Origin of the sequence: Citrobacter sp. Igbk 14, from assembly GCF_028069825.1 — a bacterium.
GTDB lineage: Bacteria > Pseudomonadota > Gammaproteobacteria > Enterobacterales > Enterobacteriaceae > Citrobacter.
Map to the genome: position 1 here is coordinate 1 of NZ_JANEWM010000027.1, position 57376 is coordinate 57376.

Annotated in this window: 51 protein-coding genes, 7 tRNA genes and 1 pseudogene; 13 read left to right on the forward strand and 46 right to left on the reverse strand. The window is 51.8% G+C overall.

What is annotated here, in order from left to right:
- Nucleotides 1-112: 112 nt before the first annotated feature.
- Nucleotides 113-676, forward strand: a complete 564-nt coding sequence (gene pagP / locus NNN64_RS12305; RefSeq protein WP_369124578.1) for a lipid IV(A) palmitoyltransferase PagP — start codon at nt 113-115, stop codon at nt 674-676.
- 189 nt (nt 677-865) lie between these two features.
- Nucleotides 866-1075, forward strand: coding sequence for a transcription antiterminator/RNA stability regulator CspE (gene cspE, locus NNN64_RS12310; RefSeq protein ID WP_000034825.1), 210 nt, complete (start codon nt 866-868; stop codon nt 1073-1075).
- A 51-nt stretch (nt 1076-1126) separates the two neighbouring features.
- Here the strand turns inward: cspE and crcB are convergent, their stop codons facing one another.
- Entirely contained in the window at nt 1127-1510 is a 384-nt protein-coding gene (crcB, locus tag NNN64_RS12315; RefSeq protein ID WP_043015566.1) for a fluoride efflux transporter CrcB, read from the reverse strand.
- Between the two features lie 90 nt (nt 1511-1600).
- Between crcB and NNN64_RS12320 the strand changes: the two genes are divergently transcribed.
- The gene (locus tag NNN64_RS12320; protein WP_271441568.1) at nt 1601-2389 is read left to right on the forward strand and encodes a deaminated glutathione amidase; all 789 of its coding nucleotides are present in this window, start codon (nt 1601-1603) and stop codon (nt 2387-2389) included.
- Nucleotides 2390-2517: 128 nt separating this feature from the next.
- Complete coding sequence (gene tatE / locus NNN64_RS12325) at nt 2518-2721, forward strand: twin-arginine translocase subunit TatE (protein WP_048212302.1); 204 nt, start codon at nt 2518-2520, stop codon at nt 2719-2721.
- A 97-nt stretch (nt 2722-2818) separates the two neighbouring features.
- Here tatE and lipA read toward each other — a convergent pair whose 3' ends face one another.
- The 10 genes from lipA to NNN64_RS12375 all read right to left on the reverse strand — a co-directional run bounded on the left by lipA (nt 2819) and on the right by NNN64_RS12375 (nt 12285).
- A complete protein-coding gene (lipA, locus tag NNN64_RS12330; RefSeq protein WP_003022702.1) occupies nt 2819-3784 on the reverse strand; it encodes a lipoyl synthase in 966 nt (321 codons plus the stop codon).
- Between the two features lie 206 nt (nt 3785-3990).
- Nucleotides 3991-4632, reverse strand: a complete 642-nt coding sequence (gene lipB, locus NNN64_RS12335) for a lipoyl(octanoyl) transferase LipB (RefSeq protein WP_271441569.1) — start codon at nt 4630-4632, stop codon at nt 3991-3993.
- A gap of 113 nt (nt 4633-4745) precedes the next feature.
- Nucleotides 4746-5009 carry a DUF493 family protein YbeD gene (ybeD, locus tag NNN64_RS12340; RefSeq protein ID WP_000850547.1) on the reverse strand — a complete coding sequence of 88 codons (264 nt, stop codon included), beginning with the start codon at nt 5007-5009 and terminating at the stop codon, nt 4746-4748.
- Between the two features lie 106 nt (nt 5010-5115).
- Nucleotides 5116-6327 (reverse strand): D-alanyl-D-alanine carboxypeptidase DacA, encoded by a 1212-nt coding sequence (dacA, locus tag NNN64_RS12345; RefSeq protein ID WP_137384513.1) that lies wholly within the window; start codon nt 6325-6327, stop codon nt 5116-5118.
- A gap of 142 nt (nt 6328-6469) precedes the next feature.
- On the reverse strand, nt 6470-7573 hold the full coding sequence (gene rlpA / locus NNN64_RS12350) for an endolytic peptidoglycan transglycosylase RlpA (protein ID WP_271441570.1): 1104 nt from the start codon (nt 7571-7573) through the stop codon (nt 6470-6472).
- A 10-nt stretch (nt 7574-7583) separates the two neighbouring features.
- A complete protein-coding gene (gene mrdB / locus NNN64_RS12355; protein ID WP_003022718.1) occupies nt 7584-8696 on the reverse strand; it encodes a peptidoglycan glycosyltransferase MrdB in 1113 nt (370 codons plus the stop codon).
- 2 nt (nt 8697-8698) lie between these two features.
- Nucleotides 8699-10600 (reverse strand): peptidoglycan DD-transpeptidase MrdA, encoded by a 1902-nt coding sequence (gene mrdA, locus NNN64_RS12360; protein WP_048212298.1) that lies wholly within the window; start codon nt 10598-10600, stop codon nt 8699-8701.
- A gap of 30 nt (nt 10601-10630) precedes the next feature.
- Nucleotides 10631-11098: a 23S rRNA (pseudouridine(1915)-N(3))-methyltransferase RlmH gene (gene rlmH / locus NNN64_RS12365; protein WP_003022725.1), complete on the reverse strand. Its 468-nt coding sequence runs from the start codon at nt 11096-11098 to the stop codon at nt 10631-10633.
- 3 nt (nt 11099-11101) lie between these two features.
- Nucleotides 11102-11419, reverse strand: a complete 318-nt coding sequence (gene rsfS / locus NNN64_RS12370) for a ribosome silencing factor (protein ID WP_003022728.1) — start codon at nt 11417-11419, stop codon at nt 11102-11104.
- 254 nt (nt 11420-11673) lie between these two features.
- A complete protein-coding gene (locus NNN64_RS12375; RefSeq protein WP_271441571.1) occupies nt 11674-12285 on the reverse strand; it encodes an adenosylcobalamin/alpha-ribazole phosphatase in 612 nt (203 codons plus the stop codon).
- Between the two features lie 97 nt (nt 12286-12382).
- On the opposite strand from NNN64_RS12375, the gene cobD reads away from it, so the two are divergent.
- Nucleotides 12383-13477 carry a threonine-phosphate decarboxylase CobD gene (gene cobD, locus NNN64_RS12380; protein ID WP_271441572.1) on the forward strand — a complete coding sequence of 365 codons (1095 nt, stop codon included), beginning with the start codon at nt 12383-12385 and terminating at the stop codon, nt 13475-13477.
- Here cobD and nadD read toward each other — a convergent pair.
- Genes nadD through leuS form a run of 4 tightly spaced genes read right to left on the reverse strand, consistent with a single transcriptional unit; the run spans nt 13452 to nt 18316 of the window.
- On the reverse strand, nt 13452-14093 hold the full coding sequence (gene nadD / locus NNN64_RS12385) for a nicotinate-nucleotide adenylyltransferase (protein WP_137384696.1): 642 nt from the start codon (nt 14091-14093) through the stop codon (nt 13452-13454). The genes cobD and nadD overlap by 26 nt on opposite strands.
- Nucleotide 14094: 1 nt before the next feature.
- Nucleotides 14095-15126, reverse strand: coding sequence for a DNA polymerase III subunit delta (gene holA, locus NNN64_RS12390; RefSeq protein WP_271441573.1), 1032 nt, complete (start codon nt 15124-15126; stop codon nt 14095-14097).
- Nucleotides 15126-15719: an LPS assembly lipoprotein LptE gene (gene lptE / locus NNN64_RS12395; RefSeq protein WP_271441574.1), complete on the reverse strand. Its 594-nt coding sequence runs from the start codon at nt 15717-15719 to the stop codon at nt 15126-15128. The genes holA and lptE overlap by 1 nt, the downstream gene beginning before the upstream one ends.
- A gap of 14 nt (nt 15720-15733) precedes the next feature.
- Complete coding sequence (leuS, locus tag NNN64_RS12400; protein ID WP_271441575.1) at nt 15734-18316, reverse strand: leucine--tRNA ligase; 2583 nt, start codon at nt 18314-18316, stop codon at nt 15734-15736.
- Nucleotides 18317-18551: 235 nt separating this feature from the next.
- On the opposite strand from leuS, the gene NNN64_RS12405 reads away from it, so the two are divergent.
- Nucleotides 18552-19034 (forward strand): zinc ribbon-containing protein, encoded by a 483-nt coding sequence (locus NNN64_RS12405; protein WP_005121423.1) that lies wholly within the window; start codon nt 18552-18554, stop codon nt 19032-19034.
- A gap of 96 nt (nt 19035-19130) precedes the next feature.
- On the opposite strand, the gene rihA is transcribed toward NNN64_RS12405, so the two are convergent.
- From rihA to miaB, 10 genes and pseudogenes are all read right to left on the reverse strand, one after another.
- The gene (gene rihA, locus NNN64_RS12410; protein WP_271441576.1) at nt 19131-20066 is read right to left on the reverse strand and encodes a pyrimidine-specific ribonucleoside hydrolase RihA; all 936 of its coding nucleotides are present in this window, start codon (nt 20064-20066) and stop codon (nt 19131-19133) included.
- Between the two features lie 116 nt (nt 20067-20182).
- Nucleotides 20183-20908 carry a glutamate/aspartate ABC transporter ATP-binding protein GltL gene (gene gltL, locus NNN64_RS12415; RefSeq protein WP_000631392.1) on the reverse strand — a complete coding sequence of 242 codons (726 nt, stop codon included), beginning with the start codon at nt 20906-20908 and terminating at the stop codon, nt 20183-20185.
- A pseudogene (gene gltK / locus NNN64_RS12420) lies at nt 20908-21582 on the reverse strand (glutamate/aspartate ABC transporter permease GltK). The gene gltL and the pseudogene gltK overlap by 1 nt, the downstream one beginning before the upstream one ends.
- Nucleotides 21582-22322: a glutamate/aspartate ABC transporter permease GltJ gene (gene gltJ / locus NNN64_RS12425; RefSeq protein WP_271441577.1), complete on the reverse strand. Its 741-nt coding sequence runs from the start codon at nt 22320-22322 to the stop codon at nt 21582-21584. Before gltJ ends, gltK begins: the two are co-directional and overlap by 1 nt.
- A 162-nt stretch (nt 22323-22484) precedes the next feature.
- A complete protein-coding gene (locus NNN64_RS12430) occupies nt 22485-23393 on the reverse strand; it encodes an amino acid ABC transporter substrate-binding protein (protein WP_271441578.1) in 909 nt (302 codons plus the stop codon).
- A gap of 394 nt (nt 23394-23787) precedes the next feature.
- Nucleotides 23788-25326: an apolipoprotein N-acyltransferase gene (lnt, locus tag NNN64_RS12435; RefSeq protein WP_271441579.1), complete on the reverse strand. Its 1539-nt coding sequence runs from the start codon at nt 25324-25326 to the stop codon at nt 23788-23790.
- A 24-nt stretch (nt 25327-25350) separates the two neighbouring features.
- On the reverse strand, nt 25351-26229 hold the full coding sequence (gene corC / locus NNN64_RS12440) for a CNNM family magnesium/cobalt transport protein CorC (RefSeq protein ID WP_006685515.1): 879 nt from the start codon (nt 26227-26229) through the stop codon (nt 25351-25353).
- Between the two features lie 117 nt (nt 26230-26346).
- The gene (gene ybeY / locus NNN64_RS12445) at nt 26347-26814 is read right to left on the reverse strand and encodes an rRNA maturation RNase YbeY (RefSeq protein ID WP_137384499.1); all 468 of its coding nucleotides are present in this window, start codon (nt 26812-26814) and stop codon (nt 26347-26349) included.
- On the reverse strand, nt 26811-27857 hold the full coding sequence (locus NNN64_RS12450) for a PhoH family protein (protein WP_019076268.1): 1047 nt from the start codon (nt 27855-27857) through the stop codon (nt 26811-26813). The genes ybeY and NNN64_RS12450 overlap by 4 nt, the downstream gene beginning before the upstream one ends.
- A gap of 206 nt (nt 27858-28063) precedes the next feature.
- Complete coding sequence (gene miaB / locus NNN64_RS12455; protein WP_202039144.1) at nt 28064-29494, reverse strand: tRNA (N6-isopentenyl adenosine(37)-C2)-methylthiotransferase MiaB; 1431 nt, start codon at nt 29492-29494, stop codon at nt 28064-28066.
- Nucleotides 29495-29639: 145 nt separating this feature from the next.
- Between miaB and ubiF the strand changes: the two genes are divergently transcribed.
- Nucleotides 29640-30815, forward strand: coding sequence for a 3-demethoxyubiquinol 3-hydroxylase (gene ubiF, locus NNN64_RS12460; protein ID WP_271441580.1), 1176 nt, complete (start codon nt 29640-29642; stop codon nt 30813-30815).
- A 120-nt stretch (nt 30816-30935) separates the two neighbouring features.
- Here ubiF and NNN64_RS12465 read toward each other — a convergent pair.
- The 12 genes from NNN64_RS12465 to nagB form a co-directional block, all read right to left on the reverse strand.
- Nucleotides 30936-31010, reverse strand: a tRNA-Gln gene (locus tag NNN64_RS12465).
- Nucleotides 31011-31046: 36 nt separating this feature from the next.
- Nucleotides 31047-31121, reverse strand: a tRNA-Gln gene (locus tag NNN64_RS12470).
- A gap of 43 nt (nt 31122-31164) precedes the next feature.
- Nucleotides 31165-31241: transfer RNA gene (locus NNN64_RS12475), tRNA-Met, on the reverse strand.
- A 21-nt stretch (nt 31242-31262) separates the two neighbouring features.
- Nucleotides 31263-31337, reverse strand: a tRNA-Gln gene (locus NNN64_RS12480).
- 37 nt (nt 31338-31374) lie between these two features.
- Nucleotides 31375-31449 (reverse strand) — tRNA-Gln (locus NNN64_RS12485).
- A gap of 23 nt (nt 31450-31472) precedes the next feature.
- Nucleotides 31473-31557: transfer RNA gene (locus NNN64_RS12490), tRNA-Leu, on the reverse strand.
- An 8-nt stretch (nt 31558-31565) separates the two neighbouring features.
- Nucleotides 31566-31642, reverse strand: a tRNA-Met gene (locus tag NNN64_RS12495).
- A gap of 223 nt (nt 31643-31865) precedes the next feature.
- Entirely contained in the window at nt 31866-33530 is a 1665-nt protein-coding gene (gene asnB, locus NNN64_RS12500) for an asparagine synthase B (protein WP_202039142.1), read from the reverse strand.
- Nucleotides 33531-33829: 299 nt separating this feature from the next.
- Nucleotides 33830-34582: a ribonucleotide monophosphatase NagD gene (gene nagD / locus NNN64_RS12505; protein WP_137345352.1), complete on the reverse strand. Its 753-nt coding sequence runs from the start codon at nt 34580-34582 to the stop codon at nt 33830-33832.
- A 250-nt stretch (nt 34583-34832) separates the two neighbouring features.
- Complete coding sequence (gene nagC / locus NNN64_RS12510; protein ID WP_137384495.1) at nt 34833-36053, reverse strand: DNA-binding transcriptional regulator NagC; 1221 nt, start codon at nt 36051-36053, stop codon at nt 34833-34835.
- 8 nt (nt 36054-36061) lie between these two features.
- On the reverse strand, nt 36062-37210 hold the full coding sequence (nagA, locus tag NNN64_RS12515; RefSeq protein ID WP_271441581.1) for an N-acetylglucosamine-6-phosphate deacetylase: 1149 nt from the start codon (nt 37208-37210) through the stop codon (nt 36062-36064).
- A 60-nt stretch (nt 37211-37270) separates the two neighbouring features.
- Complete coding sequence (gene nagB / locus NNN64_RS12520; protein WP_003022803.1) at nt 37271-38071, reverse strand: glucosamine-6-phosphate deaminase; 801 nt, start codon at nt 38069-38071, stop codon at nt 37271-37273.
- 350 nt (nt 38072-38421) lie between these two features.
- On the opposite strand from nagB, the gene nagE reads away from it, so the two are divergent.
- From nagE to chiQ, 4 genes are all read left to right on the forward strand, one after another.
- Nucleotides 38422-40371, forward strand: a complete 1950-nt coding sequence (gene nagE / locus NNN64_RS12525) for a PTS N-acetyl glucosamine transporter subunit IIABC (RefSeq protein WP_271441582.1) — start codon at nt 38422-38424, stop codon at nt 40369-40371.
- Between the two features lie 212 nt (nt 40372-40583).
- Nucleotides 40584-42251: a glutamine--tRNA ligase gene (gene glnS / locus NNN64_RS12530; protein ID WP_137384492.1), complete on the forward strand. Its 1668-nt coding sequence runs from the start codon at nt 40584-40586 to the stop codon at nt 42249-42251.
- 562 nt (nt 42252-42813) lie between these two features.
- A complete protein-coding gene (gene chiP / locus NNN64_RS12535; protein WP_137384491.1) occupies nt 42814-44220 on the forward strand; it encodes a chitoporin ChiP in 1407 nt (468 codons plus the stop codon).
- Nucleotides 44221-44269: 49 nt separating this feature from the next.
- Nucleotides 44270-44602, forward strand: a complete 333-nt coding sequence (gene chiQ / locus NNN64_RS12540; RefSeq protein WP_005121405.1) for a ChiQ/YbfN family lipoprotein — start codon at nt 44270-44272, stop codon at nt 44600-44602.
- A gap of 51 nt (nt 44603-44653) precedes the next feature.
- On the opposite strand, the gene tcuB is transcribed toward chiQ, so the two are convergent.
- From tcuB to ybfF, 8 genes are all read right to left on the reverse strand, one after another.
- Nucleotides 44654-45766: a tricarballylate utilization 4Fe-4S protein TcuB gene (tcuB, locus tag NNN64_RS12545; protein WP_271441583.1), complete on the reverse strand. Its 1113-nt coding sequence runs from the start codon at nt 45764-45766 to the stop codon at nt 44654-44656.
- Entirely contained in the window at nt 45753-47156 is a 1404-nt protein-coding gene (tcuA, locus tag NNN64_RS12550) for an FAD-dependent tricarballylate dehydrogenase TcuA (RefSeq protein WP_271441584.1), read from the reverse strand. Before tcuA ends, tcuB begins: the two co-directional genes overlap by 14 nt.
- Before the next feature lie 97 nt (nt 47157-47253).
- On the reverse strand, nt 47254-48180 hold the full coding sequence (gene tcuR, locus NNN64_RS12555; RefSeq protein ID WP_271441585.1) for a tricarballylate utilization LysR family transcriptional regulator TcuR: 927 nt from the start codon (nt 48178-48180) through the stop codon (nt 47254-47256).
- A 130-nt stretch (nt 48181-48310) separates the two neighbouring features.
- Nucleotides 48311-48757, reverse strand: a complete 447-nt coding sequence (fur, locus tag NNN64_RS12560; RefSeq protein ID WP_271441586.1) for a ferric iron uptake transcriptional regulator — start codon at nt 48755-48757, stop codon at nt 48311-48313.
- Entirely contained in the window at nt 48750-48836 is an 87-nt protein-coding gene (locus NNN64_RS12565) for a ryhB-regulated fur leader peptide (protein WP_100247215.1), read from the reverse strand. The genes fur and NNN64_RS12565 overlap by 8 nt, the downstream gene beginning before the upstream one ends.
- Nucleotides 48837-49046: 210 nt before the next feature.
- Entirely contained in the window at nt 49047-49577 is a 531-nt protein-coding gene (gene fldA, locus NNN64_RS12570; RefSeq protein WP_005121401.1) for a flavodoxin FldA, read from the reverse strand.
- 155 nt (nt 49578-49732) lie between these two features.
- The gene (gene ybfE / locus NNN64_RS12575) at nt 49733-50020 is read right to left on the reverse strand and encodes a LexA regulated protein (protein WP_042310165.1); all 288 of its coding nucleotides are present in this window, start codon (nt 50018-50020) and stop codon (nt 49733-49735) included.
- 128 nt (nt 50021-50148) lie between these two features.
- The gene (ybfF, locus tag NNN64_RS12580; RefSeq protein ID WP_271441587.1) at nt 50149-50922 is read right to left on the reverse strand and encodes an esterase; all 774 of its coding nucleotides are present in this window, start codon (nt 50920-50922) and stop codon (nt 50149-50151) included.
- 196 nt (nt 50923-51118) lie between these two features.
- Between ybfF and seqA the strand changes: the two genes are divergently transcribed.
- Both seqA and pgm read left to right on the forward strand, forming a co-directional pair.
- The gene (gene seqA / locus NNN64_RS12585; RefSeq protein ID WP_271441588.1) at nt 51119-51661 is read left to right on the forward strand and encodes a replication initiation negative regulator SeqA; all 543 of its coding nucleotides are present in this window, start codon (nt 51119-51121) and stop codon (nt 51659-51661) included.
- A gap of 24 nt (nt 51662-51685) precedes the next feature.
- Nucleotides 51686-53326, forward strand: a complete 1641-nt coding sequence (gene pgm / locus NNN64_RS12590; protein WP_271441589.1) for a phosphoglucomutase (alpha-D-glucose-1,6-bisphosphate-dependent) — start codon at nt 51686-51688, stop codon at nt 53324-53326.
- 70 nt (nt 53327-53396) lie between these two features.
- Here the strand turns inward: pgm and NNN64_RS12595 are convergent, their stop codons facing one another.
- Nucleotides 53397-57116, reverse strand: a complete 3720-nt coding sequence (locus NNN64_RS12595; protein ID WP_271441590.1) for an Ig-like domain-containing protein — start codon at nt 57114-57116, stop codon at nt 53397-53399.
- Nucleotides 57117-57376 lie beyond the last annotated feature (260 nt).

Below are 57376 nucleotides of genomic sequence, written 5' to 3' on the forward strand. Positions count from 1 at the left end.
GGAATTTATATGTGGAGAATATTCTGATTTTTTATTAGCGCATCTTTGTTAAGCTAACATTAAGGTTTTGTTTGCTACAATTAATACTAACTCCCAGGATGGTAATTAAGTCGTGATTGTCGCTAAACGTTATTTTCTCATTTTTTCATTTCTTTTTATTCAGTTAGCCTTTATTCCCCAGGTGTTTGCTGAGGATAAAGGGTGGTTTGATACTTTTAAAGATAATGTCAGTGAAACCTGGCAGCAGCCCGAACATTATGATCTGTATGTGCCAGCCATTACCTGGCATGCGCGTTTTGCCTACGATAAAGAGAAAACCGATCGGTACAACGAACGTCCCTGGGGGGCAGGATTTGGTCAGTCCCGTTGGGATGATAAAGGTAATTGGCACGGGCTCTATATTATGGCCTTCAAGGACTCCTTCAATAAATGGGAGCCGATTGGCGGCTATGGCTGGGAAAAGACCTGGCGACCGCTGGCCGATGATAATTTTCGTCTTGGGCTGGGCTATACAGCCGGTTTCACCGCGCGCGATAACTGGAACTATATTCCCGTGCCATTGATCCTGCCGTTGGCCTCGATAGGCTATGGTCCGGCAACGTTCCAGATGACCTACATTCCGGGTACGTATAACAACGGAAATGTCTACTTTGCCTGGATGCGTTTCCAGTTTTGACAGACTACCTGTATTGTCAGGTGGATTATTATAAACTTGTTTAAAAACAGATGGATATGTTGGTTGTCTGAAAAATAACGCGACATTTATCACTTTTTGACAAAGTTCGACTGGACAAAGTGCACCACAATTGTTGTACTGATACCCGACACAGCATTTGTGTCTATTTTTCATGTAAAGGTAATTTTGATGTCTAAGATTAAAGGTAACGTTAAGTGGTTTAATGAGTCCAAAGGATTCGGTTTCATTACTCCGGAAGATGGCAGCAAAGACGTGTTCGTACACTTCTCTGCAATCCAGACCAATGGTTTTAAAACTCTGGCTGAAGGTCAGCGCGTAGAGTTCGAAATCACTAACGGTGCCAAAGGCCCTTCTGCTGCAAACGTAATCGCTCTGTAAGCATACGACAGCAAGAATTCAAAACCCGCTTAATTGCGGGTTTTTTTTCGCCTAGTGTGCAGGAGAGGCAGAAACCAGCCAGAATGCCAGAGCCGTCATCGCAAATGACCCCAACAGGTTAACCAGCACATTCACCATTGCCCAACCAAAGCGTCCTTCCTGCAGCAAAAACACCACTTCTGCCGAGAAAGTTGAAAACGTCGTCAGTCCGCCGCAGAAACCGGTGGTGATGAGCACTTTCCACATTGGATCAATGTTTGTCATGCGGTTAAACCACGCCAGCCCCATACCGATAATAAACGCGCCAATCAGATTTGCTGCCAGCGTACCGAATGGGATGGCCTGATGCAGCGGATTGAACCGCATGCTTAACATCCATCTTGCTACGCTTCCTGTACCGCCACCGATAAAAACTGCTAAAAGGAGTTGTAACACTGCGTAATCCTGCTATTTGATTGTATATAGCGTGAGTGTAACGCTGAATAATTGTTGTTGGCGAGCTTAACCCATTTTTCTGGAGGGAATATGTTTGTTGCAGCAGGGCAATTTGCCGTGGGTCCTTCGTGGGAGAAAAATGCGGAAACGTGTGTCCAGTTGATGTCACAGGCCGCAGGAGAAGGAGCATCTCTGTTGGTGCTGCCGGAAGCGCTGTTGGCCCGTGACGATCTCGACCCCGACCTGTCGGTGAAGTCGGCTCAGCTACTGGAGGGCGGTTTTCTGACGCGGCTACAGCAAGAGAGCGCGCAAAACGAGATGACGACGATTCTGACGATTCATGTTCCCTCTGTACCTGGCCGGGCGTTGAACATGCTGGTTGCGCTACGGGGAGGCCGGGTTGTTGCCCATTACGCAAAATTACATCTCTATGACGCCTTTTCGATTCAGGAGTCGCGGAATGTCGATGCAGGTGAGGCTGTAGCGCCATTGCTGGACGTAGACGGATTAAAGGTAGGGTTAATGACCTGCTATGACCTGCGCTTTCCTGAGCTGGCATTGGCGCTCGCGTTACAGGGGGCTGAAATCCTGGTCTTACCGGCTGCCTGGGTTCGTGGTTCGCTGAAAGAGCATCATTGGACAACGCTGCTGGCGGCAAGAGCCCTGGATGCAACCTGTTATGTGATTGCCGCGGGGGAGTGTGGTAACAAGAATATCGGCCAAAGCCGGGTTATCGATCCGTTTGGCGTGACGATTGCCGCTGCGGCGGAAACGCCCGCGCTGATAATGACGGAGGTTTCTGCTGAGCGGGTGAGGCAGGTCAGGGCGCAACTTCCTGTGTTACGGAACCGCCGCTTTGCGCCACCGCAATTATTATGACGTTTTTTTAAACAAGGCTTGATTCACCTTGTTACAGATTGCTATTGTGTGCGCGCGTCGAAAGGCCGTTAATATTCTCAGGTTAATATGGCGCTTTATGCAGCCTGGTTTAAGTTAAGAAGGTATCTATGGGTGAGATTAGTATTACCAAACTGCTGGTGGTTGCCGCACTGGTCGTTCTGCTGTTTGGTACCAAGAAGTTACGTACACTGGGTGGAGACCTGGGAACGGCAATTAAAGGCTTCAAGAAAGCGATGAACGATGATAATGCCGATGCTAAGAAAGATGCTGACGGTAGCGTTCAGACTGAGAAGCTTTCCCATAAAGAGTAATGTCAGGAGCACGATGCTCATACTGCATACTCTGCATGAAAAAAAACCGGCAATTGCCGGTTTTTTTATTGCTGAAATGTAAGTGAGTATTACACGATCACTTCACTTCCAGCCCTTTCGCCTGCATGTCCGCATGGTAAGAAGAACGAACAAATGGGCCGCAGGCTGCATGGGTAAAGCCCATTGCCATGGCTTCCGCCTTCATCTCATCAAACTCGTCCGGGCTTACATAGCGCTGAACCGGCAGGTGGTGACGACTGGGTTGTAAATACTGGCCCAGCGTCAGCATTGTCACGCCGTGACTGCGCAGATCGCGCATAACCTCAATGATTTCAGCATTGGTTTCACCCAGACCTACCATCAGGCCGGATTTGGTTGGGATCTCAGGGTGCGCTTCCTTAAAACGCTCCAGAAGCTTCAGTGACCAGTTGTAATCAGCCCCAGGGCGTACGTTGCGGTATATACGCGGAACGTTCTCGAGGTTATGGTTAAACACGTCTGGCGGGGTGGCCGTGAGGATATCCAGCGCACGATCCATACGACCACGGAAGTCAGGTACCAGCGTTTCGATTTTAATCGACGGGCTTTTCTCACGAATAGCGGTGATGCAGTCTGCAAAGTGCTGGGCGCCACCGTCGCGCAGATCGTCGCGGTCAACGGAGGTAATGACCACATAGCGCAGCGCCATGTCCGCAATCGTCTGAGCCAGCTTTAACGGTTCGTTAGCATCAGGGGCAACCGGGCGACCATGGGCAACGTCACAGAATGGGCAGCGGCGAGTACAGATTGCGCCGAGGATCATAAAGGTCGCGGTCCCGTGGTTGAAACATTCTGCCAGGTTAGGGCAGGACGCTTCTTCGCAGACAGAGTGCAGGCCATTTTTGCGCATCGCTGCTTTGATACCCTGGATGCGAGTGGAGTCCGCTGGCAGTTTTATTTTCATCCATTCCGGTTTACGCAGCAGGGCTTCGCGCTCTGTTGCTACATTTTTTACCGGGATAAGAGCCATCTTATCGGCATCGCGGTATTTAACACCGCGTTCCATCACAATGGGTTTACTCATAGCTTGCGTGTTCCAGTTGCGAATTACGAAGGAAAGCGTTTCAATTCAAGGGAATGTTGCATTTATCAACTATTTTTGAATTAGTGATACGCAGTATATCATTGAAACGGGCCAGAAAGCAGCCTGACAGGCTGGCAAAATGTAAAATAGTTGTTGTTTTGTGCCATTTGCCACAACATATGCTGCGGCAAACTATAACCTTTTTTTCAGTCTGCAATGTACTCGTGGGGGGGATTGCCCAACAGCGCTAAAATATTAGCCAGCAGACGAGGGCGCACGCTCTCGGTTGTTGCCGTACTGTCCCACAGCGAGACTTTTGCCATTTCCATTCCCGCATAGCCACAGGGGTTGATGCGCAGGAAAGGTGATAGATCCATATCTACGTTGAGCGCTAAGCCGTGAAACGAGCAGCCTCTACGGATACGTAACCCTAACGAGCAGATTTTCTTTTCGCCGACATAGACCCCCGGCGCATCAGCACGCGGATGGGCGTCAATACCTATCTCCGCAAGCGTATTCACCACGGTTTGTTCCAGTAGTGTTACCAGTTCACGTACGCCCAGTTTGCGGCGTTTGAGGTTCAACAGAACATACATAACCTGCTGACCCGGTCCGTGGTATGTCACCTGGCCGCCCCGATCGCTCTGGATAACGGGAATATCACCGGGCATCAGTACGTGCTCTGCTTTACCGGCCTGACCCTGGGTAAAGACAGGATAATGCTCTACCAGCCAGATTTCATCATGACTGTTTTCATCACGGGTATCGGTGAATTCGTGCATGGCCAGAGAGACTGGCTCGTAGGGCTGAAGACCAAGCTGGCGGACCAGAATTTTATCCTGATACAAAACGGCATCTCCGTAGATACTCACACAGAGTAGAGAATGTTAAAGAGGGGAAAAGTATACCACAGGAGGGTGGGGTTACCCGAGCGGGGATGCAGCGGGTAACCGACAGGTTTTTACAGCACCATACGTACGATATCGATATTACCTAATTCTTCGTACAGCGTTTCAACCTGCTCAATGTGTGTCGCATTAATAGTGATTGAGACCGAGTGGTAGTTGCCTTTGCTGCTCGGTTTTACCGTTGGGGAGTAATCACCTGGCGCATGGCGCTGTACCACTTCAACCACCTGATCAACCAGCTCAGGCAACGCCTGCCCCATTACTTTGTAAGTAAATGGAGTAGGGAATTCAAGCAGTTCGTTAAGTTTGGTTTTCATGTCAGCTCCGGCGTTACATCAAAAAATAATAACTCCCACAGAGCGTGGGAGTTATCTGGATACTTAGTATATGGGGACGTAAATCACACTTTCAAGTGTTCGATTTTTAGCCAAACCAGTGATGGAACATTAATTTAATGTAATCAATGATTTTACCAAAGAAGTTGCCTTCCGGGATTTCCTGCAGAACCACCAGTGGACGCTGCTCAATGGTTTTGCCATCAAGCTGGAAGTTGATGGTGCCGACAACCTGGTTTTTCTGCAGCGGGGCATGCAGTTCCGTGGTGTTCAGAACATAGCTGGCTTTCAGGTCTTTCATGCGGCCGCGTGGAATAGTCAGGTAGACATCTTTATCGACACCTAACGACGCACGATCGGTATTACCAAACCAGGCGGGCTCTGAGGCAAACTCTTTGCCGACTTTCAATGGGTTCACGGTTTCAAAGAAACGGAAACCCCAGGTCAGCAGCTTTTTACTTTCAGTTTCACGACCTTTATAAGTGCGACCACCCATCACGGCGGAGATCAGACGCATCTGACCTTCTGTCGCAGAGGCAACAAGGTTATAACCCGCTTTGTCAGTATGGCCGGTTTTGATACCGTCAACATTCAGGCTGTTATCCCACAGCAGACCGTTACGGTTAAGCTGGCGGATGCCGTTAAAGGTGAACTCTTTTTCTTTATAGATAGAGTACTCGTTAGGTACATCGCGGATCAGGGCCTGACCAATTAGCGCCATATCGCGAGCTGAGCTGTACTGGCCCTCTGCATCCAGGCCATGTACGGTCTGGAAGTGGGTGTTTTTCAGCCCCAGCGCATTAACATAGCTGTTCATCAGACCGACGAAAGCATCCTGACTACCGGCAGAAAAGTCTGCCATTGCCACGCAAGCATCGTTACCGGATTGCAGGTTGATACCACGGATTAGCTGCGATACCGGAACCTGCATACCCGGCTTGAGGAACATCAGGGACGAACCTTTAAAGACAGGGTTGCCCGTAGCCCAGGCGTCGTTGCCGACGGTGACCAAATCGGTTTCTTTGAATTTCCCGGCTTTCATTGCCTGTCCGATGACGTAGCTGGTCATCATTTTGGTCAGGCTGGCGGGATCGCGGCGAGAGTCCGCATTCTGTTCTGCCAGAACTTTGCCTGAATTGTAGTCAATCAGGATATACGACTCCGCATCGATCTGCGGAACACCCGGGATCATGGTTTTAATATTCAGGTCATCTGCATGGGCAGCAGAAAGAGAGGCTGCGCAGAGAGCCGCGGTGAGCGCCATGCGCTGCACGAAACGAGCGGAAAAAGTGGTCTTCATGGTCTGAACTACGACGTCCGTGGTGAAATTAAAAAAAGTGCCCTACTATAGCAAATGCATAACTCACAGGCATCTGACTTTCCGCGTGACTTTGTTAATGTCGTTTACAGAAATTGACAACTCAGATGCCTGATTTACGTTATTACACGCCGGTGATGAAGGACTGTAATTGCGCCTCGGATTGAAGACGCTGTTGCAGTGTGGAGGCTTCAGCCTTGCTGGCGAATGGCCCCATCTGAATACGCCAAACGGCACCGTTTTGCACAACCCGGCCCGGAACGCCAAACTGCTGACTTAAACGCTTTTGATACTGCTGTGCACGCGCCTGCTCGCTTACCGCACCAACCTGAACGACATAACGACCGTTGGCTGCAGCTGCCGGAGTGGCAACGGCGGCGGCTGGTGCTGCTGCGACAGTCGGTGTTGTGGCTGGCGCAGTCACAGGGGCGGCCGGCTGTGGCGCTGGCGTCGGTTCGCTACCTTCAAGCACGCCGGAAGCGAGCGTGGTCGGTGCGCCGAGGAAACCACCGCTGTTTACTGGTGCTCCGGTAGGGTCATCGCTTTTCAGCGTGGAATTGCTGATCGGGCGGATATCACCTTGCGGCTGACCCGCATCCGGTGTAGCAGGCATACTGCCGCCGCCGCTTAAGTCAGGGCGTGAGGGCAGGGCATAGGTTTGTTTGGCCACTGTCGTACAGGCCATACCTGGGCCGGACAGAGAGCCATCCTGTGCGACAATGATAGGATCAATACGCACTTTCGTGTTGTTAGAGGTATTCAGACGATCGGCTGCTGCTCGCGACAGCGAAACGACGCGATCGTTGCCATAGGGGCCACGATCGTTAATGCGGACGACGATCATTCGACCATTTGCCAGGTTAGTAATTCTGGCATAGCTTGGAATTGGCAGCGTTGGGTGCGCAGCGGTCAGCTGCATCGGGTCGAACGCTTCACCAGAGGTGGTTAAATTGCTTCCCGGCTCCGCATCGTAAATGGCGGCCAGTCCAGCCTGGCTAAAGCGGGAGGGGTCCTGGACTATCTTGTAGCTCTTACCGTCACGCTGATAGTCCTGATTCGCCGTCGGGTTCAGGGGTTCAAAGCGCGGATCGGCTCCGCTGATTTCAACAATCGGACCATTACACACCGCAGGCTGCGGCGCGACGGCAGCCTGTTGCTGACCATCATCACTTGAACACGCCGCGAGCATTCCTGCTGCGATGCAGATTCCAATCCACTGCTTACGCATTGCGTACCCCTTACACGCTTTTCGACAACATTTTTCTATGGGTGTGGATCGACATGACAATCCCGAACCCGGCCATCAGCACGATCAGTGCAGAGCCTCCGTAACTGACCAGTGGGAGTGGAACCCCAACTACAGGCAGAATACCGCTCACCATACCAATATTTACGAAGACATAAACGAATAATATCAACATTAAACCACCGGCCATGACGCGACCAAAGGTCGTTTGCGCGTGGGCGGCAATCCACAATCCGCGCATTATCAGCAAAATGTACAGGGCAAGCAGGATTAAAATCCCTACCAGACCCAGCTCTTCCGCCAGTACTGCAAAGATAAAGTCAGTATGACGTTCGGGCAAAAACTCCAACTGCGACTGCGTACCATGCAACCAGCCTTTGCCGCGTAGCCCACCTGAACCAATAGCAATTTTAGACTGAATAATGTGATAGCCCGCGCCCAGCGGATCGGTTTCCGGGTCGAGAAGCATCATCACGCGTTGTCGCTGGTAATCATGCATCAGGAAGAACCACAGTATTGGAATAAATGCGGCCACCAGAACCACAGCAACGCCGATCAGACGCCAGCTCAACCCGGAGAGGAACAGGACAAACAGGCCGGAAAGTGCAACCAGGATTGAGGTTCCAAGGTCAGGCTGCGCGGCAACCAGCAGCGTGGGCATAAAAATGAGCACCAGCGCGATAGCCGTATTCTTCAGCGACGGTGGGCAGACATCACGGTTGATAAAGCGCGCCACCATCAGCGGGACGGCTATCTTGGCAATTTCCGAGGGCTGAAAACGCACGATTCCCAAATCCAGCCAACGTTGTGCGCCTTTGGAAATAGCGCCGAAGGCATCGACAGCAACCAACAGGATGATACAGAAGATATAGAGGTACGGCGCCCAGCCTTCATAGACTCTGGGGGGAATTTGCGCCATCACGACCATGATGACCAGCCCCATAGCGATCTGGCCGACCTTGCGTTCCATCATGCCAATATCCTGGCCGCTGGCGCTCCAGATGACCAGCGAGCTGTATACCAGCAGAGCCAGCAAGATAAGCAACATTGTGGGATCGATATGAATTTTGTCCCAGAATGTCTTTTTGTTCGGATTATCCGTCACGATTATTGGTCCTCACCTGCTGCAACCGCCGGGTTTTCAGCAGGCAGATTGGTGTTGTTGTCGCCCAACATAATGTGGTCAAGGATCTGGCGCATGAGTGTACCTACCGCCGGACCGGCCCCACCGTTTTCGAGGATCATCGCGACAGCGACCTCGGGTTTGTCATAGGGCGCGAATGCAGTCATCAGTTTGTGGTCGCGTAAACGTTCGGCGATTTTATGTGCGTTATAGGTTTCATTGGCTTTCAGGCCAAATACCTGCGCGGTACCGGATTTCGCCGCAATTTTGTAGGGTGCGCCAGCAAAATACTTGTGCGCAGTCCCATTAGGGCGATTCGCTACACCGTACATACCGTCTTTGGCAATTTCCCAGTAGCCAGAATGAATGTCACCGACAGGAGGCTCATGTGGCTGTACCCACGGCACTTGCTTGCCGTTTTCCGCTGTGCTCATCAGCAGATGCGGGACTTTCACCATGCCGTCGTTGATGAGGATCATCAGCGCTTTACTCATCTGGATAGGTGTTGCTGTCCAGTAGCCCTGACCGATACCGACAGGGATTGTATCACCCTGGTACCAGGGCTTTTTAAACCGTTTTTGCTTCCACTCGCGGGTTGGCATGTTTCCGGCGCGCTCTTCAGCGAGATCGATGCCCGTATAATGACCGTAACCAAACTTGCTCATCCACTCAGAAAGACGGTCAATCCCCATATCATAGGCGATTTGATAGAAAAACGTATCAGCAGACTCTTCCAGAGAACGGGTGATGTTCAGATGACCGTGTCCCCATTTTTTCCAGTCACGGTAACGTTTCTCTGAACCGGGTAATTGCCACCAACCGGGATCGAATAGCCCAGTATTGCGAGTAATAACGCCTGCGCTTAACGCAGAGACCGCAACATAAGGTTTAACCGTGGACGCCGGAGGGTAAACACCTTGCGTGGCGCGGTTGACCAGTGGGGTATTGGGGTCATTGAGTAACCCGGAATAATCTTTGCTGGAGATGCCGTCCACGAACAGGTTCGGATCGTAGCTCGGCATAGAGACCAGAGCCAGAACACCGCCAGTACGCGGGTCTGTGACCACGACGGCGGCACGGCTACCCGCCAGCAACGTTTCAATGTATTGCTGGAGTTTTAAATCAAGCGTCAGATAGATATCGTGCCCGGCCTGCGGGGCGACTTCTTTGAGCTGTCGAATGACGCGGCCACGGTTATTGACTTCAACCTCTTCATAACCGGTTTGACCATGAAGTACGTCTTCGTAATAGCGCTCGATACCCAGCTTGCCGATGTCATGTGTGGCTGCGTAGTTGGCCAGCTTGCCGTCTTTATCCAGCCGTTCAACGTCTTTATCGTTGATCTTCGATACGTAACCAATCACGTGGGTCAGTGCGGAGCCGTACGGATAATAGCGGCGTTTATAGCCTTTGACCTCGACGCCGGGGAAACGGTACTGATTCACGGCAAAGCGTGCGACCTGAACTTCAGTCAGGTTGGTTTTTACCGGGATCGAGGTGAAGCGGTGCGAGCGGGCTCGCTCTTTTTTAAAGGCTGCGATGTCGTCATCGGTCAGATCCACGACGTTGCGTAGCGCGTCGAGGGTATCCTGAATATTGTCGACCTTCTCCGGCATCATCTCTATCTGATAAATAGTACGGTTAAGGGCGAGGGGAATTCCGTTGCGGTCATAAATGATGCCGCGGCTGGGGGCGATAGGCACCAGTTTGATGCGGTTTTCGTTCGAACGGGTCTGATAGTCAGTAAAACGAACGATTTGCAGATTATAAAGATTGGCGATTAGCACGCCAGTGAGCAGCAAAATCCCCAAAAAAGCGACCAGCGCCCGGCGCACAAACAGCGCGGACTCAGCCGTATAGTCGCGAAAAGAATTCTGTAGTTTCATCCGCTGCTTAATCTACTCAAGAATCAATGATCACTCACGGTGATAAGGATGGTTGGTGGTAATGCTCCACGCCCTGTACAGACTCTCTGCGACCAGCACCCGAACAAGAGGGTGGGGAAGGGTTAATGCAGAGAGTGACCAGCTTTGCTCCGCAGCCGCTTTACAGGCGGGGGACAGCCCTTCCGGTCCGCCAATCAACAGACTGACGTCACGACCATCCAGTTTCCAGCGTTCCAGCTCGGTCGCCAGTTGTGGCGTGTCCCAGGGTTTGCCTGGGATATCAAGGGTGACGATGCGGTTTTTGCCTGCGGCGGCCAGCATCTGTTCACCCTCTTTGTCGAGAATGCGTTTAATGTCCGCGTTCTTGCCGCGTTTTCCTGCCGGGATTTCAATCAGCTCAAAGGGCATGTCTTTTGGAAACCGGCGCAGGTATTCCGTAAAACCGGTTTGCACCCAGTCAGGCATCTTCGTACCCACGGCGACAAGTTGCAGCTTCACGCATTAACTCCAGAGTTTTTCCAGTTCATACAGGCGACGGCTCTCTTCCTGCATAACGTGGACAATCACATCGCCAAGATCGACGACGATCCAGTCAGCTACGTTCTCACCTTCTACGCCAAGCGGCAGCAGACCGGCGGTGCGAGATTCCTGAACAACGTGATCGGCGATAGACATGACATGGCGACTGGACGTGCCAGTGCAGATAATCATGCAATCGGTGATACTGGATTTGCCCTGAACATCTAAGGCGATGATGTCTTGACCTTTCAGGTCATCAATTTTGTCGATTACAAAATCCTGGAGTGCTTTACCCTGCAAGTGTTCCCCCTGGGTGAAAAGAGTTAAAAACGTCTGTTAGTATACCTGAACCAGAGGCGATATCGGGACAAATGTCTCCGAAAGCGCTTTTGAGGTGCGCTATCATCCCACCCCACGCAACAGAATGCATCGCCATTTTTGTAAAACAATTTCTGCAAAGCTCTGAAAGGCGGGAAAAGTCAGGTTGCGGAGAATAGCAGCCTGTCATAGGGTGTCAATGGGAGAGAGGCCCATCGGCAGAAAAAACAGTGCATTCACTCACCCTCGTGCCACACGGCGCGACTATTGAGAACTTTCAGAACTGCAAAGTCGTCACAAAAATCAATTGCACTCCAGCAACCCTGTTCGATGCGAAAGTGCCACATGGCGGCCGCGGGCATGGACAGCAGCCGGGCCACCAGCACGCTCAGCACACCCTGATGACTTACCACCAACAGATTTTGACTGTCTTTGTAATCAGCAAGCCGCGCAATGAAACGTTCAACACGCTGTGAAAATGCCTGGAATCCTTCGCCATTGGTTGGGGTTGCGTTCTGCCAGTCATTACACCACACGGCATAATTTTCAGCGTCTTCACGTGCAAGATCGCGATGATGGCGCATTTCCCAGTCGCCAAAGAACATCTCATTAAGTTCAGGCATGACACGCACAGGAACCTCGCGTTCCGCCAGAATCAGTTGGGTTGTATGGCGGGCGCGTTCGAGTTCGCTGCACAGAACGTTGTTGAAAGGGACATTGCGTAGCAGCCCACTCAGTGATTGCGCCTGAGCAATCCCCCGTTCCGTTAGCGGTGTGGGGGCATGACCGCTGTATAACCCAGCGACATTGGCTTCGGTTTCTCCGTGACGTACTAACCAGAGTCTCATTTTTTCCTCTTGGGGCTATTCGCACAAAATATGATGCTTGCCCTGATTGCGCAGAGATTTTTTCAATAAAATACCCTCTTTTGACTGGAGCGGCACGATGTCTTTATTGAAGAGCGCGCACGGCGGTAATACCCGAGAAGCCGCCGCATTGTTGGGCATCCCGCCTGAGCAATTGCTGGATTTTAGCGCGAATATTAACCCGCTGGGTATGCCCGCAACCTTAAAATGCGCGCTTATCGACAATCTGGACAGGGCTGAACGCTACCCGGACGTTGACTACACCCAGTTGCATGCGGCGCTGGCGCAGCAGCATCAGATACCTGTTTCGTGGATCCTCGCGGGGAATGGCGAAACAGAATCTATTTTCACCATCGTTAATGGGCTCAAGCCGCGTCATGCGATGATTGTCGCCCCCGGATTTGCTGAATACCGCCGGGCGCTGGAATGGGGAGAATGTGCAATCCATGAATTTGCGCTGCGCGAGGAGGATGGCTGGCAGCTCACCGCCACGATCCTTGATGCGTTAACGCCGCAGTTGGACTGCCTTTTTCTCTGTACGCCGAACAACCCGACAGGGCTATTGCCCGATGATCGTCTGCTTGCTGCGATAGCAACGCGCTGCGCTGAATTGGGGATTACCTTGATTCTGGATGAAGCCTTTATCGATTTTATTGCCGGGGAGGAAGGTTTTATTCCGCGGCTACAAGAGAATCCGCACATTTGGGTTCTTCGTTCGCTAACCAAGTTCTATGCGATACCGGGGTTGCGACTGGGTTATCTGGTCAATAGCGACGAACAGGCCGTGGCACGGATGCGCAGCCGACAAATGCCGTGGTCAATTAACGCATTTGCCGCGCTGGCGGGAGAGATGATTCTAAGCGATAGCGCCTACCAGCGGGCGACGTGGCAATGGCTGGCACAGGAAGGACAGCGATTTGATCAACAATTGCAAACGCTGCCCGGCCTGACTGTCTATCCCGGTCGGGCTAACTATCGGCTGTTACGCTGCGATCGACCGGATATCGATTTGCAAAAATCACTGCTGGAACAACATGTTTTGATCCGTAGCTGTGCCAATTACCCGGGGTTGGACGCGCGTTATTACCGGGTTGCTGTTCGCAGTCAGCAAGAAAATGACCGCCTGCTGGCGGCATTAAACAACACGCTTAGCGGTACAAACCCTGCTGGTTGATATAGTCGAGCACGGCGCGTGGCAGTAAGTCGTCGCACGGCTCGCCTTTTTCCAGGCGTTCGCGGATAAGCGTAGCGGAGATATTGAACCAGGGCGTTTCGGCAAGGTAAATCTTACCTGCCGGCAGGTTATGCAGATCATCTGCCGTATGGGTCAGATGGCGCTCCAGCCATTGCTGGTGCTGTTCCTGTGCCATCTCAAGGGGATAACCCGGTCGTCGACACACGATAAGATGGGTGTTATCCAGAATCGTGTCGTAATCATGCCAGGAAGGAAAGGTCAGCAGTGAATCCTGACCAATAATGAATGCCAGCGGTGCATCCGGGCCTTGTTCCACGCGCCACTCTTGCAGTGTTTGTGCGGTGTACGAGGCGGTATCGCGTTTTAGCTCGCGTTCATCCAGTGAAAACAAAGGTTTGTCGGCAATGGCCAGTTCAAGCATATGTTTACGCTGGGCGCTGGAGGCTTCCGGTTGCGCACGATGCGGTGGTACGTTATTGGGCATGACAATGACCCGAGACAGGCCAATCAGATTAGCCAGAATTTCAACGGGTTTCAGATGACCATAATGCACCGGATCAAAGGTGCCACCGAACAGAGCCTGCAATGATTTCATATCAACCATCAATAAAAACATCTGCCAGTGATTTATGGCAAAGCAACAGGGAAAGTCCCTCAAGCTCCGCCCACACTGACTGACCATAGTCTTGTTTAAGCGTAATTTCCGTACGTGTTAACAGCGTGACCGCCTGACGTAACTGCGTGGGGGTCAGTCGGTTTAACGCGTCTCCCATCATGCCACGGCGATTTTGCCATACCCGATGTTTGTCAAACAATGCCCGTAATGGGGTATGGGCCGACTGCCGTTTCAGGTTCACCAGCAGTAATAATTCCCGCTGCAGAGTACGTAACAAAATAACGGGTTCACTGCCTTCAAGACGGAGCTGTTGCAGAATATGCAGCGCGCGCTTGCTTTTGCCCATCAGCAGCGCATCTACCCAGTGGTAGGGGGTAAAGTGCGCGGCATCGTTAACGGCTTGCTCCACACGAGGCAGCGTTAATTTACCGTCAGGCCAAAGTAGCGACAACCGCTCCAGCGCCTGCGCTAACGCTAACAGATTGCCTTCGTAGCAATAGCATAAGAGCTGGTTGGCGGCGTCATCCAGCTGCAGATTATGATGTTTCGCCCTTGCAGCTACCCAACGCGGAAGCTGTGCCTGTTCAGGTGTCTGGCAACTGACCAGCACCGCGTTATTCGCCAGTCCGGAATACCATGCGGCGTTTTCCTGGGCTTTGGTCAGCTTGTTACCACGAACAATAAGCAGCAGATCGTCATGTAGCAGCGTGACGAGCGAGGCAAGTTGTTCGTTAATGGCGGCATTGGGGCCATTTTCTGGCAGCTGCAGGAGTAACGTTTGACGGCTGGCAAACAGGCTCATCGCCTGGCAAAGGGAAAAGATTGCGCCCCAGTCGGTGCTGGTATCGAGGGTGAACGTATGGTGTTCTTCGAACCCTTGCGCGGCGGCAGCCATACGGACGATGTCCTGGCTCTCCTGCAACAACAGGGGGTCATTGCCCAGTAATAAATACGCCGCGCGCAGCCCTTCATTGAGCTGTGCGCGGAGTTGTTCAGGGTACAACTTGAGCATCAGTTACCCAGCGTGGTGGAAACACGCGCCGGAGAGGAGGACGCTGGCGCTGCAGTTTTCACTGCAGGCTCGACGTCATCACTGGATGACTGAACATCAGCAATATGTACGCTTGGCAGTTTACGAATCAACTGCTCGGCCGCCTTGTCGTACATCTCTTTAACGATCATCTCCTGCTCGTTATCCTTCGCCAGTGCCGCTTGCGGGTTGTCGAAGAATGAACGATAGACTTTAGCGCTGATCGGGTAAATATCATGGCCCGGGATCAGGACTGAAGCACTAACGGACATCACCATCTGGTATTCAGCGGTTTGACCGTTCTGGAACACGGACGCGGTATCCTGCGAAATGCTGACTGCACCAAGGCGTAAGGACGGAACGTCTTTGCGCGTTGAGCTGTCTTCCAGCAGTGTAACGCCATTCAAACGCAGCTGATTACGCACCGCACGGCTTAACGGGCCGTTCGGATCACCCGTGACCAGAATCATGGTTTTCATCGTGGGGGGAACCTGCGTAGTACTACGCAGATGCCAGCCACACCCGGCGGTGACAAGCACCACCAGGGATAACAACAATGTTGTCAGATGTCGCACGCTTCCTCCCGCGCTTAGCCAACGACCAGATTGAGGAGTTTACCCGGTACATAAATCACTTTACGTACGGTAACGCCATCAAGATATTTTGCGACCAGATGCTCCTGGCCAGCACGTTCACGAACCTGCTCTTCAGTGGCGTTTACCGGGACGGTAATTTTACCACGGACTTTGCCGTTGACCTGGACCACGACCAGCGTAGAGTCTTCGATCATTGCGCTTTCGTCAGCAACAGGCCACGGTGCATTGTCGATATCACCTTCGCCTTTCAGCGCTTGCCACAAGGTGAAGCAAACGTGTGGGGTGAACGGGTTAAGCATACGCACAACGGCCAACAGTGCTTCCTGCATCAGGGCTCTGTCCTGATCGTCTTCCTGCGGTGCTTTTGCCAGCTTGTTCATCAGTTCCATAATCGCCGCAATCGCGGTGTTAAAGGTCTGACGGCGACCGATATCATCAGTCACTTTAGCGATGGTTTTGTGCACGTCACGACGCAGCGTTTTTTGGTCTTCGCTCAATGCATCAACGTTCAATGCAGCCACATCACCTTTGGTGGTGTGCTCGTAAACCAGTTTCCAGACACGTTTCAGGAAGCGGTTTGCCCCTTCTACGCCGGATTCTTGCCATTCCAGTGTCATATCAGCCGGAGAGGCAAACATCATGAACAGACGTACGGTATCCGCACCGTAACGTTCAACCATTACCTGCGGGTCGATACCGTTATTTTTCGATTTGGACATTTTGCTCATGCCGGTATACACCAGTTCATGACCTTGTGCGTCCTGGGCCTTAACGATACGACCTTTTTCGTCGCGCTCAACGATCGCATCAACCGGAGAAACCCAGTTACGCTCGCCGTTTGCGCCAACGTAGTAGAATGCATCTGCCAGCACCATACCCTGGCACAGCAGCTGTTTAGCCGGTTCGTCAGAGTTCACCATGCCCGCGTCGCGCATCAGTTTGTGGAAGAAGCGGAAGTAGAGCAGGTGCATGATGGCGTGTTCAATACCACCAATGTAGATATCAACCGGCAGCCAGTAGTTTGCCGCTTCCGGATCCAGCATCCCTTCGTTGTACTGCGGGCAGGTATAACGCGCGTAGTACCAGGAAGACTCCATAAAGGTATCAAAGGTGTCGGTTTCACGCAGGGCAGGCATACCGTTAACGGTGGTTTTCGCCCACTCCGGATCGGCTTTGATCGGGCTGGTGATACCGTCCATGACGACATCTTCTGGCAGAATCACCGGCAGTTGATCTTCTGGTGTCGGCAGTACGGTGCCGTCTTCCAGCGTGACCATCGGGATTGGCGCACCCCAGTAACGCTGACGGGAAACACCCCAGTCGCGCAGACGGTAGTTAACTTTACGTTCACCCACGCCTTTCGCTACCAGCTTGTCAGCAATGGCGTTGAACGCGTCTTCGAAGGCCAGGCCGTCAAACTCGCCAGAGTTAAACAACACGCCTTTTTCGGTCAGCGCCTGTTCAGACAGATCCGGCTCTGCGCCTTCAGCGGTCAGAATTACCGGCTTGATGGCCAGGCCATACTTGGTCGCAAACTCATAATCGCGCTGATCGTGACCCGGAACGGCCATCACAGCGCCCGTACCGTATTCCATCAGGACAAAGTTTGCTGCCCAAACCGGGATCTCTTCGCCCGTCAGCGGGTGAATGGCTTTAAAGCCGGTATCGACACCTTTCTTCTCCATGGTCGCCATTTCAGCTTCAGCAACCTTGGTGTTGCGACATTCATCGATAAATGCCGCCAGCTCCGGGTTATTTGCCGCCGCTTTTTGCGCCAGCGGATGACCTGCCGCAACAGCCAGGTAGGTTGCACCCATAAAGGTGTCCGGACGGGTGGTATAGACGGTCAGCGTGTTGTCGTAACCGTTCACGTTGAAGGTGATTTCTACACCTTCAGAGCGGCCAATCCAGTTGCGCTGCATGGTCTTAACGGTGTCAGGCCAGTGATCCAGGTTATCCAGATCACGCAGCAGTTCGTCAGCATAAGCGGTAATTTTGATGAACCACTGTGGGATCTCTTTACGCTCAACTTTGGTATCGCAGCGCCAGCAGCAGCCGTCAATAACCTGTTCGTTTGCCAGTACGGTCTGGTCGTTAGGGCACCAGTTCACCGCAGAGGTTTTCTTGTATACCAGACCTTTTTTGTACAGTTCGGTGAAGAACTTCTGTTCCCAACGATAGTATTCCGGGGTACAGGTTGCCAGCTCGCGGCTCCAGTCGTAACCAAAGCCCAGCATTTTGAGCTGGTTTTTCATGTAAGCGATGTTGTCGTACGTCCACGGTGCCGGCGCGGTGTTATTTTTAACCGCAGCGCCTTCCGCAGGCAGACCGAACGCATCCCAGCCAATTGGCTGCAGTACGTTTTTGCCCAGCATGCGCTGGTAGCGGGCGATCACGTCACCAATGGTGTAGTTACGTACGTGGCCCATGTGTAGTCGACCAGAAGGATAGGGAAGCATAGACAGGCAGTAATACTTCTCTTTGCTCTCGTCTTCGGTAACTTCAAATGTGCGCTTCTCATCCCAGTGAAGCTGTACTTTGGATTCTATCTCTTCCGGGCGGTATTGCTCTTGCATGGCAGCCAGTGGTCCTGTTTTCAATACAGCTACAAACGTAGCTCTAGATGTGGTGTTTCAGATCCGCATAGCATAGCCCAAACGCCCGCGTCAAAACAGCCTTTCGCGCATTCAGCGTTGAATTCCCGCAAGGATAATTCTTGCACGAATTTACACACTCTGTGGACAGTCTTGCAAAGCGTAGCGTAAATAACGTCTATTATTATAGACAGTTAACGACCCAGGAGGCGAAGCGATGAACAAGGTTGCTCAATATTACCGTGAACTGGTGACGTCACTCAGCGAACGTCTGCGTAATGGCGAACGCGATATTGATGCGCTGGTGGAGCAGGCACGCCAGCGCGTGATGCAAACCGGGGAGTTAACCCGAACCGAGGTGGAAGAGCTTACCCGGGCCGTGAGACGTGACCTGGAGGAGTTCGCTCTTAGCTATGAAGAGAGCCTTGATGAGGAGACCGACAGCGTCTTTATGCGGGTTATCAAGGAGAGTATCTGGCAAGAACTGGCCGATATCACCGACAAAACGCAGCTTGAATGGCGCGAGGTATTTCAGGATCTTAGCCATCATGGGGTTTATCACAGTGGCGAGGTGGTGGGACTGGGAAATCTGGTCTGCGAGAAGTGTCATTTCCATTTAGCGGTTTACACCCCGGATGTGCTGCCGTTGTGTCCGAAATGCGGACACGATCAGTTCCAGCGCCGCCCGTTTGAACCGTAATCGCTTATTGCCTGATGGCGACGCAAAGCGTCTTATCCGGCCTACAAATTGCACGATTTGGTAGGCCGGATAAGCGTTAGCGCCATCCGGCGTGGTTTAGGCGTAAAACTTCAGACGCTCTGCCAGCAGATCGACAAACCCCTGGCGATCAACGTCCACCATCACACTGGCATTTGGCTTATTGCCGCTCAGGAAGTAGTAGTCCACCACGGTCATTCCCTGGGTATATTTACCCTGCGTTTCCACCCCGACCCACCGCTCAACGGTAGTAAACAGCTCAGGTTTCAGCAGCCAGGCAATGGTGCATGGGTCGTGCAGCGGTGCACCGACAAATCCCCATTTCTCGTCTTTGTGATACTCGAAGAAAAAGTCCAGCAACTCAGCGACAATGGTGGAAATGGGGTTCCCAATCGCACGGAACCGTTCAGTATCTTCACGATGAATTTGTGCTTTATGTGTGACATCAAGCCCCGCCATCACTACCGGAATTCCCGACTGGAACACAATCTCGGCCGCTTCAGGATCAACATAAATATTGAACTCTGCCGCGGGCGTCCAGTTCCCGAGACCCATTGCACCACCCATGATAACGATACGGGCGATCTTAGCGTGCAGTTCAGGATGGCTGTTCAGCAGCAACGCCACGTTCGTTTGCGGCCCGGTGGAGACAATCGTTACCGGCTCATGGCTCTCGCGTAGGGTTTTTGCCATCAACTCAACGGCTGTACAGGCCTGTGGAGCAAAAGCGGGCTCCGGTAGCGCAGGGCCATCCAGACCGCTTTCACCGTGCACGTTGTCGGCGATAATTAGATCGCGCATCAATGGTTTTAGCGCTCCGCCAGCCACTGGAATATCGGTACGGTTAAGCAGCGTCAACATGCGCAACACGTTACGTAACGTTTTATCGGGTGTCTGGTTACCGGCAGAAGAGGTTATCGCTTTAACGTCCAGCTCAGGTGAGGCGAGGGCGAGAACAATTGCGATAGCGTCGTCATGACCTGGATCGCAATCAAACAGAATGGGAAGTGCCATTGTTGCTCCTTGTAAGTGGGACTTTGTGACAAGGTTAACGCTGGGCTGTACATGATTCGAGAAGTGAAGGTATAAAGCGTGAGGTAGCGCGCACCTGAAGGTACGCGCCAGTATGATCAGTGCAATATTTTCGCGAGGAAGTCTTTGGCTCGGTCTGATTTTGGATTGGCGAAGAACTCTTCTTTCGGTGAGTCTTCAACAATTTTCCCTTCATCCATAAAGATCACCCGGTTCGCTACTTTCCGCGCAAAGCCCATTTCGTGGGTAACCACCATCATGGTCATCCCTTCATTGGCCAGCTCAACCATCACGTCCAGTACTTCGTTGATCATTTCGGGGTCCAGTGCTGATGTCGGCTCGTCAAACAGCATGGCAATAGGATCCATACACAGCGCACGGGCGATAGCGACACGTTGTTGCTGACCACCAGAGAGTTGTGCCGGAAACTTCTCGGCATGCGCCGCCAGACCAACGCGTTCAAGCAGCTTTTGCGCTTTTGCACGCGCTGGCGCTTTATCGCGTTTAAGCACTTTGACCTGGGCTAGTGTCAAATTCTCGATGATCGACAAATGGGGGAACAGCTCAAAGTGCTGGAACACCATGCCGACGCGGGAGCGCAGTTTGGCCAAATCGGTTTTCTTGTCATTTACGACAGTGCCGTCAACCGTGATTACGCCCTGCTGGACTGGTTCCAGGCCGTTTACCGTCTTGATAAGTGTGGATTTACCGGAGCCTGACGGGCCACAGACCACCACCACTTCTCCTTTTTTCACTTCCGTGGAGCAGTCGGTCAGCACCTGAAAGTGACCATACCATTTAGAAACATTTTTCAGGGTAATCATTAAACTGTCCTTTTCTTCAAATAGCTGACCAACAACGATGCGCTCAGACTGAATACAAAATAAACGGCGCCAGCGAACAGGATCATTTAAACCTGTGTACCGTCACGCTCGCCAATAGTGGAGGCGGTGCGGAAGAAATCTGCCAGACTCAATACGTAGACCAGCGAGGTATCCTGGAACAGTACGATGCCCTGAGTCAGTAGCAGCGGAACCATGGCGCGGAATGCCTGTGGCAATATGATGAGTTTCATTGATTGCCAGTGCGTCATCCCTAGCGCCAGCGCAGCGCTGGACTGCCCGCGAGAGATACTCTGGATCCCGGCACGGATAATTTCCGAGTAGTAGGCCGCTTCGAACATCGAAAACGCGACCATTGCTGAGATCAGGCGAATATCGGTTTTCGGTGACAGCCCCAGCACGTTTTGCAGAAAACCGGGCACAATCAGGTAGAACCACAGCAGCACCATGACCAGAGGGATGGAGCGGAATACGTTGACGTAGATCTTTGCAAACCAGGAAATCGGCGCAAAGCTCGACAGTCGCATGACTGCCAGGAGGGTTCCCCACACGATACCGATGACAACCGCTGTAACGGTGATTTTCAGCGTGATGAGCAGCCCATCCAACAAAAATGGCAGGGAAGGGACGATAGAACTCCAGTCAAATTCGTACATTATTTGCCTCCTAAATTGCCAGGCAGGCGGATTTTACGTTCGACGAGATTCATCACCAGCATAATAAAGGCGTTAATCAGTACATAGGCCAGGGTAATGGCCGTAAATGATTCCCATGCGTGGGCAGAGTAATCCAGCAGTTTTCCCGCCTGTGCAGCCATATCAACCAGACCGATGGTTGAGGCGATGGCTGAGTTCTTCACCAGGTTCATCATCTCTGAGGTCATTGGCGGCACAATCACGCGGTAGGCGTTTGGCAGCAAAACATAGCGGTAGGCCTGTGGCAGCGTTAGCCCCATCGCCAGTGCGGCGTTTTTCTGCCCGCGAGGCAGTGATTGAATCGCGGCACGAACCTGCTCACAGACGCGTGCGGCGGTAAACAGCCCCAGACAAATCATGGAGGAAAGGAAGAACTGGATGTTAGGGTCCAGCTCTGACTTAAACCACATGCCAATGTTTTCCGGCAGCAGCTCAGGCACGACCAGGTACCAGGTAAAAAATTGAACGATCAGCGGTACGTTACGAAAGAGCTCGACATACAGCGTACCGATCCCGGAAAGGAAACGATTTGGAACGGTACGTAAGATGCCGAATAACGAACCCACCAGGAAAGCGATAATCCAGGCAGTGATGGATAATGCGACAGTGACCTGGAAACCGCTCCAGAGCCAGCCAAGATAGGTGGTGTTGCCGAACGGGGCCTGTTGTAAAAAAATACCCCAGTTCCAGTCTATAGACATAAATCTACTCCAGAAAAAAAAGGGTAGCAGCGCTACCCTCGAAGATTGTTATTCAGCGTTTAGCGGTTTTCAGGCCTGATGGGGAACGACCATCAGGCTTATAGTCTGTCCGTGCCAAGTAACAATCGAGAGGGCAAGGTGAACTCGCCCCATTTATTTTAGTTAGTTAAGCGCTTTATCATTCGGTGACTTGAACAGAGCCTTCATTTCGTCTGACAGTTCGAAATTCATGTTCAGGTTTTTCGGTGGAATCGGGTTTTTAAACCACTTATCAAACCATTTTTCCGCCTCGCCTGAAGTCTGAGCCTGGGCAATGGTGTCATCCATCAGCTTTTTGAATTCAGCATCGTCTTTACGCAGCATACAGCCGTAAGCTTCCTGAGATTGCGGCTTGCCAACGATCTCCCAGTTGTCCGGTTTCTTCGCTTTCGCGCGCTCGCCGGCTAGCAGTGCGTCATCCATCATAAAGGCAACGGCGCGACCACTTTCCAGAGTACGGAAAGAGTCACCGTGGTCTTTCGCGCTGATGATGCGCATATCCATTTTTTGTTCTTCGTTCAGTTTGTGCAGCAGCACTTCTGAGGTGGTACCGGAAGTAACGACTACCGCTTTCCCTTTCAGATCAGGAAAATCTTTGATATCGCCACCTTTTTTCGCCAGCAGACGGGTGCCGACAACGAAAATAGTGTCAGAGAAAGCCGCTTGCTTCTGGCGCTCAACGTTGTTGGTGGTGGAACCACACTCAAAGTCGAAGGTGCCATTTTGCAACAGTGGAATACGGTTCTGAGAGGTAATTGGGATCAGTTTCACCTGCAGGTCAGGCTTGTTCAGCTTTTTCTTCACAGCGTCAACAATTGCGTTGGAGTAATCCTGTGAATAGCCGACCACTTTTTGCTGATTATCGTAGTAAGAAAACGGTACCGAGGATTCGCGGTGTCCGACGACGATTACGCCATTTTTAGCGATCTTATCCAGCGTACTGCCTGCCGCTGGTGCTGCGTCTTCTGCGTGCGCCAGACCAGCGGACATTCCCATAACCAGCATGGCTGTGGCGAGCTTACGTAATTGCATATCCAACTCCTTTATCGTCTGCGCCGGTGACGCATTGATACCCATTGTGATGTTGTTATTGTTTGCTACTTAAACGTGCAGTCTTGTATATGTTTGTTAACATTTAGTTTGGATGAATGTAAAGAATTTGCTGTGTTATTGTTTATTTTTGCGAAGTGCGCCGCACCATTTGGGGGCAAAAATATCTTGTTGCACTTTTCAGGTGCTACCTTCGCTCAACTTTGGTGCGACCAGGTTGCACATTCAGCCAAAACAGCGTTTGCCTTGTATAACAAAGCAATAGACGTGCCAGAATGGGAGAGGAGGGAGGAGTAAGCCGGATAAGCGCAGCGCCATCCGGCGGAGGAGGCATGATGGCCGGGCGGCGGCGTACCGCCTTATCCGGCCTGCGAATTTAACGGCGGCGTTGGCGCAGGCTCATCACGACTGCACCGAAACCAAACAGTGCGGTAAGCAGCCACAGTGGCCAGTTACCGGTTCGCGCATATGGGGTTAAGCCCGTGGTTGGCGTAACGCTGGTGGTCAGTACCTGACGGGTAAACTGCGGGATCATCGCCTGAATTTCACCTTGCGGGCCAATCACCGCGGTAATACCGTTATTGGTGCTACGCAGCAGCGGGCGTGCCAGCTCCAGAGAACGCATACGCGCCATCTGGAAATGTTGCCACGGACCGATCGACTTACCGAACCAGGCATCGTTAGAGATGGTCAACAGATAGTCAGTATCCGGGCGGAAGTTGTCACGTACCTGTTCGCCAAGAATAATTTCGTAGCAGATTGCCGCTGTCAGTTTGAAACCATGCGCATGGAGCTGGGGCTGAACATATGGCCCACGGCTGAATGATGACATCGGCAGATCAAAGAACGGTGCTAACGGGCGCAGAATCGATTCCAGCGGAACAAACTCACCAAATGGGACGAGGTGATTTTTGTTATAGCGATTGGTCGAGTCATAACTGTACGGACTGTCTTTACCCAGCGTAATGATGGTGTTGTAGGTATCGTAACGGTTCTGCTTGTTGAGGCGAGCGTCGACAATGCCGGTGATCAGCGTGCTGTTTTTGGATTTCAGCAGGTCATCCATCATGCTCAGAAAACGCTGCTGATTAATTTCCAGATCCGGGATTGCAGACTCCGGCCAGATAATTAGCTGCGATTTACCCATCTCTTGCTCGGTAGCATCAAGGTAAATCTTCAGCGTGTTAAGTAGCTGGCCCTCATCCCACTTCAGCGACTGTGGAATGTCGCCTTGCACCATCGATACCTGCGTGGTTTTTTCAGGTTCCAGCGTATACCACTGGATATAGCGAAGCGGGAAGGGCAGTGCGAAGAGGATCACGGCCACGACCAGCGGACGCCAGTTACGGCTGACTAACGCCAGCACCAGCAGGCCGCTGACTATCATCAACAGGAAGTTGATTGCTTCTACGCCCATTACCGGTGCAAGCCCTTTAAGCGGGCCATCAATTTGGCTGTAGCCAAACTGCAACCATGGGAAGCCGGTCAGAACCCAGCCGCGCAGGAATTCAGTTATCTGCCAGATAACCGGCGCGGCAATCGCTACCCGAATCCAGTTAGTTTTCGGCCACAGACGCGACAGAATGCCAGCAAACAGACCGGTGTAGAGCGACAGGTAGGCGGCAAGCAGAACCACGAGAAAAACGTTTACCGGCCCCGGCATGCCGCCAAATTGCGCGATGCTGACGTAGACCCAGTTGATGCCTGAACCAAACAGCCCCATTCCCCAGAAGTAGCCAATGGCAGCAGACTGGAGTGGACGGCGGTTGAGGGTGAGGGCCTGCAAACCCATCAGCGAAATAATCGCGGCGGGCCAGATATCATACGGAGAGAACGCCAGCGTCCCGCAGGCACCGAATAATAACGCCAGCAGCAGGCGAATGCGCTGGCGTTCAATTAATGGGGCAAATGCCATGTAGTCTATGATCCAGTTTCGGGTTTATTCGTCCAGTTTGGGCTGGGGTGAGTCGTCCGGAATTCTGACATGAACCTGAATAATACGACGGCTGTCAGCCATCGCCACTTTGAACTGGTAACCATCGATGTCGATGGTCTCACCGCGAGCGGGTAAATGACCAAAGGCCTGCATAACCAGCCCGCCAATGGTATCAACTTCTTCGTCGCTAAAGTGGGTCCCGAAGGCGTCGTTGAAGTCTTCAATCGGCGCCAGCGCGCGAATAGTCCAGGTGTGACGGCTGAGCTGACGGAAGTCGATATCGTCTTCTTCGTCGTACTCATCTTCAATTTCACCGACGATCAGCTCAAGAATGTCTTCGATGGTCACCAGACCAGACACGCCGCCGAATTCGTCGATGACGATTGCCATATGGTAACGCTGGGAGCGGAACTCTTTCAGCATGCGATCAACACGCTTGCTCTCAGGGACAACAACCGCCTGGCGTAACACTTTCTCCATGCTGAATGCTTCGGCATCGCTGCGCATAAAGGGCAGCAGATCCTTGGCCATCAGAATCCCTTCAATGTGATCTTTGTCTTCGCTGATCACCGGAAAACGCGAGTGGGCAGACTCGATAATGACATCAAGGCATTCGTCCAGAGTCTGGTTGCGTTTCAGGGTAATCATCTGAGAGCGGGGGATCATGATGTCGCGAACGCGCTGGTCCGCAATGTCCATCACCCCTTCGAGCATATCGCGCGTATCTTCATCGATAAGGTCGTTCTGCCCGGAATCACGGATCAGCTCCAACAGTTCGTCACGGTTTTTCGGTTCACCGTGGAAAAGTTGGCTCAGTAACAGGGAAAAAAATCCCTTTTTGCTGGTTAACGTGTCACTACTGTGTGAATTGTCGTCGCTCATGGCGTCGTATGGGTTCTCATGTTAGTTAATGGGGCGCTCGTCATGCGTATACTCAGCTGTGACGGCATGTTTTGCCTGATGGCGCTACGCTTATCAGGCTACAAGACTTCGAAATGCTTATTCTTTCTCGGCAATGTACGGATCCTCATAGCCCAGAGCAAGCATAATCTCTGTTTCGAGGGATTCCATCTCTTCTGCTTCGTCATCTTCAATATGGTCGTAGCCCAATAAATGCAGGCTACCATGTACCACCATATGCGCCCAGTGGGCCTCAAGCGGTTTGCCTTGCTCCTGAGCTTCTTTCTCAACCACCTGGCGGCAGATGACCAGATCGCCCAGCAGCGGCATTTCAATGCCCGGAGGTGCTTCAAACGGGAAAGAGAGCACGTTGGTTGATTTATCTTTCCCGCGATAGGTCAGGTTCAGCTCGTGGCTTTCAGCGTCATCGACCAAACGAATCGTGACCTCTGACTCTTCCTGAAACTGTGGGATCACGGCATCCAGCCATGTCTGAAACTGACTTTCTGGTGGTAAGCCGGATTCGTTTTCGCATGCCAGCTGTAAATCGAGAATAACCTGACTCATTTTTGTTCCTGCTCCTGAGCTTCGCGCTTGCGTTCTGCCGCCAGCTCGGCTTTGCGTTTTTGTTCTGCTTCTTCCCAGGCTTCATATGCCGTCACGATACGGGCAACAACCGGGTGGCGTACCACGTCTTCGCTATGGAAGAAATTAAAGCTAATCTCATCGACTTCGGCCAGCACTTCAATGGCATGACGCAGACCAGACTTGGTGCTGCGCGGCAGGTCAATCTGCGTGATGTCCCCGGTAATGACGGCTTTGGAGTTAAAGCCGATACGGGTCAGGAACATTTTCATCTGTTCGATGGTGGTGTTCTGGCTCTCATCAAGAATGATGAACGCATCGTTTAACGTGCGGCCACGCATATAGGCCAACGGTGCGACCTCGATGACATTGCGCTCAATCAGCTTCTCGACCTTTTCAAAACCCAGCATTTCGAACAGCGCATCATACAGTGGACGCAAATACGGATCGACTTTCTGGCTCAGATCGCCTGGCAGGAAACCCAGTTTTTCACCGGCTTCAACCGCCGGACGGGTTAGCAGAATACGGCGGATCTCCTGACGCTCTAGCGCATCGACGGCAGCAGCAACCGCAAGGTACGTTTTACCGGTACCCGCCGGGCCAACACCGAAGGTGATGTCGTGGTCAAGAATATTAGCAATATACTGCGCCTGGTTCGGCGTACGCGGTTTAATGACGCCGCGCTTAGTTTTGATATTCACCGCTTTGCCAAATTCCGGCACGCTGTCTGCGCTCTGTTCAAGCACACGCGCTTCTTTAATCGCCAGATGAATTTGTTCTGGCTCGATGTCCTGTGTCTGGCCGCGCATTGGGGCCGTATCGACATACAGGCTGCGTAAAATATCTGCCGCAGCGGTGACACAAATGGGGCGACCGGTCAGTTTGAAGTGGTTATCGCGGCGGTTAATTTCGATGCCGAGACGACGCTCCAGTTGTTTTATGTTGTCATCAAATGGCCCGCAAAGGCTCAACAGGCGGGCATTGTCTGCGGGTTCAAGGGTAATTTCGCGAGTGTCTATGTTCAAACTGTTCCTCTTATGCATGTCTCGCCGGACGCTGAACATTTACCGGCATCTAAGGAAATTATTCACGCCATGGGGGAAAGGCGCAAGCATTGCGATAAATATGGGGGTGCCAGGGCAGATTACAAGGCCCGCCGGAGCAGCGAGCCTGGAAGTGTAGGCCCGATAAGCGCAGCGCCATCGGGCATTATTGGCGTATTTCAGCAGGATTACGGCTGATAAATACCGACACCCAGATCGTTTTCTTTACGGGTACGTGCGATCACTGACTCCGGGGTTTCTGCGATGCGCAGGCCCATTTCGTCTTCAGTGCGCACGACTTTGCCGCGCAGGGAGTTCGTCCAGACATCGGTAATTTCAACATCGACAAACTTACCGACCATTTCCGGGGTGCCTTCGAAGTTCACCACGCGGTTATTTTCGGTACGACCTGACAGCTCCATGATGCTCTTACGCGATGTGCCTTCAACCAGAATACGCTGAGTCGTGCCAAGCATACGACGGCTCCAGGCCATGGCTTGCTGGTTAATACGCTCCTGCAGGATGTACAGACGCTGTTTTTTCTCTTCTTCCGGCACATCGTCAACCATATCGGCTGCTGGAGTGCCAGGGCGCGCAGAGAAGATAAAGCTGTAACTCATGTCGAAATTGACATCAGCGATCAGCTTCATGGTCTGCTCGAAGTCCTGGGTGGTTTCACCTGGGAAGCCGACGATGAAGTCGGAGCTAATCTGGATATCCGGACGTGCTGCGCGCAGTTTACGGATGATCGCTTTGTATTCCAGCGCGGTATGGGTACGACCCATCAGGTTTAGCACACGATCCGAACCGCTCTGTACCGGCAGGTGCAGGAAGCTCACCAGTTCTGGCGTATCACGGTAGACCTCAACGATATCATCGGTGAATTCGATCGGATGGCTGGTGGTAAATCGGATACGGTCAATGCCGTCGATTGCAGCGACCAGACGGAGTAGATCAGCGAACGAACCGATCGTGCCATCGTAGTTTTCACCACGCCAGGCGTTGACGTTTTGCCCCAGCAGGTTCACTTCGCGTACGCCTTGCGCCGCAAGCTGGGCGATTTCAAAGAGGATATCATCCGCCGGGCGGCTGACTTCTTCACCACGGGTGTAGGGGACCACGCAGTAAGTACAATATTTATTGCAGCCTTCCATGATGGACACAAACGCGCTTGGGCCTTCGGCACGCGGTTCCGGCAGACGATCGAACTTTTCGATCTCCGGGAAGCTGATATCTACCACCGGGCTACGGGTATTGCTACCGCGCACTTTGTTGATCATTTCCGGCAGACGATGCAGAGTTTGCGGCCCGAAAATAATATCGACGTAGTGTGCGCGTTGGCGAATATGGTCGCCTTCCTGAGATGCCACGCAGCCACCAACACCAATGATGAGATCGGGATTTTTCTCTTTTAAGAGCTTCCAGCGACCTAACTGATGGAAGACTTTTTCCTGAGCCTTCTCGCGGATTGAGCAGGTATTCAGCAGCAGCACATCCGCTTCTTCCGCCACGTCGGTCAGTTGATACCCGTGAGTGGCATCCAGCAGATCGGCCATCTTCGATGAATCGTATTCGTTCATCTGACAGCCCCAGGTTTTAATATGGAGTTTTTTGGTCATCGACTTGCTCTTGCGAAATTGTGGCTGAAATGCAGGGCGCATAGTGTACTGCTTTGGCGCGGTTGTGACCAGTATGACGGATGTCAGCCTCAAGGGGTAAAAAATCCTGTAAACTTACACAATACATGTAACAGGATGATTGACCATGACAAATCAACCAACGGAAATTGCCATTGTCGGCGGGGGGATGGTCGGCGGCGCGCTGGCGCTGGGACTGGCGCAGCACGGATTTACGGTAACGGTTATCGAGCATGCCGTGCCCGCGCCGTTTGTGGCTGACGGACAGCCGGATGTCAGAATTTCGGCCATCAGTTCCGCTTCGGTATCGCTGCTTAAGGGGCTGGGCGTCTGGGATACGGTGCAGGGGATGCGCAGCCATCCTTATCGTCGGCTGGAGACGTGGGAATGGGAAAATGCCCATGTGGTGTTTGATGCTGCGGAGCTTAAGCTGCCGTTGCTGGGTTACATGGTGGAGAATACCGTCCTGCAACAAGCGCTCTGGCAGGCGCTGGAAGCTCACCCTAAAGTGACGTTGCGCGTGCCCACATCGCTGATTTCTTTGCATCAACATAACGATCGACATGAGCTTGAGCTTGCAGGCGGCGAAACCATCAGCGCGAAGCTGGTCATCGGCGCCGATGGTGCCAACTCCCAGGTACGCAAAATGGCCGGGATTGGCATCCATGCCTGGCAATACGCGCAATCTTGTATGCTGATAACTGTCCAGTGTGAAAACGCACCCGGAGACAGCACCTGGCAGCAGTTTACCCCTGACGGTCCGCGTGCATTTTTACCGTTGTTCGACGACTGGGCTTCGTTGGTGTGGTACGACACCCCGGCGCGTATCCGTCAGTTACAAAGCTTAAGCATGGCGCAACTCCAGACAGAGATAGGCAAACATTTCCCATCGCGACTGGGTAACGTGCTGCCTGTGGCTGCAGGCGCATTTCCTCTTACGCGTCGTCATGCGTTGCAGTATGTCCAGCCGGGGTTGGCGCTGGTCGGTGATGCCGCACATACCATTCATCCATTGGCGGGGCAGGGCGTAAATCTGGGATTTCGTGATGTCGATGCACTGATTGACGTGCTGGTGAATGCCCGCAGCTACGGTGAGTCCTGGGCTAGCCAGCCAGTACTGAAACGCTATCAGAATCGCCGTATGACCGATAATTTTATCATGCAGAGTGGCATGGATTTGTTCTACGCCGGATTCAGTAATAACCTGCAACCGCTGCGCATCATACGTAATCTAGGACTAATGGCTGCAGAACGCGCAGGCGTGTTGAAACGCCAGGCGCTGAAGTATGCGCTAGGGTTGTAGCTCGGGTAGTACCTGATGTCGCTACGCTTATCAGGCCTACAAGTCATGTAGGCCTGATAAGGATTGCCGTCAACCGGCGTTAGAAAAGCAAAAAGCTCGCCGAAGCGAGCTTTTTTAATATGGCTGGGGTACGAGGATTCGAACCTCGGAATGCTGGTATCAGAAACCAGAGCCTTACCGCTTGGCGATACCCCAACGGGTGCACCCACAAAGTGGATGACTTCTTTAATATGGCTGGGGTACGAGGATTCGAACCTCGGAATGCTGGTATCAGAAACCAGAGCCTTACCGCTTGGCGATACCCCAACAATTTTTTGGATTTACCGAACGAGTCGATACGTCCTTAATATGGTGGCTACGACGGGATTCGAACCTGTGACCCCATCATTATGAGTGATGTGCTCTAACCAGCTGAGCTACGTAGCCTGATACTATCATATTCTTCGATGGCTGGGGTACCTGGATTCGAACCAGGGAATGCCGGTATCAAAAACCGGTGCCTTACCGCTTGGCGATACCCCAATGACCGTCGCGGTGAACCGCTATATCGAAGAAAAAATGGCTGGGGTACCTGGATTCGAACCAGGGAATGCCGGTATCAAAAACCGGTGCCTTACCGCTTGGCGATACCCCATCCGTGCAACGCTTACGGGTGAATGGTGCGGGAGGCGAGACTTGAACTCGCACACCTTGCGGCGCCAGAACCTAAATCTGGTGCGTCTACCAATTTCGCCACTCCCGCAAAAAAGATGGTGGCTACGACGGGATTCGAACCTGTGACCCCATCATTATGAGTGATGTGCTCTAACCAGCTGAGCTACGTAGCCATCTTTTTTTCGCGTAACCTTATCGGCGTTGCGGGGCGCATTATGCGTATTGAGCCTTGAAGCGTCAACCCCTTTTTCATTGAAAATAGCTGGAATGTGACTGTTTGGTTAGGTTGCGAACAGCATGACGCAATATTCGGCAATTATTAGTTATTAATTGTTTTTTCGCGCGTTAAATCGACATAAAAAAAGAGCCCCGCAGGGCTCTTTGCTGATGATTCGCTTACTTATAGGCTGACTGATGCACGCCAACCGCGCGACCAGACGGATCGTTCATGGTTTTGAACGCTTCATCCCATTCAATGGCTTTTGCTGAAGAACAGGCAACAGAAGGGCCACCTGGAACACATTCAGCCGCGCTGGCAACCGGGAACAGTTCCTCAAAAATCTCACGATACAAATACGCTTCTTTAGACGATGGCGTGTTATACGGGAAGCGGAAGCTGGCGGTTTCCAGTTGTTGGTCGGAAACTTGCTCTGCAGCGACTTCTTTCAGCGTGTCAATCCAGCTGTAACCGACGCCGTCAGAGAACTGCTCTTTCTGACGCCACGCCACGCTGGCGGGCAGATACGATTCAAAACATTCGCGCAGGACATGTTTTTCCATTTTTCCGTTGCCGCACATTTTGTCCTGTGGGTTGATGCGCATTGCCACATCAAGGAATTTTTTGTCCAGGAAAGGCACACGGGCTTCGACACCCCAGGCTGACATTGCTTTGTTGGCACGGGCGCAGTCGAACATGTGTAGCGCCTGCAGTTTACGCACGGTTTCTTCGTGCAACTCTTTCGCGTCTGGCGCTTTGTGGAAGTAGAGATAGCCGCCAAACACTTCATCTGACCCTTCGCCCGATAACACCATTTTAATGCCCATTGCTTTAATCTTGCGCGACATTAAGTACATCGGCGTCGAGGCACGAATGGTTGTAACATCGTAGGTTTCGATGTGATAAATCACGTCGCGAATAGCATCCAGACCTTCCTGCACGGTGAAATGGATCTCGTGGTGGACAGTACCAAGGTGGTTTGCCACTTCCTGCGCGGCTTTCAGGTCCGGTGCGCCTTCAAGGCCAACCGCGAAAGAGTGCAGTTGCGGCCACCACGCTTCACTGCGTTCCTGATCTTCTACACGACGCGCCGCATACTTTTTCGTGATGGCGGAAATCACGGAGGAGTCCAGACCACCGGATAACAGCACGCCGTAAGGAACATCGGACATCAGGTGACTTTTCACCGCATCTTCCAGCGCCTGACGCAGCTCGTTTTTATCCGTAACGTTGTCTTTTACTGCATCGTAATCAAACCAGTCGCGCTGGTAGTACTGACGAATTTCACCGTCTTTACTCCACAAATAGCTACCGGCCGGGAATTCTTTGATCGTGCGGCATACAGGAACCAGCGCTTTCATTTCAGACGCAACATAGAAGTTACCGTGCTCGTCGTAACCCATATACAGCGGGATGATGCCGATGTGATCGCGGCCAATCAGGTAAGCGTCCTGCTCGCTGTCGTACAGTGCGAAGGCAAACATGCCTTGCAGGTCATCCAGAAACTCTGGACCTTTTTCCTGATACAGCGCAAGGATCACTTCGCAGTCAGAACCGGTCTGGAACTGATAGCGATCGCCGTATTCAGCACGCAGCGCCTGATGGTTATAAATTTCACCGTTAACAGCCAGGATATGTGTTTTCTTCACGTTATACAGCGGCTGAGCGCCCGCATTGACGTCGACAATAGACAGACGTTCGTGCGCCAGAATGGCGTTATCACTGGCGTAAATACCAGACCAGTCCGGGCCGCGGTGGCGCATCAGACGGGACAATTCCAGAGCCTTTTTACGCAGTTCAACTGCGTCTGTTTTAATATCGAATACGCCAAAAATAGAACACATAACCTTCTCCGTTAACCTGTTGCGTGATGCTTTTTATGTTTGCTTGATAAAGAAAATGCCGCAAAGCCGCTGGGGGCGCAAGGAGTTTGGCGCGCTGAAAATAAAAAACTCAATGATGATTGTTGAATGGTGAAAAAAGATTACGTAATGAGCGCATTTATTGATGAATCATCAATAAAATGGCAATTTTATTAGATGGGGTATTTCTGTGGGCCGAATAAGGCGCTTACACCATCATCCGGTATTCACGCCGCAACATTGCCGGATGATGACGCGCGTGCGTCTTATCCGGCCTGGGATCAAATCACATCAATCTCTGCAACGGAGGGATAGATCCAGCTTGGTCTGAATGGCATGTTGTCAATATCATCAAGCTTGGATACGCCAGACAGAACCAGGATAGTTTCCAGACCCGCCTGGAAGCCTGCCAGAATATCGGTGCGCAGGTTGTCGCCAACAATGACCGTTTCTTCTGAGTGCGCCTGCATTTTGTTGAGTGCTGCGCGAATAATCCACGGGCTGGGTTTGCCGACATAAAACGGTTTACGGCCGGAGATCTTCTCAATACCGGCGCAGAGCGCGCCACAGGCAGGGTAAAAGCCGCGACCGTGGGTATCCGGGTTGGTGGCGATAAAACGTGCGCCGTTAGCCACAAAGTAAGCCGCTTTATGCATCATGTCCCAGTTGTACGAACGGGTCTCTCCGACAATGACAAAATCAGGGTTAACGTCGGTAATAGTAAAGCCTGCTTTATACAGCTCATGGATTAACGCGCCTTCACCCACCACGTAGGCTTTTTTCCCTTCCTGGCGACGGAGAAAATCAGCAGTAGCCATGGCGGAAGTATAAAAGACGCTATCGGGGACATTCACACCCGCGGTGGCGAAGCGGTTTGCCAGATCTTGCCCGGTCTGCGAAGGGTAGTTCGTCAGCAGGACTAACGGTAAACCTTTCTCCAGAATGCCGGTCAGAAATTCTGCCGCACCGGGTACGGCAACATTGTCGTGCATCAGCACGCCGTCGATATCACAAATTACATTCTTAATGGTCATGAACTACCCAGGGAATTCGTTATGAGTCTTATATACCCGTCATACTTCAAGTTGCATGTGCGTTGGCTTTCCTCGCTCACCCCAGTCACGTACTGGTGTACGCTCCAGGGGATTCGCTGCGTCGCCGCGTTATTCGGCCAAGCGGCCTCACCCCTACGGGGCCAGCACAAGCGCTGTTCAAAACGCTAATGCGTTTTGTCCTGTAACTCGAATTATTTAGGGTATAGTAATCCACTACTATATGAGAGCATTAGCTTTCCAGCAAACGTTGCAGCAATGAACCATTGAGCATGGCGCGCTTCACCAGCGCAAATGCACCAATCGCTGAACGGTGATCCAGCGTGGAACGTACCACCGGTAAATTGTGGCGAAACGCCTTCAGTGCCTGATTATTAATGCAGCTTTCTATTGCCGGAAGCAGGACTTTATCTGCTTCGGTAATCTCACCGGCGATGACGACTTTTTGCGGATTAAACAGGTTAATCGCAATCGCGATGGTTTTACCCAGGTGGCGACCCACATGCTCGATAACTTCTGCTGCCAGATTGTCACCTTTGTTGGCTGCCTTGCAGATCGCTTTGATACTGCAATCGTCCAACGTGAGACGGCTCGGATAGCCTTGTTTCAGTAAATTTTGTACGCGATGTTCAATGGACGCATTGGCAGCGATCGTTTCCAGGCAACCAAAGTTACCGCAATGGCAGCGTTCGCCCAGTGGCTCAACCTGGATATGGCCTATTTCGCCCACGTTGCCGTTGCGTCCGATGAAAATACGCCCGTTGGAGATAATCCCTGCGCCGGTTCCGCGATGGACACGCACCAGAATGGAGTCTTCGCAGTCCTGACTTGCCCCAAAATAGTGCTCGGCAAGCGCCAGGCTGCGGATATCATGGCCGACAAAACAGGTGACCTGAAAACGTTTTTCCAGTGCGTCGACCAGTCCCCAGTTTTCAACCTGAATATGGGGCATATAGCGAATGACGCCACTTTCGGGGTCAACGAGTCCTGGCAGGATAACGGAGATTGCAATCAGCTCACGGATTTTCCGCTGGCAACTGTCAATAAAGGTGGCAATCGTATTGAGCAGCGCGTGCTCCAGTGTTTCCTGGGTGCGCTCGGGTAGCGGATAATGCTCTTCGGCAACCACTTTGCTGCTCATATCATAGAGTGTCAGCGTGGTGTCGTGGCGGCCAAGGCGAACGCCAATTGCGTGGAAATTACGGGTTTCGGTGACGATAGAGATGGCGCGGCGGCCCCCGGTGGAGGCCTGCTGATCGACTTCTTTAATCAGCCCGCGTTCAATCAGTTGACGCGTAATTTTGGTTACGCTGGCGGGAGCAAGCTGGCTTTGCTCGGCAATCTGAATTCGCGAGATTGGCCCATGCTGGTCAATCAGACGATAAACTGCCGCGCTGTTAAGCTGTTTTACGAGATCAACATTACCTATTTGAGCTTGTCCGCCTGGTGTCATTCTTTCTCTTACTCAGTAACGACCTCGTTGCCATTAACGATGGTCTTGATAATTTTAAAGTCGTGCGTGAACGCGGTCAGGTTGGCTACTTTGCCTGGCGCGATACTGCCGAGTTGTTTGTCGACGCCAATGGCGCGAGCAGGGTAGAGCGTTGCCATACGCAGGACTTCGTCCAGTGCGATACCGCAATGTTCAACCAGATTGCGTACACCTTCGATCATGGTTAATGATGAACCGCTCAGCGTGCCGTTCTCATCAACACACAGTCCATTGCGGTAGTATATTGTTTTACCAGCGAAAATGAACTGTTCAATGTTTGCACCCGCCGGTGCAGTTGCGTCGGTCACCAGGCACAGTTTGTCACCTTTCAGGCGTTTGGCATTGCGGATGTTGGCATAGTCAACATGCATGCCATCGGCGATGATACCGCAATAAATATCGGCCTCCTCAAGAACCGCACCTGCCAGACCTGGTTCGCGGCCGGTAATATAAGGCATCGCGTTGAACAGATGTGTTGCAAAGGAAATGCCTGCACGGAAACCGATTTTTGCTTCTTTCAGCGTCGCGTTAGAGTGGCCCGCAGACACCACGATACCTGCATTCACCAGTTGGGTGATCACTTCGGCAGGAACCATTTCAGGCGCCAGCGTCACTTTGGTGATGACATCCGCATTATCGCACAGGAAATCGACCAGCGCAGCGTCTGGCTGGCGGACAAAGCTCGGATTATGCGTACCTTTTTTCACCAGATTCAGCCACGGACCTTCAAGGTGTAGCCCTAATGCCTGATTTGGATGCTTAGCGAGGTATTCACGCATGACGCGAACGCCCTGCTTCATCAGGTCATCGCTGGTGGTGATTAGCGTTGGCAGATAGTTGGTGCAGCCAGATTTTTCATTGGCTTTCTGCATGATTTCCAGCGTCTCAACGGTAACGGCCTCTGCCGTATCGTTAAACTGTACACCGCCACAGCCGTTTAACTGCACATCAATAAAACCGGGGGAGACAATGGCCCCATTCAGTGAGCGTTGTTCAATCCCTGGCGGCAATTCAGACAGTGGGCAAACGCTATCGATCAGGCCATTGGCGACAACAATCGCATGGTCATCAAGAATTTCGTGACCGGTAAAAATCCGGCCCTGGGTTAAAGCATACATTCCGACCCCCGATTTCAAAAAAATGCCGCCCTGCACGTTTTCGGCAGGGCGGAGACATCATTACAGACCTTTAATATTTTCCGCTTCTAACTCGTTAAAGTATTTCAGCGTCTTCACTTTCAGCTCCATAGTGGAAGGCTCATCGCAGACCACAACCGCTTTCGGATGCAGTTGCAGACAGCTGATAGTCCACATGTGGTTAACGTTACCTTCAACAGCCGCCTGCAGCGCTTGGGCTTTCTGGTGACCCAGCACCAGGATCATCACTTCTTCAGCATCCAACAAGGTGCCCACGCCTACGGTCAGTGCATATTTAGGCACCTGGCTTACGTCGCCGTCAAAGAAGCGTGAGTTTGCTACGCGGGTGTCGTGGGTCAGCGTTTTGATACGAGTACGGGAAGCTAAAGATGAAGCGGGTTCGTTGAACGCAATGTGACCATCGTTACCTACGCCGCCCATAAACAGATGGATTTTACCGTAAGAACGGATTTTCTCTTCATACTGACGGCATTCTGCATCAATATCCGGCGCGTTACCATTGAGCAGGTTGATGTTTTCTGCTGGGATATCAACATGATCAAAGAAGTTGCGGTGCATAAAGCTGTGATAGCTTTCTGGATGCTCTTTCGGCAGGCCAACATATTCGTCCATGTTGAAAGTGACAACATGTTTGAAGCTCACCTGGCCCGCTTTGTGCATTTCGACTAATGCTTTATAGGCAGTCAGCGGAGTACCGCCAGTTGGCAGGCCCAGAACGAACGGACGATCTGCCGTTGGTTTGAACGCGTTAATACGGTTAACGATATGGCGAGCAGCCCATTTGCCGACTTGTTCAGCGGTATTCAGGGGGATCAGTCTCATTCTTCACCTCAAAAGTAAATGTAAGCAGTTGGCGGATTGAGTCTCTGTGCAGTATTAAGCGTAACCTGGTTTTGCATCGGTAAGGATCAATCCGTTTCGATTTTTTGAATGATAAAATAAGTTTTCGTAGTTAGCCAGTGTAAGGGAGGGTTAATAACGATATTTGGTGATTGGAATCACAAAAAACACGCTTTTAATTTGCGATACGAATTAATTTTTCACACACTCTGAATGTAGATGAATGGTTAATGTTGTTGTTCCAAAATCTCTTGCTGTTGCAGTTAGGAATGGTCGCACAATAAAAATATGGCTTCAAAGGAGCCTAATCGGGGTCTCGTAGGGGGAATAAAATGAATATTTTAGGTTTTTTCCAGCGGCTGGGTAGGGCGTTACAGCTCCCCATCGCGGTGCTGCCAGTCGCGGCACTGTTGCTGCGATTCGGCCAACCAGATTTACTGAACGTACCCTTCATCGCGCAAGCGGGTGGGGCTATCTTTGATAACCTCGCGTTAATTTTTGCTATCGGTGTGGCTTCCAGCTGGTCTAAAGACAGCGCGGGTGCGGCAGCGCTGGCAGGTGCGGTTGGTTATTTCATATTGACCAAAGCAATGGTTACCATTAACCCAGCGATCAACATGGGCGTTCTGGCAGGTATCATCACCGGTCTGGTCGGCGGCGCTGTGTATAACCGTTGGTCTGGCATCAAACTGCCTGATTTCCTGAGTTTCTTCGGTGGCAAACGTTTTGTACCTATCGCCACGGGCTTCTTCTGCTTGGTGCTGGCTGCTATCTTCGGCTACGTGTGGCCGCCGGTGCAGAACGCCATCCATGCGGGTGGTGAGTGGATCGTGGGCGCTGGCGCGCTGGGTTCCGGTATTTTTGGCTTCATCAACCGTCTGCTGATCCCAACCGGTCTGCATCAGGTTCTGAACACCATCGCCTGGTTCCAGATTGGTGAATTCACTAACGCTGCAGGCACAGTATTCCATGGTGATATCAACCGCTTCTACGCGGGTGACGGCACTGCGGGTATGTTCATGTCTGGCTTCTTCCCGATCATGATGTTTGGTCTGCCGGGTGCGGCACTGGCGATGTACTTCGCCGCGCCGAAAGCACGTCGTCCTATGGTCGGCGGTATGCTGCTGTCCGTTGCTATCACCGCATTCCTGACCGGTGTTACCGAGCCGCTGGAATTCCTGTTTATGTTCCTGGCTCCGTTGCTGTACCTCTTGCACGCTGTTCTGACAGGTATCAGCCTGTTCGTTGCGACGCTGTTGGGGATTCACGCCGGCTTCTCCTTCTCCGCAGGTGCTATTGACTACGTGTTGATGTACAACCTGCCGGCTGCAAGTAAGAACGTCTGGATGCTGGTCGTCATGGGTCTGGTGTTCTTCGTTATTTACTTCGTCCTGTTCAGCGCGGTTATTCGTATGTTTAACCTGAAAACGCCGGGTCGTGAAGATAAAGAAGACGAGATTGTTACTGACGAAGCGAACAGCAATACCGAAGAAGGTTTAGCTCAACTGGCAACCAACTACATTGCGGCGGTTGGCGGTACGGATAACCTGAAAGCGATTGATGCCTGTATCACCCGCCTGCGTCTGACCGTTGGCGATTCTGCCCGCGTAAATGATGCGATGTGCAAACGTTTAGGCGCATCGGGTGTGGTTAAGCTGAACAAACAAACTATTCAGGTCATCGTGGGTGCGAAAGCTGAATCTATCGGCGACGAAATGAAGAAAGTTGTGGCACGTGGCCCGGTTGCGGCAGCGTCTACTGACAGTACTCCGGCAGCGGCTGCCCCGGTTGCAAAACCGCAGGCGGTAGCGAATGCAGCCACCATTGAAGCGCTGGTTTCTCCGATTACCGGTGATGTGGTTGCACTGGAGCAAGTGCCTGATGAAGCCTTCGCCAGCAAAGCAGTAGGTGACGGCGTGGCGGTAAAACCAACGGATAAAATCGTGGTTTCTCCAGCAGCGGGTACCATTGTGAAAATCTTCAACACCAACCATGCGTTCTGTCTGGAAACAGAAAAAGGTGCGGAAATCGTGGTCCATATGGGTATCGATACCGTGGCGTTGGAAGGTAAAGGCTTTAAACGTCTGGTTGAAGAAGGTGCGGTTGTTGCAGCAGGTCAACCGATTCTGGAAATGGATCTGGAATACCTGAACGCGAACGCACGTTCCATGATTAGTCCGGTTGTTTGCAGCAATAGCGATGATTTCGGTGGTCTGGTTGTTAAAGCCGAAGGTCATGTGGTTGCCGGTCAAACACCACTGTATGAGATTAAAGGTAAGTAATTGCTCGTAGGCTGGATAAGGCGTAAGCGCCGCCATCCGGCACGATGAGATGATTAACAGCGGCGGGGGATAATCCTCCGCCGCTTTTTTTTGCAGCAATTGCCCGCATAATAGCTGTCTGATACGTATTTTGCGTAACTAAAGGTTGTCAGTCAGTCCTGCTTATAAGATCATACGCCGTTATACGTTGTTTACGCTTTGAGGAATCCACGATGAGTGAGGCTGAAGCCCGCCCGAGTAACTTTATTCGTCAGATCATCGATGAAGATCTGGCCAGTGGTAAGCACACCACTATCCATACCCGTTTTCCGCCGGAGCCAAATGGCTATCTGCACATTGGCCACGCGAAATCCATTTGTCTGAACTTTGGTATTGCGCAAGATTACCAGGGCCAGTGCAACCTGCGTTTTGATGATACGAACCCGGTTAAAGAAGATATCGAGTACGTTGAATCGATTAAAAACGACGTTGAATGGTTAGGTTTCCACTGGACTGGCGATATTCGCTACTCTTCGGATTACTTCGATCAGCTACATGCTTACGCGGTAGAGCTTATTAACAAAGGTCTGGCGTATGTCGACGAACTGTCCGCCGACGAAATCCGTGAATACCGTGGCACGCTGACTCAGCCTGGTAAAAACAGCCCGTTCCGCGATCGCAGCGTTGAAGAAAACCTCGCGCTGTTTGAAAAAATGCGTACCGGTGGTTTTGAAGAAGGTAAAGCCTGCCTGCGTGCGAAAATCGATATGGCTTCGCCGTTTATCGTGATGCGTGACCCGGTGCTGTACCGCATTAAGTTTGCTGAACACCATCAGACTGGCAACAAGTGGTGCATCTATCCGATGTACGACTTCACCCATTGCATCAGCGATGCGCTGGAAGGCATCACACATTCACTGTGTACGCTGGAATTCCAGGATAACCGTCGTCTGTACGACTGGGTGCTGGATAACATCACCATTCCGGTTCACCCGCGCCAGTACGAGTTCTCGCGCCTGAATCTGGAATACACCGTGATGTCCAAGCGTAAGCTGAACCTGCTGGTGACTGATAAGCACGTTGAAGGCTGGGACGATCCGCGCATGCCGACTATCTCGGGTCTGCGCCGTCGTGGTTACACGGCTGCTGCAATTCGTGAATTCTGCAAACGCATCGGTGTGACCAAACAGGATAACACCATTGAAATCGCTTCTCTGGAATCCTGCATCCGTGAAGATCTGAACGAAAACGCACCGCGCGCAATGGCGGTTATCGATCCGGTGAAACTGGTTATCGAAAACTACCCACAGGGCGAAAGCGAGTTGGTCACTATGCCTAACCATCCGAGCAAGCCGGAAATGGGCAGCCGTGAAGTACCGTTCAGCGGTGAAATCTGGATCGACAGGGCCGATTTCCGCGAAGAAGCCAACAAACAGTATAAGCGTCTGGTGATGGGTAAAGAAGTCCGTCTGCGTAATGCTTACGTGATCAAGGCCGAGCGCGTAGAGAAAGATGCGGAAGGGAATATCACGACTATTTTCTGCACCTACGATGCTGACACGCTGAGCAAAGATCCGGCCGATGGCCGTAAAGTAAAAGGCGTTATTCATTGGGTAAGTGCGGCTCATGCGCTGCCGATTGAAATCCGTCTGTACGATCGTCTGTTCAGTGTACCTAACCCGGGTGCTGCGGAAGATTTCCTGTCCGTTATTAACCCAGAGTCGCTGGTGATTAAACAGGGCTATGGTGAGCCTTCGCTACAGGCCGCGGTTGCTGGTAAAGCGTTCCAGTTCGAGCGTGAAGGGTACTTCTGCCTCGACAGCCGCTATGCAACAGCTGACAAACTGGTGTTTAACCGCACCGTGGGTCTGCGCGATACATGGGCTAAAGTAGGCGAATAAACCGTCGTTACGCATCCTTTCAAACGCCGCACTCTGCGGCGTTTTTTTTCGCCTGAAAATGGTTAGCAGACTCTATTTGCGCAGCGAAATAATTGTTATTCAGGAATGATTTTTGTCGTTTATATTTTTCTAACAAAAACCTTGGGTTATCAGCCACTCTGGACTGAAACCGATTTCATCTTCATGGAAAACAAGCGGTTTTTTCATTTTTTTAACGCTTTTTTATCTCCCGATGAAAATGTAACAGAAAGCAATGAAATATGTGCAGTTGCTCATACTATTACATACTCGTTACAGAAAGAGATTGATAATTCGCGTCGCGAAAAATAGTCTATTCATTGTAGTCAATGAGGTTTTCTCAGCGCTACTTTTTTAATTTTTGCTTTTTCGCTGACCGCTTTTATCGGCAGCATTTAATACCCAATGGATTTCGAGTTGCATCAAGGCGGCGACGCAGCGAATTCCCGGGAGCGTACATCAGTACGTGACTGGGATGAGCGAGGAAAGCCAACGCAGATGCAGCTTGAAAGACGAAGGGTTATACGTCAAAGAGGATTAACATATGCGTACGTTTAGTGGCAAACGTAGTACGCTGGCGCTGGCTATCGCCGGTATCACAGCAATGTCGGGTTTTGTTGTCGCTCCTCAGGTTCACGCCGAAGGTTTTATTGATGACTCTACCTTAACGGGTGGCATTTATTACTGGCAGCGTGAGCGCGACCGTAAAGACGTTACCGATCATGACAAATACAAGACTAACCTTTCTCACTCCACCTGGAACGCAAACCTCGACTTCCAGTCCGGTTATGCGGCTGATATGTTTGGTATTGATGTCGCAGCATTTACCGCTATTGAAATGAACGAAAGTAGCGAAAGTGGCCATCCAAACGAAATCGCATTCTCTTCAAAAAATAAAGGCTATGACGAAGATTACTCCGGCGATAAGAGCGGGATTAGCCTGTATAAAGCGGCAGCTAAATTTAAGTTTGGCCCGACCTGGGCGCGCGCTGGTTATATTCAGCCAACCGGGCAAACTCTGCTGGCACCACACTGGAGCTTTATGCCTGGCACCTATCAGGGGGCTGAAGCCGGTGCCAACTTCGATTATGGTGATGCGGGTGCGCTGAGCTTCTCCTATATGTGGGCCAACGAGTATAAAGCACCGTGGCACACCGAAGTCGATAAATTCTATCAGGCCGATAAAAAGACCAAAGTTGATTACCTCCATTCAATCGGCGCAAAGTATGACTTCAAAAATAACCTGTTGCTGGAAGCGGCATTCGGTCAGTCTGAAGGCTACGTCGATCAGTATTTCGCCAAAGCCAGCTACAAATTTGATTTAGGCGGTAATCCGTTTACCACCAGCTACCAGTTCTACGGTGCCCGCGATAAGGTAGATGACCGCACTGTTAACGACATTTATGATGGCACGGCCTGGCTGCAGGCACTGACCTTCGGCTACAAAGTGGCAGAAGTCGTTGATCTGCGACTGGAAGGGACTTGGGTTAAAGCTGACGGGCAGCAGGGCTACTTCCTGCAGCGTATGACCCCGACCTATGCGTCTTCAAACGGTCGTCTGGACGTTTGGTGGGATAACCGCTCTGACTTCAACGCCAACGGTGAAAAGGCCGTGTTCTTCGGTGCGATGTATGACCTGAAGAACTGGAACCTGCCTGGCTGGGCTGTGGGTGCATCATACGTTTACGCGTGGGATGCTAAACCGGCAACCTGGCAGCTCAACCCGGATGCGTACTACGACAAAAATCGTACTATCGAAGAGTCGTCTTACAGCCTGGATGCGGTCTATACCCTGCAGGACGGCCGTGCGAAGGGCACTATGTTTAAACTGCACTTCACCCAGTACGACAACCATTCAGATATTCCAAGCTGGGGCGGTGGTTACGGTAACATCTTCCAGGATGAGCGTGACGTGAAATTCATCGTTATTGCTCCGTTCACCATCTTCTAATGCCGACAGCGGCAGGCCGCAAGCCTGCCGTTTTGTTGAGGAGTGTGTTATGAAAAAGCTGATACTCATCGCCGTCATGGCATCAGGGCTGGTTGCCTGCGCGCAATCACCCGCGCCGAAAGAAGATAGCCGTCTTAAGGAAGCCTACAGCGCTTGTATCAATACCGCACAGGGCTCGCCGGAGAAAATCGAGGCCTGCCAAAGTGTGTTGAATGTGCTGAAGAAAGAAAAACAGCACCAGCAGTTTGCGAATGAAGAAAGCGTGCGCGTTCTGGATTACCAGCAGTGTATCCAGGCAACGCGTACGGGTAACGATCAATCCGTTAAGGCCGATTGCGATAAGGTCTGGCAGGAAATTCGCAGTAATAATACGGCGAAATAAAACGTGGTATGAACAAGAACGGGCGGAGAGATATCTTCGCCCGTTTGCATTTTAGCGTTGTTTTTCAATTGCCCACTTGAGTAATGCCGCACAACGGTAGAATCCGTGGGCAAATTTTCCGTATGGGATGGTCAGAAATAGCGCCATGACGACACCAAGATGAATAGCAAGCAAAATAGCCATCCATGAGGTATCTCTGCCTGCCAACAGCGCTAAGCCTGTCAGACTCGTCAGTAGCAGCAACAGGATAAAACCGCGGTCCATCGGCTTTTGCCTTGCGTCGCCCTGTAGCGGTGAGCGTTTAAAGTTCAGCCATAGCAAGCCTGCAGGTCCGATCACCAGACCAATACCGCCCAATGTGCCAAGGATTACCGGGATGCTGAAAAACGGGTAGGGGGCTTCGATACCAGCGAAATAGTGGTAGCCTGTCGCCACGACGGTGGCGGCAAAACAGAGCATAAAACCGTAGAAAGTGAAGTGATGAAACCGGCGGCGCATCAGGGTGAAAGCATCATCCGCTTCGTTACACCCTTTACCGTGCCCTCCATCGAGATATTTCAGCGTCAGTGCATTGTGTGAGGCTTCAACAATGTCAGCAGAACGCGGCATCCCCGGAGAAATCTCCCGCCAGAAGCGGAAAACGCCAGCCATGAGCAGACCCATCGCCAGAATAAAGACTGAACCAAACATCCATGCCAGCAGGTTATGCGGGAAAATTTGATAAAAATCTCCAGCCAGCGGAGGATGGAACAGGGAGCCTTTTAACCCCATGGCAAGAAGTAAAAACAGGATCAGGCCGAAAACCAGCGACAGCGTTACGGTCATGCCTGCCCGGCGATAAAGCGCGCCAAAAGTGGCGGGTTGCGTATAGTGTTGATAGGTTTCCAGCCTTACTTCTGCCATTGCTTTCGGCACATTGATGGCAAATTCATGGGGCGGTGCGTATTGACACGCGTGCAGGCAGGCGCCGCAGTTATGGCACAAATTGGCCAGATAGTTGATATCCGCTTTTCCGAATTCCAGACGCTGAGTCATCGCCGGGAAAACGGCGCAAAAACCCTCGCAATAGCGGCAGGCATTGCAAACTTGCATGACTCGTTCAACTTCTGCTTCTGGCTCGGTAAGCATTTTCGCTTCGATAATTAATCTCTCAAGCTGTTTCATGATGAGCCTCCTCACGTGCTGCCAGAGCGGCTTCTTTTCCGGCAATACGACCAAAGGTGGTCCCTATCGACATGCCCACACCTGCGGTGTAGCCTTTTCCCAGCACGTTGCCCGCCATCATCTCCCCGGCGACGAACAGATTGCGACTTGGAAGCCCTGCAAAATGCACCGCGGCGTGTTCATTCACCTTTAACCCCAGGTAGGTGAAGGTGATCCCCGGACGTAAGGCATAGCCATAGTAAGGTGGCGTATCCAGTGGTCGCGCCCAATGTGTTTTTGCCGGTGTCAGATTTTGTGTTGCACAGTTATCCAGTGTGGTGTGGTCAAAGTGCCCTGGCCGGCAGGCGCTGTTGTACTGCATGACAGTATGGGTAAAGCGCTCAGTATCCAGTCCCAACTGACGTGCCAGCTCTGCTAACGTATTGGCCTGTGCACCAGGAAAAACCGGGGGCATGAAGTGACCGATCGCTTTACTGTCGATAATGGAGTAACCAATTTGTCCGGGCTGGTGGGCAACCAGACGTCCCCAGATTGCATAACGTTTTGGCCAGAAATCCTCGCCTTCATCATAAAATCGTTCTGCATCACGGTTCACTACGATGCCCAGAGAGACACAGTCCACCCGGGTGCAAATTCCGCCGTCATATAAGGGAGCCCGGGCATCAATCGCCACGCAGTGTGATTGCGAGGGCTCGCCGATAATGTCCGCGCCGGCATCGATCATAAATTTGAGTAGTACGCCCTGATTAAAGCGCGTGCCGCGAATGAGGAAGTTATCCGCTGGCCATTCACCGCGGGCATTTTCACCCCATGCTTCTCGCAGCCATTCGCGGTTAGATTCAAACCCGCCAGCAGCAAGTACACAGGTCTTTGCCGGAATGCGTTCTGCACCTGCCAGTGCTGCCACGAACTTGCCATTATGCAGTTCAAGTGCCTGGACTGGTGTGTTATAGCGGATTTGCACCCCCAGTTTTTCTGCGCTGCGATAATAGGCGTTTACGAGTGCTTTTCCTCCGCCCATAAAGAAGGCATTCGTTCGCGCGACATGCAAAGCGCCAGAAAGTGGCGGTTGAAAGTTAACGCCGTGCTGGCGCATCCAGTCGCGGCATTGGGAAGAGGTACGGATCACCAGCCGAGCCAGTGCTTCGTTGGTATTACCTTCCGTTACACGCCAGAGGTCCTGCCAGAATTCCTCTTCGGGATAGCTCTCCACCAGTACATCCTGTGGCGCATCATGCATACAGCGTAAATTACGCGTGTGTTGGGAGTTCCCTCCGCGCCATTCACGCGGGGCCGCCTCAAGCAGCAATACCGAAGCGCCTTGCTCCCTGGCGGTTAAAGCGGCACATAGTGCTGCATTGCCGCCGCCAATCACCAGAACATCAACCATCGCAGACTCCATTACCACTTAACCAATTGTTAAGTTTGTAATTAAAATGTATACGAGTAAGTTGTGGGGACGCTATGACGTAATGCTAAACAGCCCTTTAATTATTGTAAAGGGTAGCACCTGGCCAGCGTCCAGATTCCACCAGTTGATGCATCACTTTGGTGAGTACCACACGGGCAGCGAGGCCTGCTGGGGTGAGTTCATCGTCAGAAAGGCTGACCAAAAAGTTGGGGCGGCTAAGTATGGGATTATGGATGCCGACCACTCTTAATGTCTCTTTATCAAGATGGGAAATTGCCGCGCCAGGCTGAAGTGTTGCACCAATTCCGCTGCGAACGGCGTGCATCAGTAGCGTCAGGCCGTCAATTTCTGTGGCGATCTCAATGTTCAGCGCATGCTCCTGGCTGATAGCATCCAGTCTGCCGCGCAGACCATGTCCTGGGCTTGGCATTATCAATGGAATATTAACCAGTTCGGCAGGGGCGATAGTGTCATCCGCAATACCTGCCAGCAAGTTATGAGTACCAATCAAAAATAACTGTTCCTCAAGAATTGCTCTGGCGCTCCAGCGCAGGATTTTTTCCTTCTGAAAGACCACGGCCAAATCAATTTGACGGGTATTAATCATTCGTTCCAGATTGCCAGAGAGACTTTCCACTACATGCAGGCGGACATCGGCATAGCTTTCCCGCATAGCGTTGATGAAAGGCATCCCGAGAACGGAAGCGGTGCTGGGTGCCATGCCGACGCTGACGTGCCCGGAAAGTCTGGCCTCCCGTGCCGCAAGGATGGCATCGTCTGCGTGGCGTAATGCCAGTTGTGCCTGAGAGTAAAAGGCCAGTCCAGCGCTGGTGGGCGTCACGCCACGAGAAGTCCGTTGCAGCAGACGTATGGCGAGTTCGTTTTCCAGGCGGGTCATTTGCTGACTGAGCGCCGAAACACCGATATTGAGGTCGAGCGCTGCGCTACCCATGCTGCCGGTTTCTACAATGCGCACAAAATAGCGTAACTGGCGAAGTTCCATTTCGACTCTCCGATGAAGGCAAGGTGAGTTTTAAAGTAAAGCAACATTGAGTTGGAAGGAAGGGGAGAAAGGTCAGATTGCGTCTATAAAAAAAGCCAACCGTAAGGTTGGCTTTTCAGAAAGCATCACATTATTTGGCGTCGTGCGCATGATCATCTTCGCGGCAATCGCCTTCAGCGCAGTGACCGTAAAGATAGAGGCTATGGTTAGTTAAACGAATACCATGTTTAGCCGCAATCTCACGTTGACGCGCTTCGATGGAGTCATCGCTGAATTCGACCACTTTGCCGCAGTCAAGGCAAATCAGGTGATCGTGATGATGTTGCTGGGTCAGTTCGAAGACGGATTTACCACCTTCAAAATTATGGCGGGTCACGATACCGGCATCATCAAATTGGTTCAGCACGCGATACACGGTCGCCAGACCAATTTCTTCACCCATGTCGATCAGGCGTTTGTATAAGTCTTCCGCACTGACGTGATGGTTATCCGGTTCCTGAAGAACTTCCAGAATCTTTAAACGAGGAAGCGTTACTTTCAGGCCAGCCTTCTTTAATGCGGTATTGTTGTCAGTCATGCGGAATCTGTCCTGTAGCTAAACGGTTCACTTCATTAACAGAAGTGACAGAAATTGCACTTGAGATAATGCGTATCATTATAGAACTGCCATGCCTAAATGAAAACTGCAAGTCTCTGGCAAATATTGTTAATCAAAACGTGGTATCACCAACAAACACACTGTGCAATACCCGATTGGCATCCAGCCATTGTACAGGGTCAGGCGAAAAAGTTACAAATTTGTAGCAATTATTTTGATTGGTTTTATCTATTGATGCGGCGCAGATGAATATCTACGCCGCACGAAATCAGGCATTGATGATTTCGTCGAGGTGCAGCTCTTCAGCGATCTGCTTAACCCATTTTTCTACGCGCTCAGCGGTCAGTTCCGGCTGGCGATCTTCATCGATAGCCAGACCCACAAAGTGGTCGTCATCTGCCAGGCCTTTGGACGCTTCAAAATGGTAGCCCGCCGTTGGCCAGTGGCCGACGATGGTAGCGCCGCGTGGCTCGATTATGTCGCGGATGGTGCCTAATGCATCACAGAAATATTCTGCGTAATCTTCCTGGTCGCCACAGCCGAACAATGCCACCAGTTTACCGTTAAAATCAATGTCTTCCAGAGTAGGGAAGAAGTCATCCCAGTCGCACTGCGCTTCACCGTAGTACCAGGTTGGGATGCCGAGCAGCAGAATGTCATACCCTTCCAGGTCTTCTTTGCTGCTTTTTGCAATGTCATGTACATCGGCAACGTCTTTACCAAGCTGTTTTTGAATCATTTTTGCGATATTTTCGGTATTACCGGTGTCGCTGCCGAAAAAGATGCCAGTGATTGCCATGAGTAAAATAACCTCTTGAAACTTATTGAAATGGTGGTGGCGCATTGCCCACGGATAAGGGCAATCATAGCAGAACAGTCAGGCATGCGGAAACAGCAAACACGCGGGACTGCACTCTGTGCTACACGATTTATGATTTAGAGCAGAAATTCAGACTATGCCTGACCGCGCAATGCGGTGAGTTGGGTCATCAGCATCTCTTCGATGAGTTCACTGCGACTCATGTTGCGCGCTTCCGCCAACTCATTTAGAGCGTCAACGGCATCCGCGTTCAATTTCAGTTCGACACGCTTGAGTCCACGAACTTTGTCGCGTTTAAGCTGATTACGTTTATTAATACGTAACTGTTCATCACGCGAAAGCGGATTGGTTTTGGGTCGTCCCGGGCGACGCTCCTGCGCGAACAGATCTAATGTCGTACGGTCCGTTTGTTCTTTGGCCATGATCTTGGTGACTTCGGGGAAACAATCAGCCAGGCGTCTGCCCGGATGGATAGCGCGCCATAATACATCAGCAGGGGAGGCGCGCCAACGCCCACGCACGTAATCGCGCGCGGACGCTGAGTTTTTAATCAGTTAACCTTCTCACTCATGTAACGACGGATAGCGCGCAGCACCGCATCGGGTTTTTCCGCATGTACCCAATGGCCTGCGCCGGCAATAACGTGGGCGCGGGCCTGCGGAAACTGGGCCAGTAATTGCTCGCGATACGCTTGTGTCACATAAGGTGAATTACCGCCGGGGATAAACAACGCCGGATGTTCCCAGGCGGGTATGGTTTCCCATCCTACGATATGGGGATACTGATCCCACAACACCGGAACGTTAAAGCGCCACTCGCCGTCAACAAAGGATTTCAGCAGAAACTGGATCACGCCTTCTTCTTGCACATGCTGACGCATGACGCTCGCGGCCTGCTGGCGAGAGGAAGCCTGGGCATCTGTTACCGCGTTAATGGCGGCAAAAATCTCATCGTGGCGGCGTACGTGATAGTCAACCGGTGCAATATCGATGGCGACCAGTTGATCGATGCGTTCCGGTGCCAGTGCGGTCAGTGCCATGACGGCTTTGCCCCCCATGGAGTGCCCAATAAAGGTCGCTTTTTCGATGTGTTGCTCATCGAGGGTATCCAACAGATCCTGCGCCATTGCAGGATAATTCATCTCCGGTGAGCGGGGAGAGAGGCCATGATTTCGCATATCGACCTGGATGATATCGTGATCGGCTACCAGGGAGCGCGCCAGTATGCCCAGATTATCCAGACTGCCAAACAGACCGTGAACCAGGACGATGGGAGAATTATTGTGCGGGTTTTGCGCAGATTGCGCTCGGATATTCAATTTCATGGCAAAGTTCTTTTTTTCACACTCACGGGTTAGGGTATCATGTTGACCATTCTGCCACATGGCTGCAACAACTACGGTTACTCCGAGTTTTGCTGGTCACCAGGCTCGACGCTATCCGCTGTTAGGATTTGCCTTTACACTACAGCGTGTAAAGTCCTGACAACTTGTATTCAGCCAAACATTGCACTGGATTAAGATGAAAACGATTGAAGTTGATGATGAACTCTATAGCTATATTGCCAGCCACACCAAGCATATTGGCGAGAGCGCATCCGACATTTTACGGCGTATGTTGAAGTTTTCCGCCGCATCACAGCCTGTCACTCCGGTAGTAAAAGAAGTCCGCGCCGTGCAACCTGTCGTGGAAGCCAAGCCGGTCAACCCCGCGAAAGACAAAGTGCGCGCCATGCGTGAACTGCTGCTTTCCGATGAATATGCGGAACAGAAAAAAGCAGTGAATCGCTTTATGCTGGTGCTGTCTACACTTTACTCACTGGATCAACACGCGTTTGCACAAGCAACAGAATCGTTGCATGGCCGCACGCGCGTTTATTTCGCAGCGGATGAACAGACGTTGCTGAAAAATGGTAATCAAACCAAACCGAAACACGTGCCAGGCACGCCATATTGGGTGATCACCAACACGAATACCGGCCGTAAATGCAGCATGGTTGAACACATCATGCAGTCAATGCAATTCCCCGCGGAGTTGATTGAAAAGGTTTGCGGAACAATTTAATCCTTGCATTAGAAGGACCAGGCAATGGCAATCCACAACCGTGCAGGTCAACCTGCACAACAGAGTGATTTGATTAATGTCGCCCAGTTAACGGCGCAATACTATGTACTAAAACCGACGGCAGGGAATGCGGAGCACGCGGTGAAGTTCGGTACATCCGGGCATCGCGGTAGTGCGGGTCGTCATAGTTTTAATGAGCCGCATATTCTGGCTATCGCTCAGGCGATTGCCGAAGAACGTGCGAAAAACGGGATTACTGGCCCGTGCTATGTGGGCAAGGATACCCACGCGTTGTCTGAACCGGCATTTATCTCTGTACTGGAAGTGCTGGCGGCGAACGGTGTTGATGTCATCGTGCAGGAAAACAACGGCTTTACGCCAACACCTGCCGTGTCTAATGCTATCCTGGTCCACAATAAAAAAGGCGGTCCGCTGGCTGACGGTATTGTGATCACGCCGTCCCATAACCCACCAGAAGACGGCGGCATTAAATACAATCCGCCAAACGGTGGCCCGGCAGATACCAACGTCACCAAAGTCGTAGAGGACAGGGCTAATGCACTGTTGGCTGATGGTCTGAAAGGCGTGAAGCGTATCCCGCTGGATGCCGCACTGGCGTCCGGTCATGTTAAAGAGCAAGACCTGGTTCAACCCTTCGTGGAAGGGCTGGCAGATATCGTCGATATGGCGGCAATCCAGAAAGCGGGTCTGACGCTGGGCGTTGATCCACTGGGTGGTTCCGGTATCGAATACTGGAAACGTATCGCTCAGCACTACAACCTGAATCTGACTCTCGTTAACGATCAGGTCGACCAGACTTTCCGCTTTATGCATCTTGATAAAGACGGTGCCATTCGTATGGACTGCTCCTCCGAGTGCGCGATGGCTGGTCTGCTGGCGCTGCGTGACAAGTTCGATTTGGCGTTTGCCAATGACCCGGACTATGACCGTCACGGTATCGTAACGCCGGCTGGACTGATGAATCCGAACCACTATCTGGCGGTCGCGATCAACTACCTGTTCCAGCATCGCCCACGATGGGGCAAAGATGTCGCTGTGGGTAAAACACTGGTGTCCTCCGCGATGATCGATCGTGTGGTGAACGACCTGGGACGTAAACTGGTCGAAGTGCCGGTGGGTTTCAAATGGTTTGTTGACGGTCTGTTCGACGGTAGCTTTGGTTTCGGCGGCGAAGAAAGTGCGGGGGCATCTTTCCTGCGTTTCGACGGTACACCGTGGTCGACTGACAAAGATGGCATCATTATGTGTCTGCTGGCAGCGGAAATTACGGCTGTGACAGGCAAGAACCCGCAAGAGCATTACAACGAACTGGCGGCGCGCTTTGGTGCACCGAGCTATAACCGAATTCAGGCTGGAGCCACCTCCGCGCAGAAAGCGGCGTTGTCTAAGCTCTCTCCGGAAATGGTAAGCGCCAGCACGCTGGCGGGCGACCCGATCACCGCACGTCTGACCGCGGCACCTGGCAATGGTGCTTCCATTGGCGGTCTGAAAGTGATGACTGACAACGGCTGGTTTGCCGCGCGTCCGTCAGGCACGGAAGACGCTTACAAGATCTACTGCGAAAGCTTCCTCGGTGAAGAACACCGCAAACAGATCGAAAAAGAAGCCGTTGAGATCGTCAGCGAAGTGTTGAAAAACGCGTAAAAATACTTTTTTAGTGGCCGAGTCTGACAGAGGCGATTACACAATCGCCTCTGTTTTTTTAGTCAATCTATTACACACTGCGAGAGCAGGCGATATCCATGGCGTGATCGCCTGCATTATCGTAAACGTTCCCGTTGGACCAGAACATATAGGTTCTTGAGTTACGTCCCTGTTCTTGTGCCCAGCCAGCGTTTTCGTTGCTGACCCGTGTCCATGTAGGGTAGTTGAGCAGCGATCCCCACTCGCCGTATAACGTGCCTGGCGTTCCATTATGCCCACTCCCGCCGAGAGGGGAATTGCTCATTTCCGTATAGCTGGGGACGTTCATCCCCATCGCTGAGCAAACGCCATCAGGTTCAGACTGATCGGCCGTCTGTTTCCCGGCGGATACAAACCAGCGATTGACGGTAAAGGTATAGGTCAGAGGATCGCCGGTTGCGCCATTTTTGGGCGTCGCGCTGACGGTAACCGTTTTAGTCGCGGTGCCAGGCGCGCCGGAAAACGTGACGGTACCGCTGCTGTCGACGCTCGCCCAGGACTGGTTCGTGCTCCAGCTATAGTTGGCTGCATTTCGGGCATCATAATTGATTAATATCTGAAAGTTCGCGCCAGGAAAACCGGTGGTTGGGACTCCTGCGCTGGGATCAAAACTAAAGCCGTTAATCATGACCTGGCTTATCGCGTTCTTATTAAAGCTAACGCTGCGAGACTGGCCGCTATCGGCGGTATTCGCCTTCGACCTGGCGTTAACGGTAACCGAACCTGCTGTTGCTGAGCTGAGTGTGACGGTTGCCTGGCCGCTGGTGTTGGTGGTGGCTTCAGTTGCACTGAGCGTGCCGACACCGTTTGTAATACTGAAGATGACATCTGAGTCTGGCACTCGGGCGCTGGCGCTCTGACCATTGGCGGTGAGTGTGGCAGTGAAGGCGATCGTTGCCTGTCCATTCGCATCTTGTGTGGTTACGTCAGAGGTTAATGCTCCAACCGCGATAGTAATGAATGAGGCGTTTGCTCTTCGCGTCTGACCGTTGTCCAGTATTGCCGTAATGGTGGCATTCCCGCCAACGGTATCCGTCATTGTGACCGAGGCTTTCCCTTCTTCATCCGTCGCGCCGGATGGTGTTAATACTACGCTGCTACGGCTACTCTGCCAGGTAATATTCTCTCCGGCGATCTTATTACCATAGGCATCGTTCACCATCACAGTGGCAATGTCTGTGCTTTTACCATCTGCAAAGCTGCCGTTTGGATGGACGATAAAACTGGCAATTTTTGCCGTTGCGCTGTTGGCAACGAACTGGCTCTGCACCGTTTTTGTGGCGCTGTTATCCAGTGTCGCGCTGATTGTTACCATTTGGGCTTTGGTATCAGTAAATGTGCCCGATGCCCTGCCATTGGCATCAGTCGTCGTATTTATTTGCGTGAACCTGGCGTTGCCGCTTTGCCTTGCCCACCGGACATGTTGATCGGGCATTGGGGTTCCGTTTTCGTCGACTACGGTCACCGTTGCCAGATTTTGAGTGACGCCATCAGCCGGGCTGTTGTCGTGCTCAACCACCAGAGACTGGATAGTCGCTGTTTGCTGGCCCTTGACAAAACTGGAGGTCACACTCAAGTGGTTTCCGTTCTCCAGTTGAGCCGTCACGGTGACGTTTTCGGCGATGGTGTCGGTAAAATGAATAGTTGTTTTACCCGACGCATCGGTGACGGGGGACGGGGTAAAATGAACGGTTGATTTATCGGCATGCCAGTTAACCTGTATGCCACTGAGGGCGTTGCCGTGGTCGTCTGTGACATACACTTGCGCAGCATTTTCCATTGAGCCATTTGCAAGGCTGCCATCTTGGGTGAGTTGCAAATCCTGCAATTGGGCAGATTTCGCGTCAGCTGCAAACTGTGCCGTTGCTGTTTTTGTTTCACCATTATCAAGGCTAGCTGTCAGTGTGTCCGACTCCGCAATGGTATCGGTAAAGACTACCCGTAATTGGCCGTTTTTATCCGTTTGCGCAGACGATGATACCGAGGTAGCTTTCAGCGGTCTGAGCATGACCGTGTCGTTATTGACGCTAATATTGACACGTGTATCGCTGATGGGATTGTGGTTGGCGTCCGTTACAGTGAGCAGCGCGGCATCAGGTGTGATACCGTTGGCTGGACTGTTGTTCTTGACGATAGCAAAGGTGGAAATTACCGCACTTGCCGCATTGGCGACAAACGTACCTTGTTGTTCTGCGCTAAGGTTTCCTGCGTTAGCTTTGATGGTTGCCGTACCGGCCTGCGTTGCGGTTAGTTGTATTAGCGCCTGACCGTTGGCATCCGTTTGCGTATCGGCTTGTTTTACCACGGCTGGAGCGGTGACCGACCAGCTAATCTTGCTGTTAGCTATGGGACGATTATTGGCGTCCGTGATGGTTGCGACAGCGATGTCTGCTGAGCTGCCGTCAGCTACGCTTCCATCTTTAGTCATTTTCAGCGCCAGATTGCTGATGCTAACGGCGCTGAAATGACTCTCTTGCGCCACGGTAGATGCGCCGCTTTGGGCTGTGACGTTGACTGTTTCCACTGCCGTATTGGTCAGGTTGACGCTGGCGATCCCCTGTGCGTCAGTGACGGTGACGGTATTCTCCAATTTTGCTTGACCGCTGGTTGACCATACCACAGGCGCATTAATGACCGGTGTATTGTTCCGATTGGTTGCCAGCACTCGCAGAGTATTCGGCGTTAGTCCGTCGGCAGGCGAGTTATCGGTAATGGTTTGTAGCGTGAGATTGGCCACGCCCTGTGTAGCTTTCTTTTTATATTGCATAATTATCTGGTTATTTCGTTCAACCAGGTCATAGCGGCTCCCGGCCAGGGTACGCAATGCGTCCACATTTTCGGGATCCAGTTGGTAGCGCCAGTCGTGACCTAAATCATAACGAACATTCATCTGGAACTGCGTGTCGTTCTCAGCGTCCTGCCCCTGGCGAAAATGGGTCTCCAAAGATATAAGTGGGATAGGGGTGTAGCTCATGCCTAAGGTGATGGCTGAGGGGGAATGTTGTAGATGGTCGGTGTCGAAGAGTGCAACGTTATTGCCATAGTATTTTTCGTAGATAACTTTTGCGCCCATCTGCGGCCAGGCAGGGAGATAACCTTCAGCCTGAATATCGAAACCGTCTGCCGGTTTTTCATCATAGTCATCAAGATCGCGAGAATCATGCCACTGGCTAGTACCGACATAGGTGTTGGCCGATAATTTCAGGTAATTAGTCCACGCCTCAGCTCCAAATCCAATGCGCCGGTTTTTTCCGCTAACGTCGTCATCAAAAAAAATATTGCCACCAAACATCCAGTTATCGACATAGAACGTTCGTACACCAGAGCCGATATTGCTCGTGATGCGTCCGTCAGGTGCTCTCAACCCGAACTGCGTAAACCATACGGCTTTGCGATTATCGTAAAGTGGGGCGAGCAGATCGAATGCGCTTTGGTCCCAGTGTCCGTTGCTATCGACATTAAGAGCGACTTTGGCTGTGCCAAATTGGCTCAGCCACTGTTCTATATTGGCAGATGCTGCCCCGGTAGCCATACTTTGCGCATGGTTTTTAAGTCCGCTGGCGCCACTTGTCGATAATGAACTCGCGAGCGAACTTACCATCTGCTCATTCGGTAAATCATCGTTATTTTGCGGTGAAGCGGCGTTGGCGGAAAAGGCAGTAACTAATGGTAAAAGGGCCAGGGTGATGATTTGACTCCAGACAATAGCTTTCGTCTTAAAGGTAAAAAGTCCTTTAGAGGGGGATGTCATCAGATTATATCCGTATTTAAATAAGTGTTATGCCGTATAAGTGATTTCGTTATTCCAGAACGGTTGATTTATTTATCTGGTGGTCCTTTTAATAAAAGTAATGGTGGGAATATATATTCCGAAATCGTCGTACTCTAAGCTATAAGTGTCATAAATTTTCAGGTTTTTTTATTGATGAAATATGCTAATGGAAATGTTTTAGCGCTGCTAATGACTATTTTTAGCTATAATTTATATGTTCTCAATGATTGGTTTATAAT

Coding starts and splice junctions, on each gene's coding strand:
- cspE (WP_000034825.1), top strand. CDS start 866: ATGTCTAAGATTAAAGGTAACGTTAAGTGGTTTAATGAGTCCAAAGGA.
- NNN64_RS12320 (WP_271441568.1), top strand. CDS start 1,601: ATGTTTGTTGCAGCAGGGCAATTTGCCGTGGGTCCTTCGTGGGAGAAA.
- tatE (WP_048212302.1), top strand. CDS start 2,518: ATGGGTGAGATTAGTATTACCAAACTGCTGGTGGTTGCCGCACTGGTC.
- lipA (WP_003022702.1), bottom strand. CDS start 3,784: ATGAGTAAACCCATTGTGATGGAACGCGGTGTTAAATACCGCGATGCC.
- ybeD (WP_000850547.1), bottom strand. CDS start 5,009: ATGAAAACCAAACTTAACGAACTGCTTGAATTCCCTACTCCATTTACT.
- dacA (WP_137384513.1), bottom strand. CDS start 6,327: ATGAAGACCACTTTTTCCGCTCGTTTCGTGCAGCGCATGGCGCTCACC.
- rlpA (WP_271441570.1), bottom strand. CDS start 7,573: ATGCGTAAGCAGTGGATTGGAATCTGCATCGCAGCAGGAATGCTCGCG.
- mrdA (WP_048212298.1), bottom strand. CDS start 10,600: ATGAAACTACAGAATTCTTTTCGCGACTATACGGCTGAGTCCGCGCTG.
- NNN64_RS12375 (WP_271441571.1), bottom strand. CDS start 12,285: ATGAGACTCTGGTTAGTACGTCACGGAGAAACCGAAGCCAATGTCGCT.
- cobD (WP_271441572.1), top strand. CDS start 12,383: ATGTCTTTATTGAAGAGCGCGCACGGCGGTAATACCCGAGAAGCCGCC.
- nadD (WP_137384696.1), bottom strand. CDS start 14,093: ATGAAATCATTGCAGGCTCTGTTCGGTGGCACCTTTGATCCGGTGCAT.
- holA (WP_271441573.1), bottom strand. CDS start 15,126: ATGCTCAAGTTGTACCCTGAACAACTCCGCGCACAGCTCAATGAAGGG.
- leuS (WP_271441575.1), bottom strand. CDS start 18,316: ATGCAAGAGCAATACCGCCCGGAAGAGATAGAATCCAAAGTACAGCTT.
- NNN64_RS12405 (WP_005121423.1), top strand. CDS start 18,552: ATGAACAAGGTTGCTCAATATTACCGTGAACTGGTGACGTCACTCAGC.
- rihA (WP_271441576.1), bottom strand. CDS start 20,066: ATGGCACTTCCCATTCTGTTTGATTGCGATCCAGGTCATGACGACGCT.
- gltL (WP_000631392.1), bottom strand. CDS start 20,908: ATGATTACCCTGAAAAATGTTTCTAAATGGTATGGTCACTTTCAGGTG.
- gltJ (WP_271441577.1), bottom strand. CDS start 22,322: ATGTCTATAGACTGGAACTGGGGTATTTTTTTACAACAGGCCCCGTTC.
- NNN64_RS12430 (WP_271441578.1), bottom strand. CDS start 23,393: ATGCAATTACGTAAGCTCGCCACAGCCATGCTGGTTATGGGAATGTCC.
- lnt (WP_271441579.1), bottom strand. CDS start 25,326: ATGGCATTTGCCCCATTAATTGAACGCCAGCGCATTCGCCTGCTGCTG.
- corC (WP_006685515.1), bottom strand. CDS start 26,229: ATGAGCGACGACAATTCACACAGTAGTGACACGTTAACCAGCAAAAAG.
- ybeY (WP_137384499.1), bottom strand. CDS start 26,814: ATGAGTCAGGTTATTCTCGATTTACAGCTGGCATGCGAAAACGAATCC.
- miaB (WP_202039144.1), bottom strand. CDS start 29,494: ATGACCAAAAAACTCCATATTAAAACCTGGGGCTGTCAGATGAACGAA.
- ubiF (WP_271441580.1), top strand. CDS start 29,640: ATGACAAATCAACCAACGGAAATTGCCATTGTCGGCGGGGGGATGGTC.
- asnB (WP_202039142.1), bottom strand. CDS start 33,530: ATGTGTTCTATTTTTGGCGTATTCGATATTAAAACAGACGCAGTTGAA.
- nagD (WP_137345352.1), bottom strand. CDS start 34,582: ATGACCATTAAGAATGTAATTTGTGATATCGACGGCGTGCTGATGCAC.
- nagC (WP_137384495.1), bottom strand. CDS start 36,053: ATGACACCAGGCGGACAAGCTCAAATAGGTAATGTTGATCTCGTAAAA.
- nagA (WP_271441581.1), bottom strand. CDS start 37,210: ATGTATGCTTTAACCCAGGGCCGGATTTTTACCGGTCACGAAATTCTT.
- nagB (WP_003022803.1), bottom strand. CDS start 38,071: ATGAGACTGATCCCCCTGAATACCGCTGAACAAGTCGGCAAATGGGCT.
- nagE (WP_271441582.1), top strand. CDS start 38,422: ATGAATATTTTAGGTTTTTTCCAGCGGCTGGGTAGGGCGTTACAGCTC.
- glnS (WP_137384492.1), top strand. CDS start 40,584: ATGAGTGAGGCTGAAGCCCGCCCGAGTAACTTTATTCGTCAGATCATC.
- chiP (WP_137384491.1), top strand. CDS start 42,814: ATGCGTACGTTTAGTGGCAAACGTAGTACGCTGGCGCTGGCTATCGCC.
- chiQ (WP_005121405.1), top strand. CDS start 44,270: ATGAAAAAGCTGATACTCATCGCCGTCATGGCATCAGGGCTGGTTGCC.
- tcuB (WP_271441583.1), bottom strand. CDS start 45,766: ATGAAACAGCTTGAGAGATTAATTATCGAAGCGAAAATGCTTACCGAG.
- tcuA (WP_271441584.1), bottom strand. CDS start 47,156: ATGGTTGATGTTCTGGTGATTGGCGGCGGCAATGCAGCACTATGTGCC.
- tcuR (WP_271441585.1), bottom strand. CDS start 48,180: ATGGAACTTCGCCAGTTACGCTATTTTGTGCGCATTGTAGAAACCGGC.
- fur (WP_271441586.1), bottom strand. CDS start 48,757: ATGACTGACAACAATACCGCATTAAAGAAGGCTGGCCTGAAAGTAACG.
- NNN64_RS12565 (WP_100247215.1), bottom strand. CDS start 48,836: ATGATACGCATTATCTCAAGTGCAATTTCTGTCACTTCTGTTAATGAA.
- fldA (WP_005121401.1), bottom strand. CDS start 49,577: ATGGCAATCACTGGCATCTTTTTCGGCAGCGACACCGGTAATACCGAA.
- ybfE (WP_042310165.1), bottom strand. CDS start 50,020: ATGGCCAAAGAACAAACGGACCGTACGACATTAGATCTGTTCGCGCAG.
- ybfF (WP_271441587.1), bottom strand. CDS start 50,922: ATGAAATTGAATATCCGAGCGCAATCTGCGCAAAACCCGCACAATAAT.
- seqA (WP_271441588.1), top strand. CDS start 51,119: ATGAAAACGATTGAAGTTGATGATGAACTCTATAGCTATATTGCCAGC.
- pgm (WP_271441589.1), top strand. CDS start 51,686: ATGGCAATCCACAACCGTGCAGGTCAACCTGCACAACAGAGTGATTTG.
- NNN64_RS12595 (WP_271441590.1), bottom strand. CDS start 57,116: ATGACATCCCCCTCTAAAGGACTTTTTACCTTTAAGACGAAAGCTATT.